Annotated in this window: 48 protein-coding genes (1 of these 48 running past the window's edge); 30 read left to right on the top strand and 18 right to left on the bottom strand. The window is 63.3% G+C overall.

Annotated features, from left to right (window positions below; genetic code table 11):
* Both PQ627_RS09315 and PQ627_RS09310 read right to left on the bottom strand, forming a co-directional pair.
* Window positions 1–602, bottom strand: partial view of a PspA/IM30 family protein gene (locus tag PQ627_RS09315; RefSeq protein WP_144659754.1) — the 5' portion only. It extends 187 nt beyond the left edge of the window; 602 of the gene's 789 nt are visible here — the first part of the coding sequence; the start codon lies at window positions 600–602; its stop codon lies off the left edge, out of view.
* 100 nt (window positions 603–702) lie between these two features.
* Window positions 703–2,760 carry a TPM domain-containing protein gene (locus tag PQ627_RS09310; RefSeq protein WP_274260310.1) on the bottom strand — a complete coding sequence of 686 codons (2,058 nt, stop codon included), beginning with the start codon at window positions 2,758–2,760 and terminating at the stop codon, window positions 703–705.
* A gap of 320 nt (window positions 2,761–3,080) precedes the next feature.
* Between PQ627_RS09310 and PQ627_RS09305 the strand changes: the two genes are divergently transcribed.
* The 6 genes from PQ627_RS09305 (at window position 3,081) to PQ627_RS09280 (ending at window position 9,535) form a co-directional block, all read left to right on the top strand.
* On the top strand, window positions 3,081–4,733 hold the full coding sequence (locus PQ627_RS09305; protein WP_274260308.1) for a S1C family serine protease: 1,653 nt from the start codon (window positions 3,081–3,083) through the stop codon (window positions 4,731–4,733).
* Between the two features lie 228 nt (window positions 4,734–4,961).
* Window positions 4,962–5,765 (top strand): electron transfer flavoprotein subunit beta/FixA family protein, encoded by an 804-nt coding sequence (locus PQ627_RS09300; RefSeq protein WP_274260306.1) that lies wholly within the window; start codon window positions 4,962–4,964, stop codon window positions 5,763–5,765.
* Between the two features lie 14 nt (window positions 5,766–5,779).
* On the top strand, window positions 5,780–6,733 hold the full coding sequence (locus tag PQ627_RS09295) for an electron transfer flavoprotein subunit alpha/FixB family protein (protein WP_274260304.1): 954 nt from the start codon (window positions 5,780–5,782) through the stop codon (window positions 6,731–6,733).
* Between the two features lie 2 nt (window positions 6,734–6,735).
* Window positions 6,736–7,515 (top strand): PIG-L deacetylase family protein, encoded by a 780-nt coding sequence (locus PQ627_RS09290; RefSeq protein WP_274260302.1) that lies wholly within the window; start codon window positions 6,736–6,738, stop codon window positions 7,513–7,515.
* Between the two features lie 74 nt (window positions 7,516–7,589).
* Complete coding sequence (locus PQ627_RS09285) at window positions 7,590–8,135, top strand: gluconokinase (protein ID WP_274260300.1); 546 nt, start codon at window positions 7,590–7,592, stop codon at window positions 8,133–8,135.
* Window positions 8,132–9,535, top strand: a complete 1,404-nt coding sequence (locus tag PQ627_RS09280) for a GntT/GntP/DsdX family permease (RefSeq protein WP_144659761.1) — start codon at window positions 8,132–8,134, stop codon at window positions 9,533–9,535. The genes PQ627_RS09285 and PQ627_RS09280 overlap by 4 nt, the downstream gene beginning before the upstream one ends.
* An 81-nt stretch (window positions 9,536–9,616) precedes the next feature.
* On the opposite strand, the gene PQ627_RS09275 is transcribed toward PQ627_RS09280, so the two are convergent.
* From PQ627_RS09275 to PQ627_RS09260, 4 genes are all read right to left on the bottom strand, one after another.
* Window positions 9,617–10,447, bottom strand: a complete 831-nt coding sequence (locus tag PQ627_RS09275; RefSeq protein WP_274260298.1) for an anti-sigma factor — start codon at window positions 10,445–10,447, stop codon at window positions 9,617–9,619.
* A 1-nt stretch (window position 10,448) separates the two neighbouring features.
* Window positions 10,449–11,054 carry an ECF RNA polymerase sigma factor SigK gene (sigK, locus tag PQ627_RS09270; protein ID WP_337993556.1) on the bottom strand — a complete coding sequence of 202 codons (606 nt, stop codon included), beginning with the start codon at window positions 11,052–11,054 and terminating at the stop codon, window positions 10,449–10,451.
* A 188-nt stretch (window positions 11,055–11,242) separates the two neighbouring features.
* The gene (locus PQ627_RS09265) at window positions 11,243–11,710 is read right to left on the bottom strand and encodes a tRNA (cytidine(34)-2'-O)-methyltransferase (RefSeq protein WP_274260295.1); all 468 of its coding nucleotides are present in this window, start codon (window positions 11,708–11,710) and stop codon (window positions 11,243–11,245) included.
* 51 nt (window positions 11,711–11,761) lie between these two features.
* Window positions 11,762–12,703, bottom strand: coding sequence for a J domain-containing protein (locus PQ627_RS09260; protein ID WP_274260293.1), 942 nt, complete (start codon window positions 12,701–12,703; stop codon window positions 11,762–11,764).
* A gap of 120 nt (window positions 12,704–12,823) precedes the next feature.
* Here PQ627_RS09260 and PQ627_RS09255 point away from each other — a divergent pair, with 120 nt between their 5' ends.
* The 4 genes from PQ627_RS09255 to PQ627_RS09240 all read left to right on the top strand — a co-directional run bounded on the left by PQ627_RS09255 (window position 12,824) and on the right by PQ627_RS09240 (window position 16,510).
* On the top strand, window positions 12,824–13,753 hold the full coding sequence (locus PQ627_RS09255) for a diacylglycerol/lipid kinase family protein (protein WP_274260291.1): 930 nt from the start codon (window positions 12,824–12,826) through the stop codon (window positions 13,751–13,753).
* A gap of 83 nt (window positions 13,754–13,836) precedes the next feature.
* Window positions 13,837–14,511, top strand: a complete 675-nt coding sequence (locus PQ627_RS09250; protein WP_274260289.1) for a hypothetical protein — start codon at window positions 13,837–13,839, stop codon at window positions 14,509–14,511.
* A gap of 65 nt (window positions 14,512–14,576) precedes the next feature.
* A complete protein-coding gene (locus PQ627_RS09245) occupies window positions 14,577–15,260 on the top strand; it encodes a helix-turn-helix transcriptional regulator (RefSeq protein ID WP_274260287.1) in 684 nt (227 codons plus the stop codon).
* A 26-nt stretch (window positions 15,261–15,286) separates the two neighbouring features.
* Window positions 15,287–16,510: a cysteine desulfurase family protein gene (locus PQ627_RS09240; RefSeq protein ID WP_274260286.1), complete on the top strand. Its 1,224-nt coding sequence runs from the start codon at window positions 15,287–15,289 to the stop codon at window positions 16,508–16,510.
* A gap of 7 nt (window positions 16,511–16,517) precedes the next feature.
* Here the strand turns inward: PQ627_RS09240 and PQ627_RS09235 are convergent, their stop codons facing one another.
* Complete coding sequence (locus tag PQ627_RS09235) at window positions 16,518–17,765, bottom strand: NAD(P)/FAD-dependent oxidoreductase (protein ID WP_274260284.1); 1,248 nt, start codon at window positions 17,763–17,765, stop codon at window positions 16,518–16,520.
* A gap of 176 nt (window positions 17,766–17,941) precedes the next feature.
* Between PQ627_RS09235 and mnmA the strand changes: the two genes are divergently transcribed.
* Both mnmA and PQ627_RS09225 read left to right on the top strand, forming a co-directional pair.
* Window positions 17,942–19,063, top strand: a complete 1,122-nt coding sequence (mnmA, locus tag PQ627_RS09230; RefSeq protein ID WP_274260594.1) for a tRNA 2-thiouridine(34) synthase MnmA — start codon at window positions 17,942–17,944, stop codon at window positions 19,061–19,063.
* Window positions 19,064–19,156: 93 nt separating this feature from the next.
* Window positions 19,157–20,782: a hypothetical protein gene (locus PQ627_RS09225; RefSeq protein ID WP_274260282.1), complete on the top strand. Its 1,626-nt coding sequence runs from the start codon at window positions 19,157–19,159 to the stop codon at window positions 20,780–20,782.
* A gap of 10 nt (window positions 20,783–20,792) precedes the next feature.
* On the opposite strand, the gene PQ627_RS09220 is transcribed toward PQ627_RS09225, so the two are convergent.
* The gene (locus PQ627_RS09220) at window positions 20,793–21,620 is read right to left on the bottom strand and encodes a caspase family protein (RefSeq protein WP_274260280.1); all 828 of its coding nucleotides are present in this window, start codon (window positions 21,618–21,620) and stop codon (window positions 20,793–20,795) included.
* A 246-nt stretch (window positions 21,621–21,866) separates the two neighbouring features.
* Between PQ627_RS09220 and PQ627_RS09215 the strand changes: the two genes are divergently transcribed.
* From PQ627_RS09215 to PQ627_RS09200, 4 genes are all read left to right on the top strand, one after another.
* Complete coding sequence (locus PQ627_RS09215) at window positions 21,867–23,495, top strand: ABC transporter substrate-binding protein (RefSeq protein WP_144659773.1); 1,629 nt, start codon at window positions 21,867–21,869, stop codon at window positions 23,493–23,495.
* A 141-nt stretch (window positions 23,496–23,636) separates the two neighbouring features.
* Window positions 23,637–24,728, top strand: coding sequence for an ABC transporter permease (locus tag PQ627_RS09210; protein WP_144659774.1), 1,092 nt, complete (start codon window positions 23,637–23,639; stop codon window positions 24,726–24,728).
* A 2-nt stretch (window positions 24,729–24,730) separates the two neighbouring features.
* A complete protein-coding gene (locus PQ627_RS09205) occupies window positions 24,731–25,738 on the top strand; it encodes an ABC transporter permease (protein WP_144659775.1) in 1,008 nt (335 codons plus the stop codon).
* Complete coding sequence (locus tag PQ627_RS09200; RefSeq protein ID WP_274260274.1) at window positions 25,735–27,441, top strand: dipeptide ABC transporter ATP-binding protein; 1,707 nt, start codon at window positions 25,735–25,737, stop codon at window positions 27,439–27,441. Before PQ627_RS09205 ends, PQ627_RS09200 begins: the two co-directional genes overlap by 4 nt.
* A 66-nt stretch (window positions 27,442–27,507) precedes the next feature.
* Here the strand turns inward: PQ627_RS09200 and PQ627_RS09195 are convergent, their stop codons facing one another.
* Window positions 27,508–28,164 (bottom strand): NADPH-dependent F420 reductase, encoded by a 657-nt coding sequence (locus tag PQ627_RS09195; RefSeq protein ID WP_274260272.1) that lies wholly within the window; start codon window positions 28,162–28,164, stop codon window positions 27,508–27,510.
* 92 nt (window positions 28,165–28,256) lie between these two features.
* Between PQ627_RS09195 and PQ627_RS09190 the strand changes: the two genes are divergently transcribed.
* On the top strand, window positions 28,257–28,646 hold the full coding sequence (locus tag PQ627_RS09190) for a chorismate mutase (protein WP_144659778.1): 390 nt from the start codon (window positions 28,257–28,259) through the stop codon (window positions 28,644–28,646).
* 3 nt (window positions 28,647–28,649) lie between these two features.
* Complete coding sequence (locus PQ627_RS09185) at window positions 28,650–29,684, top strand: hypothetical protein (protein WP_274260271.1); 1,035 nt, start codon at window positions 28,650–28,652, stop codon at window positions 29,682–29,684.
* A 39-nt stretch (window positions 29,685–29,723) separates the two neighbouring features.
* Here PQ627_RS09185 and PQ627_RS09180 read toward each other — a convergent pair whose 3' ends face one another.
* Genes PQ627_RS09180 through PQ627_RS09155 form a run of 6 tightly spaced genes read right to left on the bottom strand, consistent with a single transcriptional unit; the run spans window position 29,724 to window position 36,016 of the window.
* Entirely contained in the window at window positions 29,724–30,443 is a 720-nt protein-coding gene (locus tag PQ627_RS09180) for a DUF4166 domain-containing protein (protein WP_274260270.1), read from the bottom strand.
* A 24-nt stretch (window positions 30,444–30,467) separates the two neighbouring features.
* Window positions 30,468–31,760, bottom strand: a complete 1,293-nt coding sequence (locus PQ627_RS09175) for a DUF58 domain-containing protein (protein ID WP_274260268.1) — start codon at window positions 31,758–31,760, stop codon at window positions 30,468–30,470.
* A gap of 29 nt (window positions 31,761–31,789) precedes the next feature.
* On the bottom strand, window positions 31,790–32,881 hold the full coding sequence (locus PQ627_RS09170) for an AAA family ATPase (protein WP_144659782.1): 1,092 nt from the start codon (window positions 32,879–32,881) through the stop codon (window positions 31,790–31,792).
* Window positions 32,878–34,077: a DUF4350 domain-containing protein gene (locus PQ627_RS09165; RefSeq protein WP_274260265.1), complete on the bottom strand. Its 1,200-nt coding sequence runs from the start codon at window positions 34,075–34,077 to the stop codon at window positions 32,878–32,880. The genes PQ627_RS09170 and PQ627_RS09165 overlap by 4 nt, the downstream gene beginning before the upstream one ends.
* Window positions 34,074–34,766 (bottom strand): DUF4129 domain-containing protein, encoded by a 693-nt coding sequence (locus PQ627_RS09160; RefSeq protein WP_274260263.1) that lies wholly within the window; start codon window positions 34,764–34,766, stop codon window positions 34,074–34,076. The genes PQ627_RS09165 and PQ627_RS09160 overlap by 4 nt, the downstream gene beginning before the upstream one ends.
* Complete coding sequence (locus PQ627_RS09155) at window positions 34,763–36,016, bottom strand: DUF7847 domain-containing protein (RefSeq protein ID WP_274260261.1); 1,254 nt, start codon at window positions 36,014–36,016, stop codon at window positions 34,763–34,765. The genes PQ627_RS09160 and PQ627_RS09155 overlap by 4 nt, the downstream gene beginning before the upstream one ends.
* A gap of 222 nt (window positions 36,017–36,238) precedes the next feature.
* Here PQ627_RS09155 and mtrA point away from each other — a divergent pair, with 222 nt between their 5' ends.
* The 7 genes from mtrA (at window position 36,239) to secA (ending at window position 46,679) form a co-directional block, all read left to right on the top strand.
* A complete protein-coding gene (gene mtrA, locus PQ627_RS09150) occupies window positions 36,239–36,913 on the top strand; it encodes an MtrAB system response regulator MtrA (RefSeq protein ID WP_144649950.1) in 675 nt (224 codons plus the stop codon).
* A 151-nt stretch (window positions 36,914–37,064) separates the two neighbouring features.
* Window positions 37,065–38,861 carry an MtrAB system histidine kinase MtrB gene (gene mtrB, locus PQ627_RS09145; protein ID WP_274260591.1) on the top strand — a complete coding sequence of 599 codons (1,797 nt, stop codon included), beginning with the start codon at window positions 37,065–37,067 and terminating at the stop codon, window positions 38,859–38,861.
* On the top strand, window positions 38,858–40,576 hold the full coding sequence (locus tag PQ627_RS09140) for an LpqB family beta-propeller domain-containing protein (RefSeq protein ID WP_144659785.1): 1,719 nt from the start codon (window positions 38,858–38,860) through the stop codon (window positions 40,574–40,576). Before mtrB ends, PQ627_RS09140 begins: the two co-directional genes overlap by 4 nt.
* Window positions 40,577–40,695: 119 nt before the next feature.
* Window positions 40,696–41,667, top strand: coding sequence for a ComF family protein (locus PQ627_RS09135; RefSeq protein WP_274260255.1), 972 nt, complete (start codon window positions 40,696–40,698; stop codon window positions 41,665–41,667).
* Between the two features lie 180 nt (window positions 41,668–41,847).
* The gene (gene hpf, locus PQ627_RS09130) at window positions 41,848–42,576 is read left to right on the top strand and encodes a ribosome hibernation-promoting factor, HPF/YfiA family (RefSeq protein WP_144659786.1); all 729 of its coding nucleotides are present in this window, start codon (window positions 41,848–41,850) and stop codon (window positions 42,574–42,576) included.
* A 26-nt stretch (window positions 42,577–42,602) separates the two neighbouring features.
* Window positions 42,603–43,892 carry a winged helix-turn-helix domain-containing protein gene (locus PQ627_RS09125; RefSeq protein WP_274260252.1) on the top strand — a complete coding sequence of 430 codons (1,290 nt, stop codon included), beginning with the start codon at window positions 42,603–42,605 and terminating at the stop codon, window positions 43,890–43,892.
* 42 nt (window positions 43,893–43,934) lie between these two features.
* Window positions 43,935–46,679: a preprotein translocase subunit SecA gene (gene secA, locus PQ627_RS09120; protein WP_144659788.1), complete on the top strand. Its 2,745-nt coding sequence runs from the start codon at window positions 43,935–43,937 to the stop codon at window positions 46,677–46,679.
* Between the two features lie 123 nt (window positions 46,680–46,802).
* Here the strand turns inward: secA and PQ627_RS09115 are convergent, their stop codons facing one another.
* Both PQ627_RS09115 and PQ627_RS09110 read right to left on the bottom strand, forming a co-directional pair.
* Entirely contained in the window at window positions 46,803–47,228 is a 426-nt protein-coding gene (locus PQ627_RS09115) for an Rv3235 family protein (protein ID WP_260842354.1), read from the bottom strand.
* A 176-nt stretch (window positions 47,229–47,404) separates the two neighbouring features.
* The gene (locus PQ627_RS09110; protein WP_274260248.1) at window positions 47,405–48,172 is read right to left on the bottom strand and encodes a LysM peptidoglycan-binding domain-containing protein; all 768 of its coding nucleotides are present in this window, start codon (window positions 48,170–48,172) and stop codon (window positions 47,405–47,407) included.
* A gap of 153 nt (window positions 48,173–48,325) precedes the next feature.
* Here PQ627_RS09110 and PQ627_RS09105 point away from each other — a divergent pair, with 153 nt between their 5' ends.
* The gene (locus PQ627_RS09105) at window positions 48,326–48,898 is read left to right on the top strand and encodes a hypothetical protein (RefSeq protein WP_274260247.1); all 573 of its coding nucleotides are present in this window, start codon (window positions 48,326–48,328) and stop codon (window positions 48,896–48,898) included.
* Window positions 48,899–48,914: 16 nt separating this feature from the next.
* Here the strand turns inward: PQ627_RS09105 and PQ627_RS09100 are convergent, their stop codons facing one another.
* Window positions 48,915–49,130, bottom strand: coding sequence for a helix-turn-helix domain-containing protein (locus PQ627_RS09100; protein WP_144659791.1), 216 nt, complete (start codon window positions 49,128–49,130; stop codon window positions 48,915–48,917).
* A gap of 155 nt (window positions 49,131–49,285) precedes the next feature.
* On the opposite strand from PQ627_RS09100, the gene PQ627_RS09095 reads away from it, so the two are divergent.
* Genes PQ627_RS09095 through PQ627_RS09080 form a run of 4 tightly spaced genes read left to right on the top strand, consistent with a single transcriptional unit; the run spans window position 49,286 to window position 57,651 of the window.
* Window positions 49,286–49,930 carry an SAF domain-containing protein gene (locus PQ627_RS09095; RefSeq protein ID WP_274260245.1) on the top strand — a complete coding sequence of 215 codons (645 nt, stop codon included), beginning with the start codon at window positions 49,286–49,288 and terminating at the stop codon, window positions 49,928–49,930.
* The gene (locus PQ627_RS09090) at window positions 49,927–51,237 is read left to right on the top strand and encodes an AAA family ATPase (RefSeq protein ID WP_274260243.1); all 1,311 of its coding nucleotides are present in this window, start codon (window positions 49,927–49,929) and stop codon (window positions 51,235–51,237) included. The genes PQ627_RS09095 and PQ627_RS09090 overlap by 4 nt, the downstream gene beginning before the upstream one ends.
* A gap of 57 nt (window positions 51,238–51,294) precedes the next feature.
* Window positions 51,295–56,151, top strand: coding sequence for an NAD-glutamate dehydrogenase (locus PQ627_RS09085; RefSeq protein WP_274260241.1), 4,857 nt, complete (start codon window positions 51,295–51,297; stop codon window positions 56,149–56,151).
* Window positions 56,152–56,181: 30 nt separating this feature from the next.
* Complete coding sequence (locus PQ627_RS09080) at window positions 56,182–57,651, top strand: sensor histidine kinase (protein WP_144659795.1); 1,470 nt, start codon at window positions 56,182–56,184, stop codon at window positions 57,649–57,651.
* Window positions 57,652–57,671: the final 20 nt, after the last annotated feature.

The following is a 57,671-nucleotide window of genomic DNA, read 5'->3' as shown; positions in this document are numbered from 1 at the left end:
CCAAGTACCTTGGCCTCTTCGCGACGGATCTTCTCTTCAAAACGGCCCACTTCGCTGGTGGGATCCATGATGTCGATGCTCTTAAGGGCGTCGTGGACCTGGGACTGTGCAGCAGCAGTCTTGGAGCGGGCCACCAGTTCGTTGCGCTTGGCCGTCAGCTGGTTGAGCTTGTTCTTCATCTGGTCGAGGCCGGCCTTGAGCTTTTCCACGACCTCCGTCTGGGAGGCGATGCTCGGCTCTGCTGTGCGGGCTTCGGATTCGGCGGTCATCTGGCGCTGAATGGCAACCTTGGCCAGGTTGTCGAACTTCTGTGCGTCCGCGGCATCGCCGGCCGCACGGTACTCATCGGCCTTCCTGGACGCCGCGAGGGCCTTGTTGCCCCAGTCCTGGGCGTTCTTGATGTCCTCGTTGTAGTCAGCCTGCAGCATGCGAAGGTTGCCAATGGTCTGTGCAACGGCGGACTCGGCCTCGGCAATGTTGTTCGTGTAGTCGCGGACCATCTGGTCCAGCATTTTCTGCGGGTCCTCTGCCTGGTCGAGCAAGGCGTTGATGTTGGCCTTTGCCAGCTGTGAGATCCGACCGAAAATGGACTGCTTAACCATGGTGTTGCCTTTCGTCCTGCTCAGTGATGCTCACTGAAATCAGTGATCAGTTGTTGTACCGCTCCTATGCGGGGCACGGACCCCGCTTAGTATCTAGGGTCTAGAAGTCGCCGCCGCCACCGCCGTCGCCGCCCCAGCCGCCGCCGTCGAATCCGCCGCCGGAATCGCCTCCACCGCCGAAGAAGCCGCCGTCACCGCCGCCGTCGTTGTGGCCACCGCCCCAGCCGCCTCCGCCGCCGTTGAGGATGGAGTTGATGAGGATTCCGCCGAGGATGGCGCCGCCGAGTCCGCCGCCACCACCTCCGCCGCCAAACATGCCGCCGCGGCCGTAGCCTTGGTTGGCATAGCCGAACTGGTCGACGTCGGACTGCGCGAGCTGGGCCGCCTGCGCGGCGAGTGAGTGTGCCTGCTGGGCGTAGGTCAGCGCAGTCACGGGATCATTCCGGGAGATCGAGAGGGCATAGTCAAGATTGCGCTGGGCTTCGGCCAGCCTGGTCCGGGCGTCGGTGCCCACACCGCCGCGGCGCGCGGTGATGTAGTCCGACGTGGCACTGATCTGGGCCTGTGCGGCCATGATGGTCTGCTGCAGGGACGCCTGCGCGCGCCGGGCCTGCTCTTGCTGATCGCGGATGCCCGACAGGGACTGATCGAGCGCCTGGTGGGCCGACTCAACGCGGCTCAGGGTGGCGATGGGGTCGATCTTTCCGCTCTGGATTTCGTTTTTCACCTGTCCCAGGGCGGCTTCCACTCCGGCCACCGGACCGGCAAGTTCGGGGTGCTGCCCGGACTGGATCATGGCCCGTGCCTGGGCGAGATCCTGGCTGGTTTCGGCGACAGCGCCGTCGAGAGCGGTACGCGCTTCATCCAGGCTGCCGGCCGTCTTGGAGATCGCCTCAATCAAGATGTTGGTTTGGTGGAGGCTTTCCTCTGCCGCGCGAACGGCCACCGCGGCCATGCTGTTCTCGCCGGAGCTCAGCTTTTCCTGTGCAGTGGCCGCTGCGTTCCGGACAAAGGCGAGGCGTTCCTTGGCCTGCAGAATGTTGTCGGAGACCTGGGTAAGTGCAGACTCGGCGTATTTGGCGCGAAGTCCTTCAAGCGATTGCTCCGCGCTGGCGATTTTTGCGTCAGCTTCCTGCGCTCCAGCGGCTACTGCCGAGAGAGCCTGCGGGGCGTTCTTTTCCAATTCGCGCAGGGAATCGAAATCCGCCTTCTGATCGCGCAGTGAGGAGAGTGCGGCTTCAGAGCGCCGGACGATCTCGCCGAGCCAGCTGCGCTGCTGTTCTTCCGTATCCGGAATATGGTCATCGAGCTGTTGCTGCAGCTTGAAGGACTCGGTCATGTGACCCTTGGCCTCTTCCAAGGCCTTGGTGAAGTTACCGACCGCCGCATCGCCGTATTGCGCCTGCGCAAAACCCAGTTCCTGCTCGCTGGACCTGATGGCGTCATCGGCTTCGATCAGCAGGGATCCGCTCTTCTGCCGCAGTTCGGGAATGCTCATCCCTGCGAGGGGGTCCAGTTGTTCGCCCTGCGGCCCGTAGCCGGCACTGACTTCCTTGGTACCGGCCTTTTTGCGCCGGTTCCGGAGGTAGAGGTAGGTGCCCGCACCGCCGGCCGCTACGACGCCGACGCCAACCAGAACGCCTACGCCGGCACTGCCGTTGGGAACAGTTCCGCTGCCGCCGCCAGCGGCATCGCCAATGGCTGCAGCTGCGTCAATGGCAGCTTGGGCGTAGTTGCCTGCCCGGAGTTGGGGATCGATGGCCTTGCTGGTGATGTTGTCCCGTTGGGCGTTGGTGATCTTGCTGTTGGTGGGCTTGCTCAGCTGGTACTGCCGCGTTTCCGTCGCAACGGCGAGGACGAGTGCGTTTGAACCCAGTTGCGCCTTCTCGGCTACGTCCTGGGTCCATTGAACGCGATCGGTCGGGTTCTCGAACCGCTTGACGAAGACAGCGTGCAAGGTCATCGCATGGTCCTTGCCGAGCTTCTGGATGGCTTCTTCGACTTTGGCCTTGTCGCCGCCAAGAACGCCCGCGGAGTCCACGATTTTTGTGGTGGGGTCGAGTGTCACGGGGCTCTCCGCCCAAGCCGCGCCGGCCGGGAGGGCCAACAATCCAGCCACGCCAATGACAGCGAGTACGCGTTTAACTATTGACCGCATGTGCAACCCTTCAGCACGTCTGCGACTGGAACAAGGCGTACCAATCGTCACAGAATGCTCAGCGCCCCCACGCATGGTGTAAAGCCGCAGGTCGCTGTGGCAATTCCTCTTGATTCTATGGTGCACCCCAGGACCCGTCCACAGGGGTGAATATGCCACCAGCGAAATATAGGAGAAACATCGTTTGTTGTGTCGTTGAGGGGTTCCGGGCCGACGTTATGCGCCGCGCTTACCGCTTTCAGGAAGCTCCCAGCGAACGTCCGATTTTGTTCCAGTTACTGGGTACATAGTTAGTAAGGACGAGGACGAAAGGAAGACCCATGACGGAGAACCCAGCGCAGGGCAGTGCACCGGAAAACCGGGAGCCATCCCAGCCCCATGCGACATCCGGCCAGCACAATGATGCCTCCCGGCACAGCGATGACTCACAGCAGCCGCAGCAGCCCGCCTGGAACTCAGGTCAGAAGCAGGGCGACGAGACCGCGGCGCAGCCTGCTACGCCGGCGCAGCCCACTACTCCCTTGCCGGCTTACCAGCCACAAACACAGACCCAGCCGCAGGCGCACACGCAGCCACAAGCACAGTCCCAGCCGTCCTACTACGGCAACCAGCAGCACGACCCGGCCCAGCGCCCCGGCTACCCGCAGCACCAGCCCTTCTACGGCGGCGCCGCGAACCAGCAGGGCAACAACCCCGGCGCCCAGTTCCACTCGACGCAGAGCCAGCACACCCCCGGAGCGCAGGCGGCAAGCCATTCGACGGTAGCCACCAAGCGCAAGCCCGCCTTTGGTGTGGGCACGCTGGTGGCCAGCATGCTCGCAGCGGGCCTGATCGGCGGCGGAGTCGTGGCAGGCAGCAACGCATTGTGGGACAACCCGGCGCCGGCAGCATCCACTGGTGGACAGTCCAGCACCGTCATTGTGAACAACAAGGACGACGTCAACGTGATCACGGCAGCGGCTGCCAAAGCCTCGCCGAGCGTGGTGACCATCAAGGCAACCAGTGGAAACGAAGGCGGAACGGGTTCCGGCATCATCCTGGATGACCAAGGCCATATCCTGACCAACACCCACGTGGTGACCTTGGATGGCGCCACGTCCAATGCCGCCATTGAAGTCCGTACGAACGACGGCAAGGTCCTAAAGGCAACGGTTGTCGGAACAGATCCGCTGTCCGACCTCGCTGTCATCAAGGTCAGCGATGCTTCGGGCCTGGTGCCCGCCACCCTGGGTGACTCCTCCAAGATCAACGTGGGGGACACCGCCGTCGCCATCGGTTCACCGCTGGGCCTGACCGGAACGGTGACGGACGGCATCGTCTCCACGCTGAACCGGACCATCAGCGTTGCTTCGTCGGCAGCGCCGAAGGAGGGTACCGACAGTTCCCAGGGCGGTGACCAAGGCTTTGAATTCGCGCCCCCGAACGGCGGCCAGAACCAGCGTTCTGCCAATGAAGGCTCCATAGCCATCAACGTCATCCAGACTGACGCGGCCATTAACCCCGGTAACTCGGGCGGTGCCTTGGTCAACAGCAAGGGCGAGATCATCGGCGTCAACGTCGCCATCGCCTCCGCCGGCAGCGGCACCTCTGACTCGTCAAGCGGCAATATCGGTGTTGGTTTCAGCATCCCGATCAACCACGCGAAGCGGGTTGCGCAGGAGATTATCGACTCCGGCAAGGCCAGCCACGGGCAGTTCGGTGTCTCGGTCCGGGCCAAGTCCGGCACCAACAGTGACTCCGGATTCTCTGTAGGAGCCGAGGTCGCCTCGGTGACCTCCGGTTCAGCCGCAGCCAAAGCCGGCATCAAGGTGGGCGACGTCGTCACCAAGTTCGGCGACTACGCTGTCAGCGATCCCAACCAGTTGACCGCAGCGGTCCGGGAGCAGCCTGCAGGTGCCAAGGTGAAGGTGACCATCCAGCGTGGTGGCCAGAGCCAGGAAATCGAGGTAACCCTCGACGCCGCCCAGCAGTAGAACCACGGACCAAACCACGACGGCGGCCGTCACCTATGAGGTGAGGGTCGCCGTCGTGCGTCCCGGCTTGGTTCGCGCAAGCGCAACAGGCGTTAACGCTGGGAGTGGTTTTCTGCGGGCAATATGCTTAGCTAGGACGAGCCCACGCGCTGGGCAATTCACGGCCACGCTGTTGCGGTTGGCCGTCCACAAGCATGGAAGGCTGCTTCGAAGACAGTGGAAGAGACATTGAAGATTGTCGTTCTGGTCAAGCACGTCCCGGACGCGCAGTTCGACCGGCACATCACGGGCCCTGCCAACACGACCGATCGTGAAGAAAGCATCTTGTCCGAACTGGACGAGTATGCCCTTGAGGCTGCGCTGCAGTTGGCGGAGGAACGCGGAGGTGCGAAGGCGGGCAACGAGGTTATTGCCCTGAGCATGGGACCGTCCGGGGCCGTCAACGCGGTCAAGAAGTCGCTGCAGATCGGCGCATACTCGGGAGTCCACCTCAGCGATGACGCTCTGGCTGGCTCTGATGCTGCTGCTACTTCGTTGGCACTCGCCGCCGCGATCCGCCACCTTTCCGCCGACGGCCGCCCCGTGGACCTGGTCCTGACGGGCATGGCGTCCACCGATGGCGAGACGTCCCTGATTCCGGCCCAGCTGGCCGAGCGCTTGTCCCTCCCGCAGGTGACCTTTGCTTCCAGCCTTGAGGTGGCCGGTGGCCAGGTGACGGCACGTCGGGACGCAGGCCCGTACTCGGAGACGGTGGAGGCGCCGCTGCCCGCAGTTGTTTCGGTCACCGACCAGATCAACGAGCCGCGCTATCCCAACTTCAAGGGAATCCTGGCAGCCAAGAAGAAGAAGATCACGTCCCTTACCCTCTCCGACATCGGGGTGGATGCCTCGCAGGTGGGCTTGGCCGGATCATGGACCGTGGTGGAGTCCGCCGAAGCGCGGCCGCCGCGCACGGCCGGCATCATCATTACCGACGAAGGCGACGCCGGCATCAAGCTGGTCGATTTCCTCGCCGCCCAGAAGCTGCTCTAAAGGGGACTCCAACCATGGCAAATGCACTTGTTTTCATTGATAACCCGGGCGCCGCTCTGAAGAAGAGCAGCCTGGAGCTTCTCACTATCGCCCGCTCGCTGGGGGAGACCGCCGTCGCTTTCACCGGCGAGTTGAACGACGACGTCGCCGCCACCTTGGGTGCCTACGGCGCCACGACGGTCTACCGCCCGTCGACGGACGACCTTGAGAACTATCTGGTAGGTCCGAAGGCTGCCTATCTTGCCGCGGCTGCGGCAGAGTCCGGCGCCACGACGGTTCTGCTCGACAACTCGCCTGAGGGCAAGGAAATCGCGGGCAGGCTCGGGATCAAGCTGAACGCCGGCGTCATCACCGACGTCGTAGGGGTGGAGGCCGATGGGACTGCCCACAAGTCGGTTCTTGCCGGCTCCTACAACACCTCGGCGAAGGCGACCACTGCCGTGACCGTCCTTTCGGTCAAGGCCAACAACGTCGAACCCGCGCCGTCCGGAGATGCGGGTGTTCCGTCAACCGCCACAGTTGATGTTCCGGCTGATGCCGTTGCTGGTTCCGCCCGTATCACCGCGCGGGCCGAGAAGCCGGTGAGCGGCCGCCCGGACCTCAGCGAAGCCCGGATTGTCGTGGCCGGCGGCCGTGGCGTCGATGGCGACTTTGGTCCTTTGGAAGAGCTTGCCGATGCCCTCGGTGCCGCGGTGGGCGCATCCCGCGCTGCTACCGACGCCGGCTGGATCGGCCACGATGCCCAGGTCGGCCAGACCGGTGTCACGGTATCGCCGCAGTTGTACATCTCCGCTGGTATCTCCGGTGCCATCCAGCAGAAGGCCGGCATGCAGACGTCCAAGGTGATCGTCGCTGTCAACAAGGACGCTGAGTCGCCGGTGTTCGAAATCGCTGACTACGGCATCATCGGTGACCTGTTCAAGGTCATCCCGCAGGCCACGGCCGAAATCAAGAAGCGGAAAGGCTGATCTTGTCCACCGACGATACGTCGACAAAGAGCCCGTTCGATGCCTCCACGGAGCGCGTTGAGCGGGTGCTTTGTTTTACCGCCCACCCGGACGACATAGACTTCGGTGCCGCTGGGACCATCGCGGCGTGGACCGCGGCCGGCGTCCAGGTCAGCTACTGCATCATGACCGACGGCGATGCAGGCGGCTTTGACCCCGCGGACCGTGCCAGGATCATTGAGCTCCGCGCAGAAGAGCAGCAGCGCGCAGCCGCACTGGTTGGCGTCACAGACATCCATTACCTCCACGAGCGCGACGGATACCTGGAACCGTCACACGGCGTCATCCGGCAGGTGGTCAAACTCATCCGTGAAATTCGTCCGGACATCGTGCTCACCATGCACCCGGAGCGCAATTGGGACCGGCTCCAGAAGAGCCACCCGGACCACTTGGCCGCGGGGGAGGCCGTGACCCGGGCTGTTTATCCTGCCGTGGAAAACCCGTTTGCCTACCCTGAGCTGGCCGAAGCGGGCCTTGAAGCCTACAAGCTGCCGTGGCTGTGGTTCATCTCCAGCCCGGAGGCCAGGGAAAACCACTTCGTTGACGTGTCCGGGCACGTCGAAGCCAAGCTCGAGGCCATCCGGGTCCACGCCAGCCAACACCCCGATGTGGCAGGCATGGAACGGGTGGTCCGTGGCCTGATGCTGGCCAATGGAGAGCGCGGTGGACTCCCCGCAGGAGCCAGCGCGGAGGCCTTCCACGTGGTTTCCGTGAACGGCTCCAGCACCATCGCCGGTTTCTGACGTTGCCCTCATGTAACGCGTGTCATATGCTTGACCTCGGTTAAATCATATTTATTTGAGGAAGGCAGACTTTGATGGCGAAGACTGCGCAACAACCCGTGCTGGTGATTATGGGAGTCTCCGGCTCAGGGAAGTCCACCGTGGCAGGCGTGCTGGCCGGCAAACTGGGATGGGATCTGGCCGAAGGCGACGATCTGCACCCTGAAGCGAACGTGGCCAAGATGCACTCCGGGCAGGCGCTCACTGATGAGGACCGCTGGCCCTGGCTTGAGATCATCTCCGGCTGGATCCGGGAACACGTCGACGCCGGCGTGCCCGCGATCATCACGTGCTCTGCCCTGAAGAAGAAATACCGTGACGTGCTCCGTGCCGAAGGCGTCGTCTTTGTGTTCCTGCAAGGCAGTAAGGACAAAATCTCCGACCGTCTTGCCTCCAGGCACGGCCACTTCATGCCGCCGTCCCTGCTCGAATCGCAATTCGAAGCGCTGGAAGAACCCACCGAAGACGAGAACTACATTTCCCTCTGCGTTTCGGCATCACCGGCAGAAGAAGCGGACGAGGTCATTGAACGCCTCGGACTCCGCCCGGTGGCTGGGGACGTAGAGACAGGCACCCTGTGATCGCCCTGCAGGCGGCCGCGGAAGTTCAGGAATGGTCCGGGCACGATACCCAGCTCCTGGTAGTGGCAGCGTTGGGCATCGCCCTGATCGTTGTCCTCATCGCCAAGCTGAAGCTCCACCCGTTCCTGGCCCTGGTCCTTGGCTCCGCTTTCGTTGGATTGGCTTCCGGCGTTGAATTGGGCAAAGTCATCACCAACTTCGAAGACGGTGTGGGAGGCGTCCTCAAAGAGGTTGGTCTCCTGATCGCCCTCGGTGCCATGCTGGGAAAGCTGCTTGCGGACTCCGGTGGGGCCAACCGGGTGGTCGACACCCTGTTGGCCAAAGCGAGCGGCAACAAACTGGTCTGGATGATCACCCTGGTGGCCGTCATCATCGGCTTGCCGATGTTCTTCGAAATCGGACTCGTGCTGCTGCTCCCGGTCATCGTGTTGGTGACGCAGAGATCCAAGATGAAGCTCATGCGGATCGCAATCCCGGCGCTGGCCGGCCTCTCCGTGCTCCACGGACTGGTGCCCCCGCACCCGGGACCGTTGATCGCCATCAGTGCAGTCAAGGCCGAACTGGGAACAACCCTCGGTTTGGGCATCCTGGTGGCAATCCCGACGGTCATCATTTGTGGCCCGCTGTTTTCGAGGCTGGCAGCCCGATGGGTTCCCGTTGATGCCCCCGCCGTAGCCGGTGGCATCGACACCCGCCATTCGGCGGACCTCAGCGAGGTCAAGCGTCAACCGTCGTTCGTGGTCACGCTTCTGACCATCATCTTCCCCGTCGTCCTGATGCTGCTGAAAGCCCTGGGCGGCATCATCTGGCCAAACGCCGAAAGTGCGCCCGGAATCCGGATCTTCTTCGACTTCGTCGGCCAGCCATTGGTGGCCATGACGCTCGCTGTACTGGTGGCCATCGTGACCTTCGGGTATGCGGTGGGCTTCACGGGCAGCAAGATCACGTCCAAGCTGGGTGAAAGCCTCGGCCCGATCGCGGCCATCCTGCTGATTGTGGGTGCCGGCGGTGGCTTTAAGCAGACGCTGATCGGCGCCGGCGTGGGCGACGCCGTGAAGAAGTGGGCTGAAGGTGCCAACATGTCCGTCCTCGTGCTGGGCTTCATCGTGGCCGTAGCACTGCGCTTGGCCACTGGCTCGGCCACGGTCGCAACGGTGACCGCAGCGGGTATCGTGGCGCCCCTTGCCAGCAGCCTCAGCCCGACGCATGCCGCGTTGCTGGCGCTGGCCATCGGTGCGGGGTCGTTGTTCCTCTCGCATGTCAACGATGCCGGCTTCTGGCTGGTCAAGGAGTTGTTCGGACTCACGGTGGGTCAGACCTTCAAGACCTGGTCCGTGATGGAGACTCTGATTTCCGTGGTCGGCTTCGGTTTCGTCATGCTCCTGTCGCTCGTGTTGTAGCTGCAGGAACCGCTTGACACACGAAGACGGCGGCCGTCCCCACAAGTGGGACGGCCGCCGTCGTGCGTTAATCCTCGCCGCTTAGGCGCTGAGGGGCACCACCAGCACCGGCGCGGTGGTCGGGGCACGTGATCCGCCTGCCGGTTCAACCGTTATGGCCACCGACGAGGCCGACGACAAGCCCTTCACCACGGCCGGCTTGGACAGGGTCTGGGCGTCCATGGTGCCTTGGGGAACCGGCGCTGAGCCGTCCTTGGGCAGCGTCCACAGCTGGTAGACCTTGCCTTCCGGGGCAGGTGCAACGCCGTCCATCAGGACCACGAACGAATCCTTGGCCGATGATGCGGAAATCGTGGCAGTACCGCCGCCGGGAACGGACGCTGACTGCTTCTGCACGTCCTGGGCCTGGAGTACCTGGTTGACGGGATCGTTCTGCTCCGCAACGTAGGCACCCACGCCAATGCCACCAAGGGCAATGACGGCTGCCGCTGCGGCGCCGATGATCCAGCGGCGCGCGCCGGACTGCCGACGCTCTTCGCGTTTGGCCCTGGCCGCCGCGAGCTCATCGACGGCGGCAGCCTCCGCCGCCGGTGCGGCCGGATCTGCTGCAGCCGGGGCGGCCGTCTCCTTGGTGATGCGTTCCATGATGTTGTCGAAAAGGCCTGCCGGAGGTTCCTCCTCGGCGGTGAAGCTCACGGCCAATGTCTCGCGTGCCGCGCGCACCCGTTCCAGGAATTCCGGGCCTTCAGGAGCATCCTTGACGTACTGGTCGATCAAGCCGCGTTCTTCGTCACTGAGCGCGTCCAAGGCATAGATTTCGGCCAGCTCAAGGATCCGGCCCTCAGCCAGGTCTGTGGCGATGTCGTTGGCAAACATTCTGCGGATAAAGCCTCCACCGGTGTTTTCAGTCATGTCAGCCCACCCCCAGGCAGGTCTTCAGGCGCAGCAGGCCATCGCGGATGCGCGACTTGATGGTTGGGACTGCGGCGCCAAGGTGTTCAGCCACTTCACGGTAGGTGAGGCCACCGTAGTAGGCCAGGCGGACGGATTCACGCTGGGTGTCCGTCAGGGTACCAAGGCAGCGGCTCACTGCCTCGGCCTCCAGGTTGGTATCTGCTTCCTCCGCAACGAGGTCCCGGTCCAGGTCCTGGCTCGCGGCACCGTACCTGGCTTCCCGGTCGGTTGCGGCCTGGACTGCCCGGACCCGGTCAATGGCCCGGCGATGTGCAATGGTCATGAGCCAAGCCAAAGGAGTTCCAGCGGCCCGATCAAAGTTTGCTGCGCCTTGCCAGACCTGGATGTAGACCTCCTGGGTGGCATCCTCACTGAGATCGGGATCAATGAGTACGCGCCTGGCCATGCCAAAGACGCGCCGGGAGGTCAGTGCGTAGAATTCGGCAAACGCCTGCTGGTCTCCTGCTGCCATGAGTTCCAGCAGGCTGGTCAACTGCGTGTTGAGGTCGCGGGCAGTGCCGGTGGCTTCGAAGACCGGGGGGCCGGGGTTGTTGGGGGTGTCCATTACTGTCCAGCATATGTTGTCCCGTTTGAAACCGTCAGCAGCGGGGGTCGGCGTCGCCAGCGCGGCGGAATGGCCGCGTGTCGTCGTGGCCCTGGTCTGCAACGCGCTCACGGAGGCTCCCTCCAAGAATGTCCTGTGCGGGGTTGTCCCTGCATAAGTCATTCGGTGCTGCGACTGCCGTGGATGGGTTACAGTTTGGCGCCGGCGAACCCGTTCTGCCGCCAGGCTTCGAACACCGCGATCGAAGCGGCATTTGCGAGGTTGAGCGAGCGCAGGGATGGCCTCATGGGGAGGCGCACGCGTGCGGTGACGTGCGGGTCCTGCTTCAGCCACTGGGGAAGGCCCACGGATTCCGGTCCGAACATCAGGACATCGCCTGGGCGGTATTCGATATCCGTGTAGGACGTCTCGCCGTCGGAGGTGTAGGCAAAGACCCTTTCCGGTTGCAGGGCTTCCCAGGCAACCTCGATGTCTTTGTGCACTGTCACCACGGCGAGGTCGTGATAATCAAGGCCGGCCCGGCGCAGCTTGGCGTCGGAGAAATCGAAACCAAGGGGCTCCACCAGGTGCAGCTCGGCGCCCGTGATGGCGGCGAGGCGGATGGCGTTGCCGGTATTGCCCGGGATTTCTGGAGTGTGGAAAAGGATGCGGAACACCGTCCCATCTTAGTCAGCCGCGTGTTGGGCGTCCGACCAGGACCGTGCCGACTAGTGCATGCCCCGAAGCAGCCTGGCCAGCACCGGTACCACCACCGTGTTGGGCGCGGGTCCTGAACTGAGGAATTGCTTGAGGCCCCGGACGAGCCCGGCGCCGTTGACGATTTCAACGGCGCTGCCCGCATTGCCCTTTCCGTACTGGTCGATGACGGGTTCATGCAGGTTGCCGTCCGGTCCGTGCAGGACTACCCAGCCGGTGACGTTCAGCTCCGGGAAGATCTCCTGCATGTGGCGGACAATGTGGGCCAGTTGCGGGGGAGCGACCGAACGGCCGCCATGGCGCAGTGAGTGGCCATCCCAGGCGTACGCGCCTTTGGGCAGCAGCATGGAACCGACCAAGGCCAGCCTGTAACCGGACAGGACCGCGTGGTCGATGTGGTTGTTGTCCGACGGCGAGCGCAGGCCGTTGATCAGCCGGGCGGCCGGTATGGCGGGAAGGATTTGGCGGCTGATGAGTTGGACTGTGCGCATTTCGCGTTGGATCCGGGCCTCAGCCCCGAAGATTCCGCGTTTGCGGGGAAGCCCGTGGACTTGCATGGCCGCCTCCGCCTTCGGGATCAGCGGCACTTCGTTGGGGTCGTCAAAAGCAGGAACGTAGACCGGCGGATCCCCGGCGGTGTTGCGTTGCGTTTGCGGTCGCTTGACGTTGGTTGTCGCTGACGGTGGCGGCGCGGCCGCTCCGGTGTAGTCGCCTGGGCGTGCCTGGGTGCGTCCGGTGGCTCCGGTGGCGTACCGCCGGTCGTATTCGGCCCGGCGCTGGGGATCGATGAGTGTTTCGTACGCGAGGGTCACGCGCCGGAACATCTCGGCCTCGCCGCCGTGATCGGGATGTGCTTTCCGGGCAGCCTTGCGGTAGGCCACTTTGATCTCCTTGTCCGTCGCGGTGACGGCGACACGGAGAACCTGATAGTGCGAACTGCTGCCCTCGGCCAAGCACGGGCCCTTCTCTAAAATGACGGCCGCCCCTATCAGGGCGGTATTGGCAAGTTTATCCAGCCACTATGTGAACGCAGACACCCGGGCACGTGGTTCCCGACTGGCATAATTCGGGCTGTGAATCCTCCGGAACATCCACGGGCCCTCCACGCGCAGGGCAAGATGCTGCTGGCCATCAACCCTGCGGCCTCGTTCGGCCGTTCCCAGGGAGAGGGGGACAGGGCCGCCGGCTGGTTTCGCGCCGCCGGTTGGGTCGTCGTCGTCCTTGAAGCTGATGACTATGAATCGCTGGAGGCGCTGGTGCGGGAGGCCCTGTCCGCCGGTACGGTGGACGCGCTGGTGGTGGCCGGTGGCGACGGCATGGTCCATTTGGGTGTGAATGCGCTCGCCGGGCTGGACGTGCCGCTTGGCATCATCCCCACTGGCACAGGCAACGATGTGGCGAGGCTGCTGGGACTTCCGTTGAACAGGCCAGCTGAAGCTTGCCATCGGATTCTCGACGCATTGCACGCTGGCGGGCGGAGGATCGACGTCGGCAGGGTCAGGGCGGGCGGGCGCATCACCTACTTCGCGGGGGTGCTGTCAGCTGGATTCGATGCCGCTGTCAACGAGCGGGCCAACTCCTGGCGTTGGCCACGGGGAAAGAGTCGGTACAACCTGGCGATGCTGCGGGAGCTTGGTTCCTTTCGGCGTACTGAATACAGGGTGGTTGCCGACGACGTGAGGTGGACCCAGCGCGCGCTGCTGATTTCGGTCGCGAACGGGCAATCAATCGGTGGTGGCATGCGCATCACCCCGGATGCCTTGCCGGATGACGGTTGGCTGGATCTTTTTGTGGTGAAGCCGTTGTCGCGGTTGAGGTTCCTGTCCATCTTTCCGAAGGTCTTTGCGGGAAAGCACACCGGCAGGCCGGAGGTGGAGATCCGACGGGTCCGCACTGTGCGGTTGGAAGCGGAGGGCGTGGTGGCCTACGCCGATGGAGAACGCATCGCACCGCTTCCTCTGGATGTCGATGTCCTGCCGCTGGTCCTTCGGGTGCTTGCATAGGGGCTTCGCCTGGCCCGAGGTCCAGTTGCGTGCCGCTAGACTCAGTCCCGGCAGGCGGCAGAACACGAAGTGGGGAGTAGCAAGTGGCGTTAAGCGCTCGACGGCGGTTGGCAGGGGCCGCTGCGTTGGGAACCGTTGGTTTCGTGCTGGCTGCCTGCAGCGTCAACGTTCCTGACCCGACGGCGCCCAAGCCCTCGCCGTCGGAATCAACCCTCGCAACCCCCACCATCACCCCTGGGCATGATGCCCAAGCCGTGGCCGCTAAGGACCTGCCGCTGACTGCCGGCAGCACCCTGGCCCCCGGCGATCCCGTGACAGTTGCGGGCAAGTTGGAAGAAGTGCCGGGTTGGGCTTTGGTGCACTCCGGTTTGCAGGGCGAGGTCCTGTACAAGAAAACGGACGGGTGCACCCTGGCTGCCCGTGTCAGCGTCAATCAGGGTCCGCTGGTTGTCGCGGGTGATGATGCTGCCTCCACCAAAGCACTCTTTCATTACCTGAATGCGGGAATCGACGTGGAGACGCTGAAGCCGGCGTCGTTGCCGTGGGGCCAGGACTCGGACAAGCCCGGGCACAGCGTGGAGTTCCTGTCCCTCGAGTCTTCCGCGTCTGCCGGCAGCAAACCGCTGGTGGTCTTCGCCAGGCTGTTCAGTGCTCCCGCGTCTTCGGTCTATATTTCCTTGGCTTGCCCGAGTGACGCTGCCCTGGCCGCGGCCCGGGCTGATGTCCAAGCGAAACTCGCGGTGATTCCACCGTCCTGAACGTTGGACGCGGATCCAGAGGCCACTAAAGCAAAGGAACTTGTTTTTAGAGATATCCTGTGGGCATGAGCGCATCCAGTCTTGCCTGGACCCGAAAAATTGCGGCTGTGGCCTCCCTGGGCGACGAACACCGACGCAGGCTTTTCGAGTACGTCCTTGCGGCCCGCGAACCGGTGGGGCGGGATGAGGCCGCGGCTGCCATGGACCTTCCGCGAAGCACGGCATCCTTCCACCTGGACCGCTTGGTCCGGGAGGGAATCCTGAGGGTGGAATTCAGGAAACCCGCCCACAAGGCGGGCCCCGGCTCGGGCCGGCCGGCGAAGCTCTACAGCCCCGATGTCCAGGAAGTAGCTGCCTCCATCCCCGAACGGAACTACGACCTCGCCGGCCACCTCATGGCCGAGGCAATATCGCGCTCCACGGCAGAGGACATCCCGGTGGCTGCGGCCTTGGTTGAGGTTGCCCGTGGCAAGGGGCGGGAGTCCGGAAAGCCTGGAGACCTTCCCGGCGCATTGCGCGACCTCGGGTACGTGCCGTCAGCAGATGACTCCGGCGGGTACCGTCTAAGCAACTGCCCGTTCCACCGGTTGTCGCAAGAGCACGAGGACGTCGTCTGCGCCATGAACGGGGCTTTCCTTCAGGGTATGGCTTCAGCCTCCGGTTCACCGGAAGAATGTGTGGTGCCTGACCCGGGCAGGGGACACTGTTGTGCACGTATCAGCCCTGTGCAGGAGGCCACTGAGTCCTGAGCCTCAGGCGTCGGTAGAATGGCAAGGTGCCTGTATACCTTGACCACGCCGCTACGACGCCCCTTTCGGGTGCAGCGCTTGCCGTGATGACACGCGAGCTGGCGAAGACCGGGAACCCGTCATCCTTGCACGGCGCCGGCAGGCGGGCCCGGCGGGCCGTCGAAGACGCCCGTGAAACCCTGGCTGCCGCGGCAGGTGCCCATCCCTCGGAAGTCATCTTCACTTCGGGAGGAACAGAAGCTGACAACCTGGCCGTCAAGGGTCTCTACTGGGCCCGCCGCGACGAAAACCCGCGCCGGAACCGGATCCTCTGTTCCGCCGTCGAGCATCATGCGGTCATGGACACCGTCGAATGGCTCGAGCGCCACGAAGGCGCGGACGTCACCTGGCTTCCGGTGGACAGCGAAGGTGCTGTCCGGCTCGACGTCGTTGAAGCCGAGATTGCGCGCGATCCCGAGGCGATCGCCCTGATAACAGTGATGTGGGCCAACAACGAGGTCGGCACCATCCAGCCCGTGACAGAGATCGTGGAACTGGCCAAGCCGCACGGCATTCCGGTGCACTCCGATGCCGTGCAGGCCTTCGGGTCCGTACCCGTCGATTTCCGTGCCTCCGGCCTCGCTGCCATGTCCGTTTCCGGGCACAAGCTCGGCGGTCCCGTGGGCGTTGGTGCGCTCTTCCTCGGCCGGGCGGTCAAGCTGACCCCCGTCCAGCACGGCGGCGGACAGGAACGGGATGTCCGCTCTGGAACGCTGGATACGCCTGCCGTTGCAGCGTTCGCGGCAGCCGCAGAAGCCGTCACAGCGAAGCTGCCCGAAGAGCGGGAAAGACTGACCGCCTTGCGGGAACAACTGATCAATGGAGTCCTTGAAGAAATTCCTGATGCTGTCCTGCGGGGAGCCCGGGGTGAGCGGCGGCTTCCCGGCAACGCGCACTTCACCTTCGGCGGCTGCGAAGGGGACTCCTTGCTGTTCCTGCTGGATCTGGCCGGTGTCGAATCATCAACCGGCTCGGCGTGTACGGCGGGAGTGCCGCGGCCTTCCCACGTGCTGCTGGCGATGGGACTTGATGAGGACACGGCACGTGGTGCCCAACGCTTCACTCTCGGCCATACCTCCACCCAGGCTGACGTCGATGCCCTTCTGAAAGCACTTCCCGACGCCTGTGCCAGGGCACGGCAGGCCGGCATGGCAGGGCATGAATCCTCCATCCAGACCGCGGCAACTGTTGCCCGGCGGGGTATCGCGTAGCCTGCCTCTATGGCTGGTTGGCCTCTGGCAGCAGTTCTTCCAGTGGCACCTCAGGGTCAGTGAGGCGGCCGGCATCCACTGCGACGCGACCGGAAATGAGCGCCTTGATGGGTTTGTGGACGCGCCGCTGATTGATGCTCATTCCCGCAACAACCCTGTCCTGCTGTAGCCAAAAGGCGATGAAACTGCCCTCCTCCATGGAGCCGCGGATCACTGGCGATGCCCCTGAAGCCAGCGACGGGTAGCCGGAATACTCCATGCTGACGGTGAATTGGTCCGTGTAGAAGTACGGCACCACATCCAACACGGCATCCTGCCCCAGCATGGACTTGGCCGCCACTTTCCCGCCGTTGAGCGCATTGGCCCAATGTTCGCTGCGATGGTGCCCGCCGGTAAAGGGGTGCAAGGCGTTGGCTGCATCCCCGGCCGCCAAGACATCCGGGGCACTGGTGCGCAGGCCGGCATCCACCAGGATCCCGTTGCGCAGTTCCAAGCCAGCGGCCTCTGCCAGCGCCGTATCCGGGACAACGCCCACTGCGATGATGACGACGTCGGCGGGCAGGGTTTCGCCGGAATCGGTACGGACCGCTGTGGCCCGCCCCTCCCGGCCTTCAATGGCGGCCGCGCTCGCGGGCAAGCGGAAGTTGACGCCCTGTTCTTCATGCACCCGCCGGAAGTAACTGCCAAGCTCGGGTCCGATGGCCACACTCAGCGGGATTTCTTCGAGGCCGAGCAGGGTCACGTCGTTTCCATAGCTGCGCGCAGCGGCAGCGAGTTCCATGCCGATCCAACCGGATCCGACCATGACCACCTTGCGGCCCCCGTCGGCCAGGAGCGACCTGAGCTTCAGACTGTCCTGGAAGGTCCTGAATGTCATGACGCCGTCCAGGTCCGCCCCGGGCAGGGGAATCCTGCGGGGCTGGGCTCCCGTGGCAAGCAGCAGTTTGCCGTACTGAAGCGTCCGGTCGTCGGCCAGCGTGACGGTGTGGCTGCCGGGATCGAATCCGGTGGCCGTGGCGCCAAGGAGGAGTTCGACGTCGTTCTCCCGGTACCAATCCCCGGGGACCACCTCCACGGATTCTTCGTCGGCTTTTCCCAGGAGGAACTCCTTCGAAAGGGGAGGCCGTATGTAGGGGGTCCGCGCTTCAGCCCCCAGGAGCGTGAGCGCTCCTGCGTACCCTTCGGTCCGGAGGGTCTTGGCGGCAGTGGCGCCTGCCAGTCCGCCGCCGACAATGACGATTGCTTCGTGTGCCATGTCCACTCGATTCTAAAAGCAATATCTTTGACTTTAGAAGCCTCCGGTGGGTCCGTCAAGGGGATTTCCCGCGGGCGTGGTATCGCACGCTAGAATGGATGGGCGACCCGGGGCCATCAGGAGCCGATGGGTGCCAATCCCTTTTACAGAAAGCCAGCATGCGAGTACTTGCAGCAATGAGCGGCGGAGTGGACTCCGCCGTTGCCGCCGCCCGGGCCGTCGAGGCCGGGCACGACGTCGTGGGGGTCCACCTCGCGCTGTCCCGTATGCCGGGGACCCTGCGCACCGGAAGCCGGGGTTGCTGCACCATCGAGGACTCCCGTGATGCATGGCGTGCCTGCGACGTCCTCGGAATTCCGTACTACGTATGGGACTTCTCCGAGCGTTTCAAGGAAGACGTCGTCCAGGACTTCATCGACGAATACGCCGCCGGTCGGACGCCCAACCCCTGCATGCGCTGCAACGAGCGCATCAAGTTTGCCGCCTTGCTCGAAAAGGCCATAGCGCTTGGCTTCGACGCCGTCTGCACGGGGCACTACGCCAAGGTCATCGAGGATGCCGACGGTAACCCTGAACTCCACCGCGCTGCCGACTGGGCCAAGGACCAGAGTTACGTCCTGGGCGTCCTGACCCACGAGCAGCTCAAGCACTCCATGTTCCCCCTGGCGGACACCCCTTCCAAGGCCGAGGTCCGCGCAGAGGCAGAGCGGCGTGGCCTGTCAGTGGCGAACAAGCCTGACAGCCACGACATCTGCTTCATCTCCGACGGCGACACCCGGGGTTGGCTGGCAGAAAAGATCGAAATGACCACCGGCGACATCGTCGATGAGACCGGCGCCAAGGTCGGCGAGCACCCGGGAGCCAACGCCTTCACTGTGGGGCAGCGGCGTGGCCTCAAGCTGGGAACTCCTGCCGCCGATGGCAAGCCCCGGTTCGTCCTTGAGATCCGCCCGAAGGAAAACAAAGTGGTCGTGGGTCCTGAAGCCCTCCTGGCGATCGATGAGATCCGCGGCATCAAGGTTTCCTGGGCCGGTCTGCCCATCTCCGAAGTTGCCACGGGTGAAGAATTCGATTGCTACGCCCAGGTCCGTGCCCACGGCGATCCCGTGCCGGCAGTCGCCCGCGTCGAAGCGGTCGAGGACGAGTCCGGCGTGGAACGGGCGCAGCTGGTGGTTACTTTGAAGGATCCGTTGCGCGGTGTGGCCCCCGGCCAGACCGTCGTCCTCTACCAGGGCAGCCGGGTTTTGGGACAGGCAACCATCGACGCCGCGCGCTCACTTCAGCGGGTAGCCCTCTAGGAGCCATTGCCTCCGTCATCAGCCACCTCCATACTGGGCTAAGCAGCGCTTCCGCTGCGGTGTGTGGGGTCCGCACTCGGGGTGGCGATGACTGTGGCATTTCCAAAGAAGGGCCCGGGAGATATCAAAGCCGGGCAAATGGTCTCGGTGACGATCCTCGCCGAGGGTCCAATCGGCGCAGGCGGTGGGCCACCCCTGACGGCGCAGGTCCGCATTCCCGTTGAACGGTTGCGGCGCGGTCCCACCGGCCACCGCTATGCGATCCACATCCGGAAATGGCGGGGGACCACTGTCTCGCCGGTAACCCTGACGCAGCAGGGCGATCCCTGGCGGTTGATTTCTGAACCTCCGCCAGCGGGCTTGCGCGAACTCCTGGACGACACCCGTTTCCTGGCCCAGCACGTTTACGGCGTGGCCATGAACACCTTGGACATCTTTGAATCCACGCTCGGCAGGCGCATGCCGTGGAATCCCGAGGGGCGGGTGGTGCTCAAAGCCCGCGACCTCGTGACGGCCACCGATACCGGCTACGAGCGCGGAACCAACATCATCCGCTTCGGTTCGGTGGACCGCATGGGGTACAAGGTTCCCACGGCCTTGTACCGTGACATCGTTGCCCATGAGGTGACCCACGCGATCCTGGATGGATACCGGCCGGCGTGGGCCGACCAGATGGCCACCATGGAACAACTGGCAATGCATGAGGCATTGGCCGACATCGTGGCAATCCTTTCCGTGTTTTCCTCCAAGGACGTCGTCTACCGCCAACTCGAAGCCGCAGCCGAGAGGTTGGGGCCAGCACAGCCCACCGATGACTCCGTCCTCATGCGTTCCCTCTTCGACTTCGCCCGGGACCTCTTTGCCCGCGGGCCGTTGCGCGAACCGTTCGTCGGGGCAGTGCCCGCAGGATGGCAAGTGTTGCCTGAGCCCCACGCGCGCGGTGCCGTGGTGGTAGGTGCAGTGCTCCGCTCGGTCCAACGCCTATGGTCCGAACGGAACGCCCGTTACGGGGAAGGCCGCAGTTTGCAGCAGCTGGCCGAGTCGGGCTCGATCGTGGCTACCAGGATCCTCAGGATGGTGATCCGTGGACTGTCCTACATGCCGCCGGTGGATGTTTCCTGGCGTGACCTCCTGCGGGGCATCATCGCTGCCGACCTCGACATGGTGCCCGACGACGTCCACGGCTACCGCGAAGCACTTCAGGCGGAGTTTTCCGCCATCGGCATCCGCCGGGTCTCCTTGAACAACATCAGCGGCGTGGACTTCTACCGGGGCCTTCGCTACCCCATCCGCCTCTCGGCGCTGGGATCCGACCCCCAGGAAGTGCAGCGCTTCGTCTGGGAGAACCCCCGGCTCCTGGAAGCGGCCCGCTTGGAGCGGCGCACGCCACTGAGCTCAACCCGGGTCCGCACCTCCGAGCGTGTCTCGCCGGACGGGTTCATCATTTCCGAGATCGGAGCCTCCTTCATCCAGACTGTCCGGATGAGCCGAAGGGAAGCGTATGTGCGCCTCGGGGTCAAGACCGGGAGGGACTACATCGACGTCCGCGGGGGAGGACTGTTGAGGTTCGACGCCGGTGGCCGCCTGGTCTACGCCGCGCTCAAGCCAGTGATGGACAGAGACCGCCAGGGCCAGCTGTTCGGTTCGGACGAACACCACGAAGCCGAAGAAGCTGCCTCGTCCGGGGTGCGGGACAAGTTCCACGGCACCGGCGATTAGCCGCTGGTTTTCAGGCTCCCCATGCAGCTTTGCGGGCAGTCCTTGACGCCTCCAGCTGCGCTACCTGGTCGAAGCCGCCGGCTTTGAGTCCCTTGCTGACCTGCTTGAGCAAATCGGCGCGGCCCAAGGTTCCATCACTGCGCAGGTTCTTGACCAGGTTGTAGGTGAACGCCCCATTGTACCGGCCATCCATCAGGGCATCGGCCGCGGTTTGGTCGGATCTGCAAGCGGCCATGAGGACGGGAGTCGACAACTTTGCCGTTTTCACGAGGTCGCGCAATGTTCGTGTTTCCAGGTCCTCGTGGGCCATGACCGCACGCGGCGTTGGCGCCGGAAGGAAACGCGGGCGGCGCCCTGGAATCAGGTCCAGGGACTTCAAACCGGTCCCGCTGTGGCAAGTATCAAGCACCACGTCCATCAGGACGCCATCGGGCAGCCGGGCGAACACCGCTGCCAGTTCGTCGTCGGAAATGACCGTGCCGGCATCCCAGGCATCACCGGCGTTGTTGATGTCGTAGCAGGCGAACGCCTCATCGAGGCTGTCTTCTTCGTCCCCACTGGTGTCGGGAATCTGTGTGCCGTGGCTTGAGAACGTGAAAACGAGCTGTTGGACAGTGCCCGCTACAGCAGCGTCCACCAAAGTGTTGATCTCGGCCAGAACTGCCTTCTTGGTGGCCTTGGCATCCCTCAACACGGTGATCTGCGATGCCGGGAAGCCGTAGCTGTCCCCGAGCAGGGCCGCCAGGTCCTCGGCGTCGTTAACGCAGCCTTGGAGCCAACTGGACTGTGGAAGGTACTTGAACTTGTTGATCCCCACACACAGGGCTGCCTTGTCCATGAGCCTGACTTTCGACGCGTGTTCCAGTGGTTGAGCACCCGGGATACACCATATTCCTGCCGCACCCTTCGGGCAATGCTCCGTACTTCCCGGAGGAAGCTACTGGAAAGTAAATTTTGTGTCTCAAATCACGAATTTGGGGGTTCGGGGGCTTCGAAGTCTGGTTGAATCGAGGCACTAAGAGTGTGCTCCGTCACAAATATCCCACGGCGGAGCACTAATTCCATCGAACAGAAGGTTCACCAGATGGCACTGAACAAGAAGGCCCTGCACGGCGTTATCGCGCTGGCGGGCATCTCCGCACTCGCCTTAACGGCATGCACGGGCCCCTCCGGCGGCGGATCCTCATCCGCTCCGGCCGCCGCAGGCCCCATCGCCTACGGCACAACCGACAAGGTCACGTCATTGGACCCTGCAGGTTCCTACGACAACGGTTCATTCATGGTGATGAACCAGATCTACTCGTTCCTGCTCAACTCCAAGCCCGGCAGCGCGGAACCGGTACCTGACCTCGCCGAATCGTCGTCGTTCACGGCACCTTCGGAATACACGGTCAAGCTCAAGTCGGGGCTCAAGTGGGCCAACGGCCACACCCTGGATTCCAAGGACGTGAAGTTCTCCTTTGACCGCCAGGTAGCCATCAACGACCCCGCCGGTCCGGCATCCCTGCTGACGAACATCGAGAGCGTCAGCGCCCCCGATGCCACCACAGTGGTGTTCAAACTGAAGAACGCCAATGACCAAACCTTCAGCCAGATCCTGAGCAGCCCTGCCGCCCCGATCGTCGATGACGAGGTCTTCCCGGCAGACAAGATCCTTTCCGATGACGAGATCATCAAGGCGAACGCCTTCTACGGCCAGTACACCATTGACAGCTACAAGAAGAACGAGCTCATCAGCTTCAAGGCTTTCGCCGATTACAAGGGCGTCCTGGGGAAGCCTGCCAATGATGCCGCCACCATCAAGTACTACGCCAGCCCCACCAACCTGAAGCTTGAGATCCAGCAGGGTGCCATCGATGTCGCCTTCCGCAGCCTGAGCGCCACGGACATCGATGACCTCCGCAAGGATTCCAAAGTCAAGGTGCTGACCGGTCCCGGCGGCGAGATCCGCTACATCACCTTCAACTTTGACACCATGCCGTTTGGAACCAAGGCCGCGGGGGCTGACCCGGCAAAGGCACTTGCGGTCCGCCAGGCCGTAGCAAATCTCGTGGACCGCCAGGCCATCGCGGACCAGGTCTACAAGGGCACCTACCTGCCCCTGTACTCCAACGTCCCCAACGGCTTCCTCGGCGCAAACGAGTCGTTCAAGGATGCCTACGGCGACGCCGGCAAACCCAGCCTCGACAAGGCCAAGAAGGTCCTCGCGGATGCCGGAATCACGGACAAGGTTGCCCTGAACCTCCAATACAACCCAGACCACTACGGCGGATCTTCCGGTGATGAGTACGCCATGATCAAAGAGCAGCTGGAAAAGTCCGGCCTCTTCACGGTGAACCTGCAGTCCACCGAATGGGTTACCTACAGCAAGGCAAGCCGTGCAGATGAGTACCCGGTCTTCCAGTTCGGTTGGTTCCCGGACTTCAGCGATGCCGACAACTACCTCACCCCGTTCTTCCCCGAGGGCGGCTTCCTGAAGAACCACTACAACAACCCGACGGTCAACGACCTCATCTCCAAGCAGCTGACCGAAGCCGACAAGACCAAGCGTGAAGCGGCAATCAAGGACGTCCAAAACGCGCTGGCGAAGGACATCTCCACCTTGCCCCTGCTCCAGGGCGCCCAGGTGGCCGTCGTCGGAAGCGGCGTGAACGGCGTCGACAAGACGCTGGACCCGTCCTTCAAGTTCCGTCTCGGGACAGTGTCCAAGTAACAGATGTCCACGTAACCACGGACTCTGCGATGGGGGAGGCGGGCCACTGATCCAGTGTCCCGCCTCCCTTGCTGACCACCATCGTGGCCGGCACACATCAGCCAAGCCCGCGCAATCCATGGGCAGGAAATACAGGTAACAATGACAACAGTTATAGAAGTTCCCGAGGCTGAGCCCGGGATACTTGCTCCCAAGAGCAAAAGCAAAGGCGGGGGAGGCCTCGGCAGGTACATCGTGATCAGGTTCTTCCTGATCATCCCCACAGTCTTCATCCTGGTCACGCTTGTGTTCTTCCTGATGAGGGTCATCGGCGACCCCATCACGGCGGCACAAGGCGGCCGGCTTCCCCCGGACGTCCTCGCCCAAAGAATCCACGACGCCGGTTATGACCGGCCGGTGCTGGTGCAGTATTTCGAATATCTTGGCCAGCTGATCACCGGCAACTTCGGCACCACGATTACGGACCGGCGGCCTGTGACCGAGGTCTTCACCACTTTCGGGGCGGCCACCCTGGAACTGAGCCTCAACGCCGTCGTCGTGGCCCTTATGGTGGGTATCCCGCTCGGCCTCATCGCCGCCTACCGCCGCGACAAGGCTGCGGATGCATCGCTGCGTTTCTTCGCCATCCTCTGCTACGCCACCCCGCCGTTCTTTTCCGGCCTCCTGCTGAAGCTCACATTCTCCACGTGGCTGGGTTGGTTGCCTGTCGCCGGCCGGGCGTCCACCCGGACTGAACTGGCCATGGGCAGCCTCGCAGCGCCGTCGGGCATCTACTGGCTGGACGCCCTGCGCAGCGGCAACATGACCGCATTCGGCGACATCGTTTCCCATGCCATCCTCCCCGCAGCGACCCTGGGCCTCCTCACGGCAGGTGTGTTCCTGCGCCTGGTCCGGACCAACGTCATCGGCACCCTCGGCAAGGACTACGTCGAGGCAGGCCGGTCGCGGGGCGTGAGCGAGTTCCGGCTGGTGACAAAGCACGCCTACAAGCCGGCCCTCATCCCCGTCATCACGGTCATGGGCCTGCAGATCGCGCTTATGCTCGGTGGCGCTGTGCTGACCGAGACAACCTTCGAATGGAAGGGACTCGGCTACCAGATGGTGCAGTACCTGAACGCCCGCGACTTCGTCGCCGTGCAGGGCATCGTGGTCCTGCTGGCCATCATCGTGGCCGTCACCAACTTCATCGTGGACATCATCGCCGCGCTCATCGACCCCCGAGTGAGGTACTGACCATGAGCACCCCAACACTCACCGCGCCCAAGGAGCCGCTGTTCTTCCGGCTCCCGGTGATCTCACACCTGAGGAAAAGCGTAGGCCTCCAGCGGGGCATGCTGATTGTGGGCGTCGTCCTGAGCGGACTGTTCATCCTCACGAGCATCTTTGCGCCATTGCTGGCACCCTACGGCTATTCCCAGCTCAGCGACGCCTCAGGATCCTTCCCCACACAGGAACCGCCCGGCGGCAAGCATCTGCTCGGCACCACCGTCGGCGGCTACGACGTCCTGTCGCGGGTTATCTGGGGTTCCCAGACCGCGGTGACCGTCATTGTGGTCTCCGTTGCGATGTCTTTGTTCCTCGGCGTTGCCCTGGGCCTGCTCAGCGGGTACTTCGGCGGATGGCTCGACCGGATCCTGGTTGTGGTGGCGGACGCCATCTATGCCTTCCCCACCCTGCTCCTGGCGATCGTCATCTCCATTGTCATCAGCCGTGGGCAGTCCAGTTTCTGGGGCGGTATCTTCGCCTGTGCGTTCTCCATCACGGTGGTCTTCGTGCCGCAGTACTTCCGGGTGATCCGCGCGGAGACGATCAGGCTCAAGGCAGAGCCGTTCGTTGAATCGGCCAAGGTGCTTGGCGCCTCCAGCATGCGCATCATTGCCCGCCACATTTTCAAGAACGCCACCCGGACACTGCCGCTCATGTTCACCCTCAATGCCTCTGAGGCGATCCTCACCCTGGCAGGCCTGGGCTTCCTGGGCTTCGGCATCGAGCCCACCTCTGCCGCGGAGTGGGGATTCGACCTCAACAAGGCACTGGCAGACACCTCCTCGGGTATCTGGTGGACCGGCGTCTTCCCCGGTATCGCGATAGTACTCACGGTCCTGGGTCTCACGCTGGTAGGCGAGAGCATCAATGACCTTAACGACCCCCGGATCCGCGGACGCAAGCGTGCAGGCGGAGCCGCCGGCACTCCGGCATCACCAGGAACGCCGGCCGCACCGGCAGAGGCAGGTAAGCCATGACCACCAACCTTGGACATGTTTCGGACCAGGCCCCCACAGGGCAGCCGGTCCTCACCATCGACCGGCTCCAGGTCACCTTCGCCACGGACGGCGGAGATGTCCACGCCGTCAAGGACGTGAGCCTGGAGGTGAACCCAGGCGAGGTAGTTGCGATCGTGGGGGAGTCCGGTTCCGGCAAGACGGTCACCGCAAAGACCATCCTCGGCCTGCTCCCGGAAACAGCCGTCAGCTCAGGTGCCGTGGTGATCAAGGGAAACAACGTGATCAGCGTCAGCAAATCAACGTTGCGCGCGATCCGCGGCCGGGATGTCGCCATGGTCTTCCAGGAGCCGTCCACCGCATTGAACCCCGTATTCACCGTAGGCTGGCAGATTGCCGAAGGCATCAGGGCCCATGCCAGCGATGGCCGGCGGATCTCCGCCAAGGAAGCAAAACTACGCGCCACCGAGGCCCTCCGCAAAGTGGGCATCCCCGACCCCGAAACCCGGGTCAACTACTACCCGCACCAGTTCTCCGGTGGGCAGAAACAACGCGTGGTGATTGCTGCCGCGCTCGCCCTGGATCCGGGCCTGATCGTTGCCGACGAGCCCACCACCGCCCTTGACGTCACAGTCCAGGCCGAGATCCTCCAGCTGCTGCGGGACCTCAGGGACAACTACGGCACCTCCATCGTGCTCATTACCCACAACATGGGCGTGGTGGCCGACCTCGCGGACCGCGTCGTAGTGATGTACCAGGGCGACGTAGTGGAAGAAGCCCCCGCCAAAGTCCTGTTCGCCGAACCGCGTCAGGAGTACACAAAGAAGCTCCTCGCAGCAGTGCCCCACCTGGGCCGCCACTCCGCCTCCGAAGGCGCCCGCGGCAGGTTGCACCAGGACGGCAAAGTGCTGGTGGAAGCCAAGAACCTAACCATCGAATACCCGGGACGCTTTGGCAGCCACGGTTTCAAAGCCGTGGACAACGTCAGTTTCACGATTTCGGAGAACGAGGTCTTTGGCCTCGTGGGAGAGTCGGGCTCCGGCAAGTCCACCATCGGACGGGCCATTGCCGGTTTGAACCGGACAACCGGGGGGAGCCTCAAGGTCCTGGGCTACGAGATGCTCGACTTCAAGGAACGCTCTTTCCGGCCCTTGCGTAAAGAGATCGGCTTCGTTTTCCAGGATCCGGCAGCGTCCTTCAATCCGCATCTGACCATCGGTGAGTGCGTCGCCGAGCCGCTGATGATCCACACCAAGCCTGGCGCGGCTGAGGCGCGGAAGAAGGTAGGCGAGCTGCTCGAGTCAGTCCAGTTGCCGGCGTCGTACGCGCAGCGCTACCCGCACGAACTCTCCGGCGGGCAGCGTCAGCGCGCCTCCCTCGCACGGTCCTTGGCGCTGAATCCCCGGTTGCTCATCGCCGACGAACCGACGTCCGCGCTCGATGTATCGGTGCAGGCCAAAGTCCTGGACCTGTTCAAGGACATCCAGGAGCAGTTCGGCTTCGCGGCCCTGTTCATCAGCCATGACCTCGCGGTGGTGGACATGTTGTCGCACTGGGTAGGTGTCCTCTACAAGGGACATCTGGTGGAGCAAGGAATCGGCAACCAGGTAATGGGCTCGCCGCAGCACGACTACACCAAGCGGCTGATCGCCTCCTTGCCGGTCCCGGATCCGGAAGAGCAAGCACGACGGCGGGAAGCGCACCGTTCGCTTCTGGGAAGCTAAGTCCGCAGCCGCAACCAGGAAGGCACGTTCCCACCCGGGGACGTGCCTTCCTGCACGCGCGGGGCGTTACTCGGAGACGATGGCGATGTTGAACAGCTTCCCTTGGGGCTGCTGCATGAAAATCCGCAACCACAGCGGCAGCCACATCTCCATGGCCCGGGCGGCATCGAGGCCGCCGAGGTCCCTGATGTGGGCTGGCTCCCAGCCGAACTCCTGCAGCACAGCCGAAACAGTGGACTTGGCCTCGGCGTCATTGCCTGCCATGAACATCTCGTGCGGGGCGGGGAGCCTACCCGGATCCACCATCACCGGCGCGGTCACCGTGTTGAGCGACTTCACCACATGAACCTGAGGGTAGGTCCGCTGGATGGTTTCGGCGATGCTGTCCGTATTGCAGACCGCCAAGGACGGGGGAAAACCGCTCGAGCCATCCAGCGGATTGGAGACATCCAGGAGGACCTTGCCGTTGAGGTTCTCTTCGCCGGCCTCGGCGAGGACAGCCAGGCTCACGGTACCCGGAGTGGCGTTGATGATCAGGCTGGCTCCGGAGCATGCTTGGGCAAAGGACCCGGCGTGCCCGAGAGGTCCTGCCTCTTCCGCCCACTGGGTTGCCTTCGGATTGCCGGACTCCCGGGAACCCATGGTCACTTCGTGACCCAGTGATACCAGCTTGCCCGCCAAGGCATGTCCCACCATACCTGTGCCGAGAACCGCTATTTTCATGAAAGCTCCTTCGCCGGGACTGCAATGATGCTGCCATTGTGCACCGCTTCATTCGCGGAAAACACTGCGCCCCACCCAATAGACTGGGATGCATGACCGAGCAGAACAACGCCTTTCCCCATGATGCCGATTCCTTCAACCCGGCCGCCAGCTCCCTGGCCGGCCAGGTCGACCGCACAGTCATGGATGAGCTGTTGTCCATCCGGTCCAGCATCGACAACATTGATGCGACTCTCGTGTTCCTGCTCGCGGAGCGTTTCAAGGCCACCCAGAAAGTGGGCGTGCTCAAGGCAACCCACAAACTGCCGGCAGGGGATCCCGGCCGCGAGGCTGCGCAAATTGCCCGGCTTCGCCGCCTTGCGGAGGACGCACACCTGGATCCAGCCTTCGCCGAGAAATTCCTGAACTTCATCATCAGTGAAGTGATCCGCCACCATGAGGCAATCGCCGAGGATCACCAGATTTCCAGCCAGCAGGCCTGATCCATGTCCTTGGTCAGTGAGCTGCGCGCAAGCGCGACTGCTTTGGGGCCATGGCCGGGCTCTGATCCCGCCGAGGCCATCCGGACGATCCGGGGCGAGCTGGGGGATCCCCACCTTCCTTTCCTCCCGGAGCTGCCGGCCCGTGGAGTGGGTTCGGACGCCGCGGGCCGAACGGGTTCGCTGTTGGTGGATCTCGACATCGACGTGCAGCCCTACGGTTGGCGCTTGGTGGACCGGCCGGGCAAGGATTCGCGCCGTGCGGCTTCGGCCCTGGCCACGGACATCAACATCCTGGCCGATGTCGCCGGTGCCGAAGACGTGTCTGCGACTGAGCTCAAACTCCAGCTGATGGGACCGTTGACCCTCGCCGCAAGCCTTCACCTGCACAACGGTGAACGTGCCCTGCTTGACTATGGGGCCAGGCGGGATATCGCGGAGTCATTGGCTGCGGGCGTGGCCGAACACCTTCGCAAAGTCTCAGCCGCTGTTCCCGAAGCACGGATAGTGGTCCAGGTGGACGAGCCGGATATCGCTGCGGTGATGGCAGGAACCATTCCGACGGCGAGCGGTTACCGGACGCTTCGATCCGTTCGGGGCGAGGAAGTCACGGGAGCCTGGCGGCTGGTGATCGACGCACTGAAGGCCGCGGGCGCCGTCGAAACCATCATCTCCGTCCCTGAAATCGAAGCCCCGATCGATCGCATCCTCGCCGCCGGTGCCGATGGCGTCGCGGTGCCGCTCAGGGCGCTGACCACCCGTCAGTGGGAGCAGCTGGCCGGTGCCGTGGAGAGCGGCAAGCGGCTGTGGGCCGGTGCTTTGCCCACCGAGGATCCGGGGGCCGTGCTTCCCAGGACCGCTGCGATAGTGGAAAGCATCTGGAAGCCATGGCGCCAGCTCGGCCTTCAGGCGTCTGGCCTCTCGGGGCTCCGGGTCACCCCGTCCACCGGACTTGAGGGCTTTACCCCTGCAGCGGCAAGGGCCGTGCTGACAAAACTGACCCACGTCGCCGACGGCCTGGACCAATTGGCGCAGGGCTAGCAAGGAAGTCCCAACCGCCTTGGCGCCATGGGGCGAGCGCTAAATCCGTTGTTCCCAGCGGTCCGGTTCGGCATAGCGCGGAAGTGCTGTGCCTGGTGCGACTCCCGGCAAATATGGTGCCAGCCGGTAGTCGAAACGCCCGGCATAGACCAGCACCAGTCCGATCTGAGGCTGGATTACTTTGACCTGGATGCGGTGCTTGCCCTCAGCGGCGTCCCACCATTGTTCGGCATAGGCCTTGGCATCCAGTGCTGCCGGCAGGGGGATGCGCAGCGGGCCCAGGAACAAGCGGCTTGCCTGCGAAACACCTCGAAGCCGGCCCTCGGCAGTGACGCTGATATCGAGGTCCGTGACCAGGCGGCGGTATCGGCCAACATGGTCCACCAGCCGCGCCCGCCCACCGCGCTTGTCCTCTGATGGCAAAGTGGCGCTGGTGGTGTCGTGGAACAGCCGGGTGCCGCCGGGGAAGTAGATCTCCCGCCTGGCCGTCAGCGCCGGGCGCCCAAAAGGATCGACGTGGGCGTGGTTTTCGATTCGGAACGGGATTCCCTCGCCGTATTCCGGAAAGAAAGCCTCTTCGCTCCCTGTGAGGGCGAGCAACGGCCGCAGCCATGTCTGGCGGCAGCCCACCACATCGAAGACTCCTTGACCGATTCCATAAGTCCCGGAACCGGCTGCCAGGGAAAAGTAGTCCTGGAGCTCCGGTGCCAGCTTGCCGAAGTCTTCGCCGAGGGCCAGCTGGTAAATGGGGATATTCATGGACATCCTTTCTGAACGCGGGAACTAGAGGCGGCCGGCTGCCTTGAGCCGGATATAGGTATCAGCCAGCAGGGGTGGAACCTCCAGCGGCTCGGCGTCCACCACTTCGGCTCCCAGCTGCCGGAGCTGGGCAGTGACTGCGGCTCGTTCAAGGAGCGCGCGCTCAGCCGCGGCGGCCCGGAAGACCTGGCTGGCAGTGGTCCGTTCGGCCTTCATCGCCGCAAGCAGGGGATCGCGGACCGTAACCACAACAACAACGTGCTGGCGGGACAATTGCGCCACCGTGGGGAGGAGACCCTCTTCCGGGGCGCCGCCGTCGAGCGCTGTCAACAGCACCACCAGCGAGCGGTGCGCCGAGACGGAGCGGACCTGCCCGGGTATCTGCTGCCAGTCCAGCTCAATGAGTTCGGCCTCCAAGGGGGCCATCGCCTGGACCAGCTGGCCCAGAAGGTTGCCCTTCGACGCCGATTCCACCCGGGCACGCAGCCGGCGGTCGTAGGCGAGGAAGTCGACGCGGTCTCCGCCGCGTTCGGCCAGCACCGCGAGCAACAACGCTGCCTCGATTCCGGTATCCAGCCGCGGTTCGTCCTCGATCCGGGCGGCCGCTGTGCGGGAGGTGTCAAGCACGATGACGACGCGACGGTCGCGTTCAGGGCGCCAGGTCCGGACGACGACGGAGGAGCGGCGGGCCGTCGCCCGCCAATCGATGGACCGGACGTCATCGCCCCGGACGTAGTCGCGCAAGGAGTCGAACTCCGTGCCGGCACCCCGGATCTGCACTGCAGCCTTGCCATCCAGCTCCCTGAGCTTCCGGAGCTTGGAGGGAAGGTGCCGTTTTGAATGAAACGGGGGCAGAACCCGCAGCTGTCCAGGCAGTGGCCGTGTTCGCTGTCTGGCGGCCAATCCCAAGGGGCCCAAGGACCGGATGGTGATGTGCGGGCTGTGCAGGTCGCCGCGTCTCCTGGGTGTCAGCGTCACCGTCATCCGGCGGCGCTCGCCGGACGGCACGGTCATCCGCTGAACAGCATTGGTGGCTCCGGCCGATGGCTGCCACGCATCCCTGATGATGGCCGTCAGTTTCCGCCCGGTGGCATTGTTCACCGTAACTACGGACTCCGCGGTGCCCGACAAAGTGACATTTCCCGGTTGCTGGCGTTCGACGAGGAGCTTTGCAGGAGATGCGGCCAGCACAAGATCGAGGACCAGGGCAAGCAGCAGGACCACACACACCAGCAGGACTGTCAGCCAGACCGGAAACACCACCAGTGGTACCAACCCGGCAAGGGCAAACACTACGAAGCGACCCGTGATGGCCATTCAGGCTCCCGCAACCGGGCAGAAGGGGATCACCGCGGCACCGGAACCGACGCGAGGATGCTCCCGAGGACGTCGTCCACGTGGATGCCGTCCATCTGGGCTTCAGGCCGCAGGCCCACCCTGTGCCGGAGGCACGGAAGCGATAATGCCTTGACGTCATCAGGAGTCACGAAAGACCTCCCGGACAGCCAGGCCCAGGCCTTGGCCGTGTTGAGCAGCGCGGTGGCGCCACGGGGGGAGACGCCAAGCTGGAATGACGGTGCGGACCGCGTTGCCCGGACGATGTCGACGATGTATCCCAACAGTTCGGGAGCCACGGCAACCTGTGCCACGGCCGCCTGTGCGGTTGAGAGGTCCGAGGCCCCCGCTACAGGCCGAACACCGGCTGCTGCCAGGTCCTTGGGATCGAATCCGTTGGCGTGGCGCCGGATGACCTCGATCTCCTCTGTGCGCCCAGGTAGCGGCATGGTCAGTTTGAGGAGGAACCGGTCAAGCTGTGCCTCGGGCAGGGGATAGGTGCCTTCGTACTCCACCGGGTTCTGCGTTGCCGCCACGATGAAGGGAACCGGCAGGGGACGGGAAACACCGTCCACGGAAACCTGCCGCTCTTCCATGGCTTCCAGCAGGGAGGCCTGGGTCTTTGGAGGTGTCCGGTTGATTTCGTCCGCCAACATGATGTTGGTGAAGACGGGGCCTTCGCGGAACGTGAATTCCGATGAGTGGGAGTCATAGACCAGCGACCCGGTGACGTCGCCGGGCATCAGGTCCGGTGTGAACTGCACCCGCTTGGTGTCCAAGCTCAGGGCCGTGGACAAGGCCCTCACCAGGAGGGTCTTGGCCACACCCGGGACGCCTTCCAGGAGGACATGCCCGCCACAGAGCAGGGCGATCAGCATCCCCGTCACCGTAGGATCCTGGCCAACCACGGCCTTGCCTACTTCGGCACGGACGTTCAGGAGCGACTGGCGTGCCGGGTCCTCGGCACGCCGGTAGCCGGTGTCGGCACCGGCCGCTGCGCTGTGCTGTTGGGGGTGTTGTTCCGGCTGGTTTTGTGGGATTGGCATCGCTCCACCCGTGTACTGGCTGTTGCTGTCCGTGTAGCTGTTCGGCTGGCTGCTCATCGGTTCTTCGCCTCCTCTTCCATTCGTTCAAGTTCTTGTGCCCATTGCACCAGCTGTCCTTCGGTCCCCGGCATGAAGTCGACCAGGACGGACCGTACTTCAGGGCCCGTGCGTTCCAGGCGCCGGGCGGCCGCGTCCACCACGGCATCCGCGGTGGGGTCCGCTCCGAGGTTGAAGTGGCGGGCCAGGCGGCTCAGGGTGCCTGCCCTCAAGTTGTCGGCTGCCCGGTTGACGGCCCGTGCGTCCTGGTACAGCCTGGCCCGTCCCTCAGCCGTCTCAGCCGCCTTGACCACAACGGGGAGAGGTTCGAACACCAACGGTCCCATGCGGCGTCCGCGCCAGAGGATCGCAAGCAGCGTCACCGCGCCCAGCCATGGCCCGGCGTACGCCAACCATGCCGGGGCCAGTTCGCTGAGCGTTGGAGCCTTGTCTGTTGCGGCAACGTCCTTGACCCCGGGCAGGTACCAGAGCAGCTCCGGGTTGTTCCCCAGGGTCCGCAGAGCCAAGGCGGCGTTCCCCTGCAGGGCAAGGTGCTCGTTGTCCAGGATGTCCGTGCTCCCGAGAACGATGATCCGGCCGTCGGCCGAGGCTGCATACAAACCAGTCCTCTCGGCGGGGCCGGAGTAGCAGACCTGGGGCCCCGAGAAGACGGACCCTTGCGCCGAGATGGGACCTGCTGCCATCGCATCCTCCACGGAACAGGCAGCCTCGACGACGGTCTGGTCTCCCGGAATGACTCCGCCGGGCTTGAAACCGGGTCCGAGTCCGTTGAGGGTCTTCAGGCGGGGCTTGACCACCACTACGTGGTCGGCGGCGGCAGCGAGGTCCTCCACTCGGGACCGGTCCAGGTGTCCGCGGGGATCGTAGAGCAGGACCGTGGCCCGGTCGTTGTCCGCCAACGCTGACATGGTCTGGTCAAAGGAATCCGTGGCGGTCAGGTTCACTCCGTGCCGTCCCAGGATTTCCGCCGCAGCCATGGCCCCATCCGGGGCCGGGTTCCGCGCGGATAAGGTCCGGGGATCCGCGGTTCCGGACATATTGCTTACGGCAAGATAGGTCACCAAAGCCACCAGCACGGCTCCGAGAGCTATCCAGGTGAGGTGCTTCCGAAACCAGTTGGAAAAACCCGGGCCGGTGGATCCCCCGGCCTGGTCCGACTCCAAGGGAAGGGGAGCCTCGTTGGCAGTCATCGTCATCGCGGCACCGCGAATCCCGAATCGACGGACCCGGCGAAGTCAGGCTTCATCCCCAGCAGCTCGGCATCGAGGTCGCGCAGGGACCCGTAGTCTGTGCGCGTCGCGTTTTGTTCCCCGTAACGCACGGCGTCGAAGAGGCGCGCAGCATCGACCAGGCGCTGCTGCGCTGCGCCGAACACCTGCCCCAGTTGTGCCGCCGCTTCGTCGGCGGTCCTGCCGGCGCGGACAGCGATGATGTCGCGCTCTTCAGCCGACCGGACCACCGCGCGGAAGTGGTCGACGACGGCGGCGGCCCAGTCGCCGTCGTCGGCAGCTGCTGACGCGCGCGTCCGGTAGTCGTCGGCATTCATGGTGCTGTCGGCGCCGTAGATGTCCTCCTGCCGCGATGCCCGGCGTGCGTTCAGGCGGGGCCGGACCACGACAACGGCCACGACGATGAGTGCAACGGCCAGGATGACTATCAGGGGAAGGGCGAAGTTGGTGTCGGCGCTTGTGCCGTCTCCTTCCAGCGAGGACAACCAGTCAAGGAAATCCCGCCACAGCTGCTCCAGCCATCCGGGTGTGGCGTCAGGATACTGGGGCTTCGAGAGTTCCTCGATGGCCCATCGCCGGGCTTCCTCACGGTCCGGAGTCACGGGCGGTTCCAGTGAAAGCAAGGGACCGACGACGTCGGCGCGGATTGCCGTCATGCCGGCGGCCACGCGGCGGTGCCCGGCTGGACCGAAGGGCCACCCGGTACCCCGTCCGGATTGGCACCCGTTTCGGCCATCCGCATCAGTTCGACATCCAGGCCCTCGCGGCGCATGCGCAGGTCCATGTAGATCAGTGCGGAGACCGATGACTGGAAGGCGAACGTCACGGACCCCACCAGCGCTTGTATTGCCGTGGAAACGATCGTGCTGACCATCAGAATGGACGCAGTGCTTTGCTCATCAGGGTGGGGGGACACGGTCCCGCCAATGAAACCGATGGCCAGGGACGCCGGAATCTGCACAATCTGGGCAATGATCCCCAGCATGATGGCCACGACGAGGGTGATACCGAAGATGCGCCACCAGTTGTTCCGGGTCAGTCGCCACGAACGGAGGAGGCCGTCATAAACGCCCGTGTGTTCGACGACGATGACCGCGGGTGCGAGCATGAGTTTCAGGCCGATCCAAACAAAGACAATCACTGATCCGAGGCCCAGGGGAAGCACGATCAGCACGGCACCGGGTCCCATGGCCGTAATCAACAACACGGCGATGCCCACTACAGCGGCCACGGCAAGCAGCCCGCCGAAGGTCAGCAACCCTGCAACGCCCAACAGCGGCAGGATCCTTTTCCCTGCGAGCTTCCACATCTGCTTGAAACCGGTCCGCCGGTTGAGGACCGAACGGGCTACAGGGACTGCCAACACCCCCTGAAGTACGGATCCCAGGAGGCCGATCAGGACGGAGGCGCCCATCGCTCCCGCGGCCAAGGCGATGAAAGGACCCATCGCTTGGTCGAATTCGGCCCTGGATTCAACGGATTCAAACGTGACCGTCATCTGGAACATCAGGAACGTGATGACGCCGATGATCGCTGCTCCCAGCGCCTGCACGATCAAGGCAGAGCCAAACATCGAGGCAGCGTTGCGGCGAATGGTCTGGAAGGAGCCGTCCAGGATTTCGCCGAACTGCAACGGCCGCAAGGGGATGACTCCGGGCTTGGGAGGAGCAATGTACTGGGGCTGGCCGTAAGGTCCACCTGCCGGCCATCCCGGGGCACCTGACGGCCATCCCGACGCTGGCTGGGCTTGCGGGCCCTGCGCGGGTCCCTGCGGAGGTGGCCATGCCGAGGGCCCGCCCCACTGTGGCTGGTTTCCCCAGGCCGGTTGGCCGCCCCACTGTGGCCGGTTTCCCCACGACGGTTGGCCGCCGGGTGGCCGATGCTGGCCGTGCTCAGGCTGTGACACGTTTCCTCCCCATGAGGTCCTGTCCGTCGACATTCGACGTCCCCCATGCGGACCTTCGCACCCAGCCTATAGTCCCGCCGTCGTCCCTCATAGCCCGCCGCACGGCCGGAGTTCGCGGGCGCGTGAAGTGAAGTGCAGTACGGTGGAATTGCCCCTTGGGTGCGCCATGCCGTGCGCGGCGCCCAGCAGGACAAAGACTTGGTGATAAGGGAATATATAACTATGAAGGCACGCATTCTGGTAGTTGACGACGACGAAGCACTCGCAGAGATGATTGGCATCGTCCTGCGCAATGATGGCTTCGAGCCGGTGTTCTGCGCAGATGGCGGCCAAGCTCTTGAGGTGTTCCGCTCGTCCAAGCCGGACCTGGTGCTTCTGGACCTCATGTTGCCCGGCTCCGACGGTATTGAGGTATGCCGCCAGATCCGGGGGGAATCGGATGTCCCCATCGTCATGCTCACCGCGAAGTCGGATACCTCGGACGTTGTCAGGGGACTCGAGTCCGGCGCGGATGACTACGTGCCCAAGCCTTTCAAGCCAGCCGAACTCGTTGCCCGTGTCCGGGCGCGGCTCCGCCCGGGCGAACAGAAGGCCCCCGAAACCCTGCGGATCGCGGATGTGACCATTGACGTCGCCGGGCACCTGGTGACCCGCGGTGGCGAGCGTATCTCGCTGACCCCCCTCGAGTTCGACCTCTTGGTGGCCTTGGCACGTAAGCCGTGGCAGGTTTTCACCCGCGAATTGCTCCTTGAACAGGTGTGGGGATACCGGCACGCCGCTGACACGCGCCTGGTCAATGTGCACGTCCAGCGTCTGCGCTCCAAGATTGAACGCGATCCTGAGGCGCCCGAGGTCGTTTTGACGGTGCGTGGTGTCGGATATAAAGCAGGTTCCTGAGTCTCCGGCCGGAGAAGCCGGCAAGCAGGGCAGCAGCACGGGGCCAGTAGCTACCGGGACGGACGGCGTCGGCACCGACACCGCTGGACAGTCCGGCGCGCCCGCCCAGTCCGACACCGCCGAAGCTCCGCCCCCGCGTAAAACCCGTGACCTGCGGTGGTTCCTCACGCGTGCCCGGATCTGGACCCGGCGTGGGCTGATCCTGATTCTTCGGGTCTCCCGGCTTATTTCCATCGGCGTGCGCCAGATCAGGCCAGGCTTGCGCTTCCTGTGGCGTTCGATCCTTCGCCGCTGGCGGCGGTCCCTTGAATTCCGCACCGTCCTGACCACCCTGCTCCTTGCGGTGACATCGTTTGCCATTGTTGGCGCTTACCTGTCCAACCAGATCGCCAACAACCTGTTCCAGGAACGGCTCGCCCAGGCGGAGTCCGAGTCGAGGTACAACGTCAAACAGGTCCAGGACACGTTCGACGGCGCGCAGGTCACCGACCAGTCCAGCGTCATCACCCTCGTGTACGACACTTTGACGGCGGTGGAGGGCCGTGGCTCGGTCATCCAGCGAAGATATGTCTTCGAAGCCGCGCCGGAACAGACCAAGCCCCGCAACCGGTGGGTGGAGTCGAGGGCCTCGGACCAGTTGACCATCAGGGTGATTCCTCCGGATCTCCGCAAAGCCGTTCAAGAAGGCGGCAAGCAGCAATTCTGGGCTCCGACCCAATTCCCCGTGGGCAACGAGGACCGCCCCGGGATCGCGGTGGGAAACAAAGTGACCTTCAACGGCACTGTCTATGAGCTGTACCTGATTTACGACCTCAACACCGCGCAGCAGACGTTGGACGAGATCCAGAACGTCTTGTGGGCCGGCGGGGCGGCCCTCGTCCTGATGATCGGTGCGATTGCCTGGTACGTGACCCGGAACGTCGTCAGTCCGGTGAGCCATGCCGCCGTCGTGTCCGAGAAGCTGGCCGCCGGGCAGTTGCAGGAACGGATGGTGGTCAAGGGTGAAGACGAGGTCGCCAGGTTGGGGGCCTCCTTCAACCACATGGCCGCAAGCCTCCAGGAACAGATCACCCAGTTGGCCACGTTGTCGCAGATGCAGCAAAGGTTCGTTTCCGATGTGTCCCACGAACTGCGTACCCCGCTGACCACCGTGAGGATGGCGGCTGAGGTTTTGTTCGACGCGCGTGATGAATTCGATCCCATGAACAAGAGATCGGCCGAGCTGCTCTACTACCAGGTTGAGCGTTTCCAGTCCTTGTTGTCGGACCTGTTGGAGATTTCGCGCTTCGACGCCGGTGCCGCCGTCCTTGACGCCGAACCGCAGGACATCTTCCAGGTGGTGGCACAGGTCGTGGAAGGCGCGGCACCCGTGGCCGCGGAGTATGGATCCGAAGTCCGCCTCAATGCCAGGCAAAAGAGCATCGTCGTCGAGATGGATTCGAGGAGGATCGAACGGATCCTCCGCAATCTGTTGCTCAACGCCCTTGAACACGGCGAGGGCAAGCCCGTGCATATCTCCGTCGCGGCCAACGACGACGCCGTCGCTGTCTCCGTCAGGGACCACGGCATCGGGATGAGCCAGGCCGAAGCCGCCCGCGTGTTCGACCGTTTCTGGCGCGCGGACCCTGCCCGGGCACGGACCACCGGTGGCAGCGGTCTCGGCTTGTCCATCGCGGCAGAGGACACCAAACTCCACAACGGCTGGCTTCAGGCCTGGGGCCGCAAGGGCTCAGGGTCCAACTTCAGGTTGACCCTGCCCCTTCGCCAGGGAGAGACCATCGCAAAGTCCCCGCTTCAGCTAGAACCTGCAGACATAGAATTTCCCGGCTCGGCCAGCGAGCGCCAGGTATTGGTCCTCGGCACGGAAACAGCGAGCGCCCTGCCCGGTTCCGAGCGCACGAACGATGAAGGCACTGCAATGGACGAAGAAGCGGGGGATAAGCCATGACCAAGCCTGGACCCCGGCAGCGGAGGGCGATCGTGGCACTGCTCGCGGTGCTCATGCTCCTCCTCTCCTCATGTGCACAGATTCCCCGTTCCGGCCCGGTGGGCAAGAGCAAGGACGAAGGCGCAGGGAACCCCAACGCGCCGGTGTTCTTTCCAGCCGCACCCCGGGCAGGGTCCAGCCCGGAGTCGATCATTGAAGACTTCTACATGGCCGGCAGCGGCTACGAGGACGACTATCCTGTGGCGCGCCAGTACTTGACGCAAGCGCAGTCGGTTACGTGGAAGCCGGATAAGCGGGCACTCGTTTTCCGCTCGGCGGAGGTGGTGAAGTCATCCGTGGAAAATGAGTACCTTTACCTTCTCGACCTCGCCTACTCCGTGGATGCCGACGGCGTAGCAACCCAGTATCCGCCGGGCACCAAGGAGACCATCCCGCTGACGCTTGAACAGGTGGAAGGGGAATGGCGGATTTCCAAAGTCCCGGACGGGACGGCCATTCCCGAAGAAACCTTCAAAGTAATCTACGGGGCTTTCCCCATCTACTTCTACGACCCGACTTTCACTTTCGCCGTGCCCGATTACCGCTGGTTCATCAAGAAAAATACAGTCAAATCCATGACCAGTGCCCTCCTTGCCGGCCCTGCCCCCTACCTCCGTGGCGCGGTTGTCAGTGCCTTCCCTTCAGGCATGAAGCTCGCCCGCGAATCGGTGCCGGTGGTCTCCGGCGCAGCCCAGGTGGATCTGTCGGCCAAGGAATTGTTTGATGCATCCGCCGAGGACAGGCAAAGAATGCAGAACCAGCTGGCACTGACCTTCCGGAGCCAGCCGGATGTCATCAACGTGCAACTGCGGGCAGACCAGGACCTGGTCCGGGTGGAGGACAACGGAACAGTCCTGCCACCTGTTGTGGACAAGACAGTCCCTGCCCATCAGATCGCAGTGAACAACGGTGAATTGGTCCGCTATGAAAACAACCGGATCACGCCCCTGCCTGACATCCAGTCGGTCGCCGGGCTTGGGCCGCATTCGCCTGCTGAGTCACCTGCTTCCCAAACGGCTGCCTTCCTGAACGGCGACAAGACCACCCTCTACTCGATCGAGCCGGGACAGGCCGCCCGCCAACTGACCACCAGGAGCACCCTCACTGGTCCGTCCTTCAGTCCGCAGGACTGGGTCTGGACAGCTGGTCCCGGGGCTAATGGTGCGGCCGAGGTGGTGGCCTACAAACCGACGGGTATCGCGCCCGGAACAACCATTCCCAACGTCACCATCACCCCGTCCTGGCTCTCGGGTCGTACCGTGAAGGACTTCAGGGTCTCCAGGGAAGGGACCAGGGCGTTGGTCATTTCCGAATCCGCCGGAAAATCCACGGTTCAGATCACAGGCATCGTCCGTAATCCCGATGGTGTGCCCAAGGATCTCACCGCTCCCATCACCCTGCTGACCACAGGAGCGGCGAACCAGGGAGTTTGGGTTAACGCGTCCACGGTGGCGGTGATGGCCGGTTCGGCAACATCCACGGTGGTTCCTGAGTTGTTGTCCCTGGCCTCGGGCGAAGCCCAACAGCTCGCGCCGTGGGATGGCCTGACCAGCATCAGCGCCGGAAATGGGCCGGAGCAGATTTATGGGCAGTCCGAGGCCGGAGTCTTCCAGCGCGTGGGAAACGGTTGGGAGCTGCAACTTAAAGGCCCCACGGAACCGGCTTTCCCTGGCTGACACTGCTCCCCGGGAGGCTACGTCGCGGCCATTGCGCCAGACACGGTGGTGTTGACGGGATGTCCACATAGGACGAGGTGAGGGTTTTTTCGTCCAAAGCATCCGGGCAGGCTGGCTTCATGAGCGATCCACCCAGCACTGGAGTCATGGTCCGGCAGAGAGTCGGCCGGGGGAGGGATCCGGACCTCGCTGCCCCGGACCCCGTCCGCGTGCGTCGCCGCGGAAGTGACCGTAGCCGCCTGGGACGGGCGGTGACGGTACTGGAGGGGACACTGCAAGACTTCCTGGCCATCCTGGTTCCCGTCGAATGCATCTGTTGCGGGGCAGAAGACGCAGTGCTGTGCGGTGATTGCGCCAAGCGCGTACGCCGGATCTGTGCACAGCCATTCCGGGCAGAGCACCAATCGCCTGCTCTGGTCACGGTGGACGGCGCGGCCGGAATCGGGGTTGTTGCCGCAGGACCCTACCGCGACGAGCTGGCGCAATGCCTGCTGTCTTTCAAACACTTTGGCCAATGGCGCGTGGGCGGTGTGCTGGCGAGCTGCCTGGGCAAGGCTTTGGGAGCAGCGCTCGGCCATCAGGACGGCTTTTGCCTTGTGCCTGTCCCGACCAGCGGCAGGGCGTACCGAAAGCGGGGATTCAGCCCGGTGCACCTGATCCTGCTGATCGTGCGTTTACGCGGGATTGAGCCGCAACACCGACATCTTGATGCGTTGGAAAAGGTGTGGGCCCCGCTGTCCGGAAAAGGCAGCATGACGTCGTTGCCGGCAGTGGTGCAAAGGATTGCCGACGTCGTGCTTGGCCGCGGAGGCTCAGGTTCGGCATCCGGACAAAAAGGGCTTGGGCGGGGTGAACGCGCCCGTAAGGTCAGGGGATCCATGCGGGTCAAGCCTGGACGGGCGGGGCAGATCAGGGGCGTCCGCTGCATCCTTGTGGACGACGTCCTCACCACTGGAGCAACTCTTGCCGAGGCAGCGCGGGCTGTGGAGGCGGCCGGGGGTGTGGTGTGCGGTGCGGTCGTCCTGGCGGCCACGAGGCCACCAGCCTACGCCTCCATGACAGCACCCTGCGACCAGCCATCAAGTCATTAAGACTCAATCAAAAAATAAGTGGCCAAAGGATGAATAACGCGTGGCGATGAACTAACGTCGGTTGTGGGTACCAAGAAAAGATGTACCTGTCGATAGCGGCTCGGAAAGGGGCTCGACTGTCCGTCAGACCAGCCCCCAACAGTGCCGTTGTCGTGTCACCTGAGTTATTTGGAGGGCACCATGGAGTTCATGATCAGCGGACGAAATCTGACTGTTTCAGACCGCTTTCGCGAATATGCCGGCGAGAAAATCTCAAAGATTGAATCGCTGGGGGACAAGGTCCAGCGGGTAGACGCCAAGGTTTCCAAGGAAACCAATCCCCGGCAAACGCCGGGCGAGCTCACCGTCGAAGTGACCGTCCTGGGCCGTGGCCCCGTTATCCGTGCCGAGGCCACAGCCGCTGACAAATTCGCTGCCTTCGATCTTGCGTACAACAAGTTGCTTGAGCGGCTTCGTCGCGCAAAGGACCGGAAGAAGGTGCACCACGGCCGCCACACCCCCAAGGCCGTTCGGGAAGCTACGGCAACCCTTGAACCTGCAAGCACCAATGCGCCTCTTTACGTAGAGGCCAACAACCACCAGGAAGCCAACGGGCAAGCCGAAGAACGTTCGCCCTATGAGATCGAGAACGACATCCCGGCCGGAGATTCACCGGTCCTGATCCGTCGTAAGGTGTTTCCCGCGGCATCCCTGACACTGGATGACGCCGTGGACAACATGGAACTGGTGGGACACAACTTCTACTTGTTCCTGGACAAGGAAACCAACGCACCGTCGGTTGTTTACCGGCGCAGCGGTTGGACCTATGGTGTGATCAGCCTCGATTCCACATGTGAGCCTGGCGAAGAAGCCGTCGAGGAAAAGATCATCGCCTATCGCTCCGACGATCAGGCCGCCAACGCCAAATAAGGCCTGTATCAGACGAAGGGATCCCAATGACCGCTTCGCTGAGCCTCTCACAGGCACGGCGGATCGCATTGGCAGCTCAAGGATTAGCCAAAGTCCGGCCCACCGGCCCCGTGACGCCACGGGCGGTGGGCCGGACTTTTGACCGATTGCAGCTTGTCCAGATCGATTCTGTAAATGTGGTGGCGCGAAGCCACTATCTTCCGTTCTTCTCCCGGCTGGGAAACTACGATCCCGGCATTCTTTCCGCCATGGCCAGCCGAAAGCCCCGCAGGATGATGGAGTACTGGGCGCACGAAGCCAGCTTTATCCGCCCGCAGCACTTCGCTGATTTGCTCTTGTGGCAGAAGCGCGCATGGGTTGGGGCGCACCGCCTGGATCCCGGTGTCCGCCGTGACATGGAAGACCGGATACTGTCGGCGTTGGCTGCCGGGCCTCCTTTGACGGCGGCGGAACTCACCGCGAAGCTGGGGCATGCCCCCACGGCAGAGCGGGACAACTGGGGCTGGAACTGGAACATCGTCAAGAGGGTTCTGGAACACCTGTTTGAAGAAGGCCGCGTTTCAGCTGCTTCGCGGACACCGCAGTTCGAACGCAAGTACACCCTCACTTCGCGGGTGGTTACGGCCGGTACGGAGGCTGCCGTGGATGCCGGAGAAGCCCTTGACCGACTTATCGACGCGGCCGCCCAGGCCCATGGCATCGGCACAGTCCGGTGTTTTTCCGACTACTTCCGGACGCCTGTCAAGGCTGGAGCCGAGTCTGTTCGAAGGCTTGTAGGTGCCGGCGTCCTGGAACCGGTATCAGTTCGAGGATGGGATCGGGAGATTTTCAGGCATGCCGGCGCAAAGCTTCCCCGGAAGGCCGAAGGGCGGGCGCTGCTGAGCCCCTTTGACTCCCTCGTCTTTGAGCGTCGCCGCCTTGAGGAGCTTTTCGGCTTCCACTACAGGATTGAAATCTATACGCCCGCTGCCAAACGCCGCTACGGATACTACGTGCTGCCATTCCTGCTGGGGGAGCGCATTGTGGCCAGAGTCGACTTGAAGGCCGACCGGACAACCGGCCAGTTGCTGGTGCGTTCTGCGTACGGTGAGCCCAACGCTCCGGCGGATACCGCCGTCGAGCTTGCAGCAGAACTCGAGCTCATGGCAACCTGGCTCGGCCTGCAGGAGGTGGTGGTGTGGCCCGCCGGGGATCTTGCCGGCGATCTCGCGGCGGCCGTTGCCGGACAACACGGCAGTCCCACAGCGGAACCGCGAAACGCCAGTCCGCTCAGAGGTGAACCCGGACACGCCGCCTTGGTCTCTCCCGTAGACTGAAACAGCCAGAATTCGGCAGCATGAGACTGGGAGCACTTTCACGTGGCATCACTAATCGAAAAACTTCTCCGCACGGGTGACAAAAAGACCCTGAAGCAACTGCGGAACTATGCCGATTCCATCAATGCCCTGGAAGAGTCGTTCAAGTCCTTCACGGACGCCGAACTGCGCGCTGAGACAGACCGCCTCCGGTCCCGGCACCAGGACGACGGTGAATCCCTCGATGCCTTGCTTCCCGAAGCCTTCGCTGCCGTGCGCGAAGCGTCCTCCCGGACCCTGGGAATGCGCCACTTCGACGTGCAGCTGATGGGTGGCGCGGCACTCCACCTTGGCAACATCGCCGAAATGAAGACCGGTGAAGGCAAGACCCTTGTCGCGACCGCGCCGGCATACCTGAACGCGCTCACCGGCAAGGGCGTCCACGTGGTCACGGTGAATGACTACCTCGCCGAGTACCAGTCCGAACTTATGGGCCGCGTTTACCGCTTCCTTGGCTTGACCAGCGGCTGCATCCTGGCAAACCAGGACCCCGCCGTGCGCCGTGAACAGTACGCAGCCGACATCACCTATGGCACAAACAACGAATTCGGCTTCGACTACCTCCGCGACAACATGGCCTGGGATGCCAGCGAACTCGTCCAGCGCGGACACAACTTCGCGATCGTGGATGAAGTCGACTCGATCCTCATCGACGAGGCCAGGACCCCGCTCATCATCTCCGGCCCCGCCCAGGGCGACACCAACCGCTGGTATAGCGAGTTCGCCAAGGTGGTCCTCCGGCTCCAGCCTGATGTCGATTATGAAGTGGACGAGAAGAAGCGGACCGTCGGAGTCCTCGAAGCGGGCATCGAAAAGGTGGAGGACTACCTGGGCATCCAGAACCTCTACGAATCCGCCAATACACCGCTCATTGGTTTCCTGAACAACGCCATCAAGGCCAAGGAACTGTTCAAGCGCGACAAAGACTATGTGATCCTCGACGGCGAGGTCCTGATCGTTGACGAGCACACCGGCCGCATCCTTGCCGGTCGCCGCTACAACGAAGGCATGCACCAGGCCATCGAGGCCAAGGAAAACGTCGAGATCAAGGCCGAGAACCAGACCCTGGCCACCGTGACGCTGCAGAACTACTTCCGTATGTACTCCAAGCTCTCCGGCATGACCGGTACCGCCGAGACTGAGGCCGCCGAGTTCATGAGCACCTACAAGCTAGGCGTGGTCCCCATCCCCACCAACCGCGACATGCAACGCATCGACCAGCCGGACCTTGTCTACAAGAACGAGGTCGTCAAGTTCGATGCCGTCGTGGAAGACATCGCAGAGCGCCACGAAGCCGGCCAACCTGTACTGGTCGGTACCACGAGCGTTGAGAAGAGCGAATATCTCTCCAAGCTGTTGGCCAAGGAGGGTATCCGCCACGAAGTCCTGAACGCGAAGAACCACGCGCGTGAAGCGTCCATCGTTGCCCAGGCCGGCCGAAAGGGCGCTGTGACTGTCGCCACCAACATGGCCGGCCGTGGTACTGACATCATGCTCGGCGGCAACGCGGAATTCACCGCCATCGCCGAACTCGCCAAGCGTGGGCTCGATCCGGAGGAAAACTCTGAAGAGTACGAGGCCGCATGGCCCGAGGCGCTCGCCGCAGCCAAGCAGGCTGTCAAGGATGAGCACGAAGAGGTACTGAACCTCGGCGGACTCTACGTCCTGGGAACCGAGCGGCACGAGTCCCGCCGGATCGACAACCAGCTGCGCGGCCGTTCCGGACGCCAGGGCGACCCCGGCGAATCCCGCTTCTACCTCTCCCTGACCGACGACCTCATGAGGTTGTTCAACTCAGGGGCAGCTGAACGGCTCATGAACAGCTCGGTGCCGGACGACGTCGCACTTGAGTCGAAGCTTGTTTCCCGTGCCATCGCTTCCGCGCAGGGACAGGTGGAGGCGCGTAACGCCGAACAACGCAAGAACGTGCTCAAATACGATGACGTCCTGAACCGCCAGCGTGAAGCCATCTACGGAGACCGCCGTCGGATCCTTGAAGGCGACGACCTCCACGAGAAGGTCCAGTACTTCCTTGAGGACACAATCAACGCACTCATCGATGCTGCAACGGCAGAGGGCAACGGCGACGATTGGGACTTCAACCAGCTGTGGACCAACCTGAAGACCCTGTACCCGGCGACTGTTACACCTGAAGAAGTCATCGAAGAAGCCGGAGGCAAGTCCCGGATCACTGCTGATTTCCTGCGCGAAGAAATTCTTTCGGATGCCCGCCTTGTCTACAAGGCCCGCGAAGAAGCCATTGGCTCCGAAAGCATGCGGGAACTGGAGCGGCGCGTTGTCCTGTCAGTCCTTGGACGCAAGTGGCAGGAACACCTGTACGAGATGGACTACCTCAAGGAAGGCATCGGCCTGCGCGCAATGGCACAGCGCGACCCCTTGGTTGAATACCAACGTGAGGGCTATGTCATGTTCCAAAGCATGATGGAGGCCATCCGCGAGGAGAGCATCGGGTTCCTGTACAACCTTGAGGTGGAAGTGACACCTGCCGAAGACGTTGTCGTGCCGGACGATTCTGCCGCGGGGGGACACACGGAGCATCACGATCCCCAGATCCGGGCCGCTGGCCTGCAGGCACCGGAGAAGCCGGCTCAGCTGCAATACACCGCGCCCGGCGAAGACGGGGCTACGCAAACCCGGGTAGAGAGCCGTGGATCAGGTCGTTCCGGGAACCCTGCCAAGGCTGCGGGCCAGGAGCAGCGCAAACCCGCCAAGAAGAAGCGCCGCTAGCCAGGAGCACCGGCACTGAACCGGTAATCATCGCCAACAACGGGGGCGATCCCGAGGACGCAATGTTCCCGGGATCGCCCCCTTTGACATGCCTGGATACTGTTCAGTGGCCGACGAATGGACCTACCCGATCTCCAGTGCCGTCACCCGCCACGCGCCATCGGTGCGTTCAAGTCGCATGGCAACGGCCCGGCAGCGGCCTTCCTCCGCGACGACGATGCTTGCCTCGCAAACTGATTCACTGATGGAACAGGCGCGCACGGACCGGACCATAGGGCTCAGGTGTGGCTGCGGAGTCCCTTTGCTCCGCGCGGCGTGTTTGCGTGTCAGGACAGCCCGGTGCTGAAGGGCCAAATAGCAGTCCGGGTCCAACGAACCCGATAGTTGAATGAGTGGACGAGTACCGGCAAGTACTTCGACGGCGGCTTGGGCAATGCTTCGTGCCACCAGCCGGATGTCGGTATCGGCACCACCCTTGGCGCCGGATGAAGCGACGGCGCGAGGCACTCTTTGACGAACGGGTGGCCGGCCTGCAGTAACAACGGACATGGTCATACCTCTGGCATTCACTACTTGAGCGAAAGCGCGGGGAACGCTCATGCTCGGGTGGCTTCTGCTGGGATGACGCTGGGTTTTGGAAGTGAGGCTCGGTTCCGCCCCTGAGCGGGCAGTTGTTAGATCACGTAGGCGGATTCAGCCGTGTGTTGCGTGTCGGGCTGGCGCTGCTATGCGGGTTCCGGAGGTCGGAGGATCTGTCCCGGGATGAGCACGGAGGGATCGTCCCCGATGATAGAGCGATTCGCGGCGTACCACTGTGGCCAGGCAACGGCTACATCCACGTCGGTCGAGAAAGGTGCAAGCCTGGCTGCTGCAATCGACCACAGCGTGTCTCCTGCTTTCACCTCGACGCCCGCCCCACTTGCTGCTGGGGCTTCCCTGGAGCCGGGCCGGCTGAGCAAGCCGGGAACAACCATTGGAGGATTGGGCTTCCAGCTGGGATCGGGCGCGCCTTGCGGCTGGCTCTCGTTGGCGGCGATGGCCTGCGGGGAGCCGACGCCGTTCGCGGACGGCGGAGCGACGGCACCGGCGAGTGTGCTGCTGTGGGTCGACGTGGGAAGCCACTCCGGCTGCGGTGCAGTGTCCGCGTGTGCCAAACCACCGCCAAAAAGGTTGATGCCGACGACGGCTACGGCGAGCCTGACCATAAAGGTGGGGCTGAAGGTGGAGAGGACTTCAGCTCCCTTGCTGGCCCCCCTCTTATGCAGGAGCGCGGCGACAAATGCCACCGCCAGGGAAAGGACCCACCAGACAACCATTGCGGTGCCAGTGGCACTGGCGGTGAACCCGGCCAGCAGGTCGAACGAGAAACTCTGATTATGTCGCTGGGCGGTCTCCCACTGCGTGAGGAGGATGTTGCCTGTTAAGGCCAGGAGAAGCCCAAGCCCCAAAGTCATCACAGCCAGTCCGGTGTCCCTGCGCAAAGATCGTGCCATTCAAAGCCCCCAAGCTTCGTTTGATGCAGTTTGATGCAATTTGATCTACCTCGGAGTCCATTTTCAGCACACTTTCATGCGCCTGTCCAATCGCGGGGCAGGCCCGCGGGACGGAATTGGTCTTGGCTCCGTTATGCAGCCTAGTCTGACCACATGAGATGGGACTCTCTCTTCAACGATTTGGAAGCACAATTTTCGGCAGAACGTTCTCTGGAGAAGGAAGCAGAGATCACCGAGCGCGCCAGGGTGGAGCTTGCCGGTATCGAGCTCACCGATCGGTTGCGTGCTCTTGGTGCTGGTCGGATCAAAGTTGTCCTGTCCAGCGGAACCGCACTTCTCGGAAGCATCAGCCATATCGGAAGCGAGTGGTTCGTCCTCGACGAAGGAGTGCGCCAGTGGATGATTCCCTTCCCATCGGTTCTCACTTATCAAGGGGTGGGGCGGTTGGCGGTGAAGGCCACTCCACGGCTTGTGAAACCGTTGGGCTTCGCCGCCGCCTTGAGGGCGCTGGCCCGGGACCGTGCATCGGTGGTTGTGCATGTACGGGCGCAGGCACCGCAAAGCTTTGAAACAAAGGGAGTCATCGACCGAGTGGGTCAGGACCACTTGGATGTGGCTGTAGTGCACGAGGGCGAAGTGCGACGCGCGGGGAATGTAGCCAGTGTCGTGACTATCCCCTTCGGCGCGATTGTGGCCGTCGGTTCAGCCAGCGGTCCAGGGTTTTAGTGCGGGACCGGCGCCATCAGCGGGACTTGGACTTGGACTCTTCAATCATTCGGCTGGCTTCTGCGTATCGGTCCTGAATGTATTGCTCGAGCATCGTTTCTTCGATACGCCATTGCCCGCGGCCACCCACCTGGATCGCTTTGAGCTCGCCACTGCGGACCAGGGCATACGCTTGCGGGGAATTAATCTGGAGTTGTTCGGCGACATCGGCCAATGTCAGGAATCGGGGCATGGCTCCATATTGCCACTCCTGCGGGCATTTGGTGTAGTTATCCACAGTTTCGTCCTCTTTGCAGCCGAATGGTTTGGTTGGAGATGCCCCGCCGGTAAGAATGAGGAGGCAGGTCCGCCGACCATGCCTCTAGCCAGACCCGGGGGAGTTGAAAAATGGGACCAAGCGCAAGTCCAGCCGCGGCACGAATGAGTAAGCCCTCCTGGAGGGATCCCCGGCTGTTGGTCGGTATCTTGCTGGTGTTCCTGTCCGTGGCAGGGGTGGTGGCGCTGCTGGGAAATGCCGACAAGACGACTCAGGTATATGCCGCACGGGAAGACATCGCTGTGGGCCAAACGGTGACGGCCGAAGACCTTTCCATCGTCAAAGTGCGGCTGGATGAGGTGGAGGCCGGCTATGTAACGGTTGAAGACGGTCTGTCCGCAGGAAAAGTCGCACTGCAGCGGGTCGCCAGAAACCAGTTGCTGCCACGCGAAAGCCTCGGCACTGCCGATGCGTTGAACAGGAAACCCGTGGCCATCTCCATGGAGGGGGAGCTGCCCAGCCAAGCTGTTCCCGGGGCCCGCGTCGACGTCTGGGTTGCCATGCCCGGAACGGGTACTGCCTATGACGATCCACAGTTGCTGTTACCCGGCGCGGAAATTGCAGAGGTCACCCACGGCTCCACAACTCTCGGAGCATCCAAGACCACTACCGTGCTGGTCCTGGTCACGGACGCCCAAATGCCGAAGCTGCTGGGTGCCCAAGCCAACAAGGCCAAGGTTTCGGTGGTCTGGAACCCGGCGGGCCTGGCCTCATGAGCATTCCGGTGGTAACCGTAGGGGCAGCAAATGAAGCCGTAGTTGATGGCTTGGAGCGCCTGCATGGCCCGGTAACCGTTGTGCGCCGTTGTTCCGAACTCACCGAGCTGCTGGCTGCCTGCCAGAGTGGCCTGGCGCTCGCAGCCATCGTCGGTGACGGGTCCGAAGAATTGACCACTACGTTGGTGGACAGGCTGGGAGCCGTGGGTGTCTGCGTTGTTGCCTTGACGGACAGCGAAGATGAGGCCAGACGGCTCCGTTCCATTGGTGTAGTGGCCGCGTCTGCGGATATTGAACCGGTGGTACTCGCGGCCGAGATTTCCCGGGCAGTGGAACGCACAAGCTCGTACGGTCAGGCAGATGGCCCGCGCAGCACAGGTTTTGCCGCTCCCGCCGCGGATTCTCCCACGGCGCCGCAGCCGGAGGAGGCCATGGCAGAGACGTCTGGTTCAGGGCGGATATTTGCCGTGTGGGGACCGGCGGGTGCCCCTGGCCGGACCCTCCTGGCCGTGAACATGGCCGCGGAGCTCGCCGCTGACGGCCAGTCGGTCATCCTGGTTGATGCCGACAGCTACGGCGCCAGTGTGTCGGCGATGCTGGGGCTTCTGGACGAGTCGGCCGGGCTGGCGCAAGCCTGCAGGCTGGCGGACCAAGGGCTGCTTGATATCGAAGCCTTGACCGCCGCGGCAAGTGAGGTCTTCACAAAGGCCGGTTCCTTTCGCGTATTGACCGGTACGACGCGGGCCGATCGGTGGACCGAACTGCGGGCCGCCGCTCTGACTCTCGTGCTGGAGAGGGCCCGGCAGTTGGCGGACGTCGTGGTGATCGACACCGGCTTCTGCCTCGAAGCTGACGAGGAGCTGACCTTTGACACGTTGGCGCCCCGGCGTAATGCATCCACCCTTTGCAGCCTGGAATTGGCCGATGTTGTCTTCGCTGTCGGATCCGCCGACGCAATAGGGGTCCCGCGGCTTGTACGGGGCCTGGCTGAACTTGAGTTGGTTGTTCAGCAAGCATCCCCGCGCGTGGTGCTCAACAAGGTCAAACGCTCCGCCGTCGGGTACGCCCCGGAGCAGCAGCTGGCCGAAGCCTGGAGCCGGTATGGGCCAGCCTTCGGCATCGAGGCTTACATTCCTTCGGACCCGGAAGCGTGCGATGCAGCGTTGTTGTCAGGCTCCGTCCTCCTCGAATGTGCGCCTGATTCGGACCTGCGACGGGCCATCGCCGGGCTCGTATGTGCTCCTGTCCATCAAAAACGTCATTCCTTTGGACGAACTGCCAGAGCTCCCCGTCGTCTTAAGCGCTAGGCTCGGCATGTGGGCTGCAGAGTCGCAGCAATCAACTTGTGATGGAGGCGTTTGTCGATGTCGTCAGGATCCAGCGTGGAGGATCGGTCCGATGCAGCAGTTGTCCGTGAAGGGTTCTTCGGTGACTACTACGAGCACCTCGCAGAGGAGGACGCCGGGGCATACTCCCCGGAACTGCTGATATCCAGGGCCACCAAGCACAAGGCGGTTGCCCAGTCGCGACGACCTGGCAATGCCTTGGTCGAGATCGGCAGTGAGTCCGACCGGAACGTTGTCTACATTGTTACGGACGACATGCCATTCCTGGTTGACTCGGTCAACGCCGAGCTCGTGCGGCAAAACTGCGCCATCCGCATGGTCATGCACCCACTGTTCGTGGTCACCCGGGACCGGGTCACCGGCGAAATGAGCAGTGTTTCGCGTGTTCCTTCCACTGTGGGAATTTCCAGCGGTGACACCGCGGCCCTGCCCAGCATCGCCCATCTTCTTGGGGATGGGGACAATGCCTCGCACATGGAGTCATGGATTGCGGTCGAAATCGACCGCGTCAGCGATGACACGCGTGAACAGTTGATCGAAGGCCTCCACCGCGTCCTCGGTGACGTACGGGCCGCCGTCGAGGACTGGCCGAAAATGCGCAGCAAGGCGCTGGAGCTGGCCGAAGCTCTGGGGGGAGTCTCCCACCCGGAACAAATTGCTGAACTGCGCCAGGCGCAGGACCTTCTCCGATGGCTGGACAATGGGAACTTCACCTTCCTGGGGTACCGCGAATACGACCTCGTGAATGAAGACGGCGAAGACGTTCTCCAGCTTCGTGAGGACAGCGGCCTGGGGCTCTTGCGCGCCGGGGACACCACCCGTCAGGTCCAACACCTGACAGACGCCGGCCGCAAGAAGGCCAGGGAGAAGCGCGCCCTGGTCATCACCAAGGCGAATTCCCGTTCGACGGTCCATCGGCCGGCATACCTTGACTACATTGGCGTCAAGAGCTTCGACGCCCAGGGCAACGTCAATGGCGAACGCCGTTTCATTGGACTGTTTGCCACGAGCGCCTACACCGGCTCTGTCCGCAGCATCCCCATTGTCCGCGACAAGGTCGATGCTGTACTGCGCAATGCCGGGTTCCCGATCGATTCACACTCCGGCAAGGACCTCCTCGGCATCCTCGAGACCTATCCCAGGGACGAGCTGTTCCAAATCGAGATACCGGACCTGGCCGCGACTGCCATGGGAATCCAACGACTGCAGGAGCGCCGCAGGACGAAGCTGTTCCTGCGGCCGGACATCTACGGCCGTTTCATGTCCGCAGTCGTGTACCTGCCCCGCGACCGCTATACGACCAGCGTCCGGCTCAGGATCGAGCAGGAACTCCGGGAGACGTTCCAGGCCGAGACCATCGACTACGAGGCCCGGATAACTGAGTCCGCGCTTGCCCGTGTCTTCTTCCGGATCAGGCTTCCGCGCACCGCTGAGCTTGCTGAGGTCAATGCCCAGGAACTCGAACACCGGCTGATGCGGGCGTCGAGGTCGTGGAGCGAGGGCATCACAGAGGTCCTCCGCGAGCACCACCCGGCCGAAAGCGCAGACGCTCTGTCTGCCCTCTGGGCCGAAGCGTTCCCCGCCGGATACCGCGTGGATTACGAAGTCGAAGACGCCCTGCAGGACATTGAACGCTTCGAGAAGTACGGTGCGCAGGCTGAGCGGACCGGCGAGCCCATCAGGAACGTAAGGCCCGGGGTCCACGTATATCTTCCCGAAGGTGCCGGTGAAGCTCTGGAAGAGGACGCCCGCGTCAAGCTCTACCTGATGGAGCCCAAGAGCCTTAGCCAGATCCTGCCCTACTTCCACAACCTTGGCCTGGAAGTACTGGATGAACGGCCGTTCGAGATCGAAACCGCTGATCACCGCGACTTCTTCCTTTATGACCTCGGGCTGAAGTACCCCACGGGAGTCGACCCCCTCGCCACCGGGAGCCTCTTGGCCGATTCCTTCGGGGCTGCGGTAACCGGTGCTGTGGAGTCGGACAACTTCGACCGGTTGGTGCTCCGGGAAGGCATGCACTGGCGCCAGGTAGTCGTGCTCCGTGCGTACGCAAAATACATGCGCCAAATGGGAAACACGAACTCCTTCGGCTTCATCGCCGATACCCTCCTGGGCAACCCGGACGTGGCACGTGGACTCATGGACCTCTTCTCGGCACGGTTCGACCCATCCGTGGCGGACGATGTACGCGACGAACGCCAGGATGCGGCACGGACCTCACTTGCCGAGGCTGTGGAGCAGGTGGCCACGTTGGATGCTGACCGTGTCCTGCGCACCTTCATCAACCTCATTGAGTCCACCCTGCGGACCAACTACTTCCAGAACAAGGAATACCTCAGCTTCAAGCTGGACCCGACCTCCATCGAGGGACTGCCGTTCCCGCGCCCGATGTTCGAAATCTGGGTCTACTCGCCACGTGTTGAAGGCGTCCACCTCCGCTTCGGCAAGGTGGCCCGTGGAGGTCTTCGCTGGTCGGACCGCAGGGAGGATTTCCGAACCGAGATTCTCGGGCTGGTCAAGGCCCAGACAGTCAAGAACGCCGTCATTGTTCCGACGGGTGCCAAGGGCGGCTTCTTCGCCAAGAAACTGCCCAATCCCGCTGTGGACCGCGCCGCGTGGATGGCCGAAGGGATCGAAAGCTACAAGACATTCATCCGCGGCCTGCTGGACATCACCGACAACCTCGTAACGTCGAGCGACGGCGAAAGGCTCGTCCCGCCGTCGGACGTCGTTCGTCACGACGGCGACGATTCCTACCTTGTGGTGGCGGCCGATAAGGGCACCGCTACCTTCTCGGATACGGCCAACGGGCTCGCGGCCGAGTACGGCTTCTGGCTGGGCGACGCCTTCGCTTCCGGTGGTTCAGTAGGATACGACCACAAGGCGATGGGCATTACGGCCCGCGGTGCTTGGGAGTCGGTCAAGCGTCACTTCAGCGAGCTCGACCTGGACACCCAGACCGAAGAGTTCACCGTCGTGGGCGTGGGCGATATGTCAGGTGACGTCTTCGGAAACGGCATGCTGCTTTCACGGCACATCCGCCTGGTGGCGGCTTTTGACCACCGCCACATCTTCCTGGATCCGACACCTGACGCCGCAGCGTCCTTCGCGGAGCGGCGGCGGCTGTTTGAGTTGCCCCGCTCGTCCTGGGACGACTACGACCGCTCGCTCATCAGCGAGGGCGGCGGAGTTTATGCCCGGCAGGCAAAGACCATCCCGGTTTCGGAACAAGTGCGCAAGTCCTTGGGTCTGCCCGAAGGGACGACACAACTGAGCCCGCCGGAACTGCTGCGAGCGATCCTGCTGGCACCGGCGGACCTGCTGTACAACGGTGGCATCGGCACCTATGTCAAGGCAAGCACGGAAACCCACGCCGCCGTAGGAGACAAGGCCAACGACGCCATCCGCGTAGATGGGCGTGACCTCAGGGTCAAGGTTGTCGGCGAGGGCGGAAACCTTGGTTTGACCCAGCGTGGACGTATCGAGGCCGCACTGCAGGGCGTCATCCTCAATACCGATGCCATCGACAACTCCGCCGGCGTGGATTGCTCGGACCATGAGGTCAACATCAAGATTTTCGTGGATCGGATGGTGGCCGCAGGCAAGCTCCAGGAGACTGAGCGGGCTGACTTCCTGGCCGACATGACCGACGAAGTAGGCCGCTTGGTGCTCCAGGACAACATCGACCAGAACATCCTGCTGCTCAACGACCGGACACGGGTCGCCGAGTGGAGCCCCAGCTACGAGAGGCTCATGGACTGGCTGGAGAAATCCGCCGACCTCAAGCGGGACCTTGAAGCGTTGCCGACAACCGACACTCTGCGTGCCCGCCTGGAACAAGGCCAAGGCCTGACCTCGCCCGAGTTGGCAGTCCTTTCTGCTTACGCGAAAATCGAGCTCAGTACGGCGCTGCGCGACAGCAACCTGGCTGATGATCCTTGGTTCTCGGACACGATCCGCAACTACTTCCCGAAGCAGTTGCGGGAGAAGTTCGACGCCGATTTGGACACCCATCCGCTGCGGCGCGAGATCATCGCAACTGTGGTGGCCAACGACATCATCAACCTCGGTGGAATCACGTTTGCGTTCAGGGCCATCGAAGAAACCTCGGCCAATGAGGTCGCAGTCGCGAAGGCTTTCGTGGCTCTGCGCGAAATTTACGACCTCGACCCCATGGTGGCGGAGTTGAATGCGCTGCCGGCCTCATTCCCGACGGAACACTGGAGCGAGATCCACCTGGACATAAGGCGACTGCTGGACCGGGCCGTGCGTTGGGTGTTGGGACAAGGAATTGCCTCGCAGCCAATCGCCAGCGTCGTGGATGCGTTCAAGCCGATGATGGCGCCTTTGCGCGCCAAGCTCTTGGACTACCTGCGTGGAGAGGACAAGGTCCGCATCAACGGCTGGCTCGACAAGGCACTGGGCTGGGACGTTCCGGAGCACCTTGCCCGCAGGTGGGCGGAGCTGTTCGAAAGCTATGCCCTCCTCGACATCGCCCGGATTGCCCAGACAGGCAATGAGAGCGTCGAGAACGTGGCCCACGTCTATTACACGGTGTTCAACCGCTTCCACGTGGATTCGTTGCTGGAGCGCATCAGTTCCCTCCCGCGCGATGACCGCTGGCAGGCCTTGGCCCGCGCAGCCCTTCGGGATGACCTGTACTCGACGGTCGCCGACATGACTACGTCAGTCCTTGAGGCAACGGAGTCCAGCGCATCCGCCGAAGACCGGTTGAAGGACTGGGAGGGGTTGAACGCCGAGCAACTGGGCAGGGCGAAGACCATGTTCGACGAGGTCAACGCGCTCGAGGCCGACGACATGGCCTCACTGTCGGTAGCATTAAGGCTCTTGAGGTCAATCGTCCGGCGCTAGGAAGTTCTCCGCGTCGTAACTGGAGGTGCAGTGGCAATCTTTACAGACCCCATCAGGGAACACGCTGATTTCGGGCCTGGAGATGCCGAATGGCTGCACCTCCTGGTTGGCGACTGGCAAATGGTGGCTGATTTGGCTTTCGCTGATCTGGCGTTGTGGTTTCCGCATCCCGAGTTCGGCTACATAGCCCTCGCCCACGTCCGTCCATCGACATCGCATACGGTGTTCCACGCGGACTTCGTGGGCGAGGGCATCCGCTCGGACCTTCGTCCCCTGGTGGAGAAGGCGTGGAACAGCAGAGCCATCGAACGTTCCAGCGAGACCAGCTGGAGCAGCGAGATGGCGTTGCGGGTTGAAGCGGTTCCGATGGTCCGCAACGGAAGAACTCTCGCCGTCGTGACCTCACACATGGACCTCTCCAGCTCCCGCATGCCCTCGAGGCTGGAACTGACCTACCGACAGTGTGCCTACGATCTCCTCCGCATGGGCACCCTCGGGCTCTGGCCCGACTTCGCTTCCCCCACAGGCTCGCGCCGGGGTGCGCCCCGCGTCGGTGATGGGCTGATCCGGCTCGACGCGGACGGCATAGTCCAGTACGCAAGTCCCAACGGGGTTTCCGCCTTCCGCAGGCTCGGCGAAGTGGAGTCCCTCGAGGGGCGCTCGCTTGCCGAGGTAACTGCGGGTCTGCTGAAAGACCGTCGGATGGTGGACGAGACATTGCCCTTGGTAGTGACCGGCCGCATGCCCTGGCGAAGCGAAATTGAATCGAGGGGTGTCAGCCTTTCGTTGCGTGCCATCCCGCTGCGCGACGAACAACATCGATTCGGCGCCCTGGTTTTGTGCCGCGATGTCTCGGAGCTTAGGCGCAGGGAGATGGAACTTGTCACCAAGGACGCCACGATCCGTGAGATCCACCACCGGGTCAAGAACAACCTTCAGACGGTGGCTGCCCTGCTGCGCATGCAGTCCCGGCGGATGGTCAGCGACGAGGCGAAGCAGGGCCTCGAACAAGCGATGCGGCGTGTGGCGACCATTGCACTGGTACATGAAACCCTGTCCCAAGGCCTGACGCAGAGTGTTGATTTCGACGAGTTGATCGGGCGCCAGTTCCGGCTTTCCGCGGAAGTGGCATCGCCGTCCCAGCAGGTCAGAACTGAACGTTCAGGCCTGTTCGGGGAGTTGCCCAGTGATTTTGCGACCCCGCTGGCCTTGGTCATCAATGAACTCGTTACCAATGCCGTTGAGCACGGACTTGAGGGCCGCACCGGCACGGTGTGGCTGGTGGCGGACCGCGCCGAGGGGGACGGCAAGGACGAATTCCTGACAGTAACGATCGCCGACGACGGCGTGGGGCTGCCGGATGGGCAATACACCGAAGGTTTGGGATTGCAGATTGTCCGAACCCTGGTCACCAGCGAACTCGGGGGAACCATTCAGTGGAGCCCGAGGGAAGGCGGCGGTACCGCCGTGCAGATTGTCTTGAATCTCGCACGCGCTTAGCTTTTCCGCGCTGCTGGAGT

This window comes from Paenarthrobacter sp. AB444 (genome assembly GCF_028736865.1).
GTDB lineage: Bacteria > Actinomycetota > Actinomycetes > Actinomycetales > Micrococcaceae > Arthrobacter > Arthrobacter nicotinovorans_B.
The sequence above is the reverse complement of the archived record's forward strand: the minus strand, read 5'-3'. Positions and strand labels throughout refer to the sequence as shown.

What these genes read in the sequence shown, in the direction of transcription:
- mtrA (WP_144649950.1), top strand. Translation starts at nt 36,239, where the DNA reads ATGAAGGCACGCATTCTGGTAGTTGACGACGACGAAGCACTCGCAGAG.
- PQ627_RS09160 (WP_274260263.1), bottom strand. Translation starts at nt 34,766, where the DNA reads ATGACGGCAATCCGCGCCGACGTCGTCGGTCCCTTGCTTTCACTGGAA.
- PQ627_RS09285 (WP_274260300.1), top strand. Translation starts at nt 7,590, where the DNA reads ATGGCGAAGACTGCGCAACAACCCGTGCTGGTGATTATGGGAGTCTCC.
- PQ627_RS09215 (WP_144659773.1), top strand. Translation starts at nt 21,867, where the DNA reads ATGGCACTGAACAAGAAGGCCCTGCACGGCGTTATCGCGCTGGCGGGC.
- PQ627_RS09210 (WP_144659774.1), top strand. Translation starts at nt 23,637, where the DNA reads ATGACAACAGTTATAGAAGTTCCCGAGGCTGAGCCCGGGATACTTGCT.
- PQ627_RS09200 (WP_274260274.1), top strand. Translation starts at nt 25,735, where the DNA reads ATGACCACCAACCTTGGACATGTTTCGGACCAGGCCCCCACAGGGCAG.
- PQ627_RS09310 (WP_274260310.1), bottom strand. Translation starts at nt 2,760, where the DNA reads ATGCGGTCAATAGTTAAACGCGTACTCGCTGTCATTGGCGTGGCTGGA.
- PQ627_RS09190 (WP_144659778.1), top strand. Translation starts at nt 28,257, where the DNA reads ATGACCGAGCAGAACAACGCCTTTCCCCATGATGCCGATTCCTTCAAC.
- PQ627_RS09180 (WP_274260270.1), bottom strand. Translation starts at nt 30,443, where the DNA reads ATGAATATCCCCATTTACCAGCTGGCCCTCGGCGAAGACTTCGGCAAG.
- PQ627_RS09235 (WP_274260284.1), bottom strand. Translation starts at nt 17,765, where the DNA reads ATGGCACACGAAGCAATCGTCATTGTCGGCGGCGGACTGGCAGGCGCC.
- PQ627_RS09220 (WP_274260280.1), bottom strand. Translation starts at nt 21,620, where the DNA reads ATGGACAAGGCAGCCCTGTGTGTGGGGATCAACAAGTTCAAGTACCTT.
- PQ627_RS09095 (WP_274260245.1), top strand. Translation starts at nt 49,286, where the DNA reads ATGGGACCAAGCGCAAGTCCAGCCGCGGCACGAATGAGTAAGCCCTCC.
- PQ627_RS09295 (WP_274260304.1), top strand. Translation starts at nt 5,780, where the DNA reads ATGGCAAATGCACTTGTTTTCATTGATAACCCGGGCGCCGCTCTGAAG.
- mnmA (WP_274260594.1), top strand. Translation starts at nt 17,942, where the DNA reads ATGAGCGGCGGAGTGGACTCCGCCGTTGCCGCCGCCCGGGCCGTCGAG.
- PQ627_RS09305 (WP_274260308.1), top strand. Translation starts at nt 3,081, where the DNA reads ATGACGGAGAACCCAGCGCAGGGCAGTGCACCGGAAAACCGGGAGCCA.
- PQ627_RS09245 (WP_274260287.1), top strand. Translation starts at nt 14,577, where the DNA reads ATGAGCGCATCCAGTCTTGCCTGGACCCGAAAAATTGCGGCTGTGGCC.
- PQ627_RS09125 (WP_274260252.1), top strand. Translation starts at nt 42,603, where the DNA reads ATGACCGCTTCGCTGAGCCTCTCACAGGCACGGCGGATCGCATTGGCA.
- sigK (WP_337993556.1), bottom strand. Translation starts at nt 11,054, where the DNA reads ATGGACACCCCCAACAACCCCGGCCCCCCGGTCTTCGAAGCCACCGGC.
- PQ627_RS09090 (WP_274260243.1), top strand. Translation starts at nt 49,927, where the DNA reads ATGAGCATTCCGGTGGTAACCGTAGGGGCAGCAAATGAAGCCGTAGTT.
- PQ627_RS09135 (WP_274260255.1), top strand. Translation starts at nt 40,696, where the DNA reads ATGAGCGATCCACCCAGCACTGGAGTCATGGTCCGGCAGAGAGTCGGC.
- PQ627_RS09195 (WP_274260272.1), bottom strand. Translation starts at nt 28,164, where the DNA reads ATGAAAATAGCGGTTCTCGGCACAGGTATGGTGGGACATGCCTTGGCG.
- PQ627_RS09185 (WP_274260271.1), top strand. Translation starts at nt 28,650, where the DNA reads ATGTCCTTGGTCAGTGAGCTGCGCGCAAGCGCGACTGCTTTGGGGCCA.
- PQ627_RS09105 (WP_274260247.1), top strand. Translation starts at nt 48,326, where the DNA reads ATGAGATGGGACTCTCTCTTCAACGATTTGGAAGCACAATTTTCGGCA.
- PQ627_RS09165 (WP_274260265.1), bottom strand. Translation starts at nt 34,077, where the DNA reads ATGACGATGACTGCCAACGAGGCTCCCCTTCCCTTGGAGTCGGACCAG.
- PQ627_RS09275 (WP_274260298.1), bottom strand. Translation starts at nt 10,447, where the DNA reads ATGACTGAAAACACCGGTGGAGGCTTTATCCGCAGAATGTTTGCCAAC.
- PQ627_RS09115 (WP_260842354.1), bottom strand. Translation starts at nt 47,228, where the DNA reads ATGTCCGTTGTTACTGCAGGCCGGCCACCCGTTCGTCAAAGAGTGCCT.
- PQ627_RS09100 (WP_144659791.1), bottom strand. Translation starts at nt 49,130, where the DNA reads ATGCCCCGATTCCTGACATTGGCCGATGTCGCCGAACAACTCCAGATT.
- PQ627_RS09140 (WP_144659785.1), top strand. Translation starts at nt 38,858, where the DNA reads ATGACCAAGCCTGGACCCCGGCAGCGGAGGGCGATCGTGGCACTGCTC.
- PQ627_RS09085 (WP_274260241.1), top strand. Translation starts at nt 51,295, where the DNA reads ATGTCGTCAGGATCCAGCGTGGAGGATCGGTCCGATGCAGCAGTTGTC.
- PQ627_RS09110 (WP_274260248.1), bottom strand. Translation starts at nt 48,172, where the DNA reads ATGGCACGATCTTTGCGCAGGGACACCGGACTGGCTGTGATGACTTTG.
- PQ627_RS09170 (WP_144659782.1), bottom strand. Translation starts at nt 32,881, where the DNA reads ATGAGCAGCCAGCCGAACAGCTACACGGACAGCAACAGCCAGTACACG.
- PQ627_RS09205 (WP_144659775.1), top strand. Translation starts at nt 24,731, where the DNA reads ATGAGCACCCCAACACTCACCGCGCCCAAGGAGCCGCTGTTCTTCCGG.
- hpf (WP_144659786.1), top strand. Translation starts at nt 41,848, where the DNA reads ATGGAGTTCATGATCAGCGGACGAAATCTGACTGTTTCAGACCGCTTT.
- PQ627_RS09175 (WP_274260268.1), bottom strand. Translation starts at nt 31,760, where the DNA reads ATGGCCATCACGGGTCGCTTCGTAGTGTTTGCCCTTGCCGGGTTGGTA.